Origin of the sequence: Colwellia sp. 6M3 (genome assembly GCF_014077595.1) — a bacterium.
Taxonomy (GTDB): domain Bacteria; phylum Pseudomonadota; class Gammaproteobacteria; order Enterobacterales; family Alteromonadaceae; genus Cognaticolwellia.
Genome location: NZ_JACGWF010000002.1, coordinates 57,672 through 115,342, shown reverse-complemented (window position 1 = coordinate 115,342; position 57,671 = coordinate 57,672). Strand labels below are relative to the sequence as shown.

Here is a 57,671-nt window from a genome sequence, read left to right as displayed (position 1 = left end):
ATATAATGGGACTCATGCTCATTAGATCCTATGATACGGGCATTTAACGCACTATGATTGGCAACTAACGTCATGGCCGTAATACCTTTGTTGGTGCCGAAGTATTTCGAGGAGTAGCGAGTTTTAAAAGTCTCAAGGTGAGTTTCAAATTTTTGCCCATCGGTACTGGCGTGCAGGACGTCTTCTTGGATGTGATAGTGGCGGAAAATAGGGAGTGCCGCTACTGCGTTATTGATGATATCACTAGCCTCTTGCAAGGTTTCAGGCCTAATATAATTAGCTTGTATAGTGCTTAGATGCTCATAACTGCGATCAGATATTTGTGCCATCCCATATACGCCGCGATGTGTCGCATTCGCAATTAGAATAGCCAATAAATCATCCTGATTGGCGCCTACTTGTTTTTGTATTGGCAGCACGTGTGCGAAGCATTGCATAAAGTTGGTTTCTTGTTCAACATAACGCAACACATCAGCAATACTGACGGGGATCATTTGTTTAAAGAAAGGGTTGTTGACAAGTGATTGGGAGCCTTTAACTGGCAGTCGCCATCGTGTGCCACTTCGGCTCTTCATGATCACATTGCGGTTATCACCATTATCAATGTGACGAGCAACATCTTCTAGGGATGTTGTTAAGCGTATTTGTTTTACTTGCAGTAGCTTCTGAATCGGCTGCTTTAGCTTTTCCAATGTTGATGATGCCAATAGATCAGGCTGTATTGACGATGCAATTAAGTCGTCTTCTAGCGCACGATATTTAGTGACGTTTGATAAGTAAATTCGACCATTAAGCCGAGAAGCCAGTTGACGGTAAAGCAACCATTCGTATCGCTGTGGATGAACAACATCCTTGTTAATTAACCATGGACGATGTTTTTGTTGGATAAGTGTACTATCCATTGTTTGCAATGTATTACCTGCTAATAGTTCTGTTTTTGTGGTTTTGAGCTGGGTCACTAATGCTTCTGAGCCTTTACCTGCTTGGCATTCAAGACATAGAAACACGGGCCTTAATAACTGCTCAATTAACCCGTTTTGATCATCATAATATTGCCATTGATATTCTTCTACCGTGCGTTTTTGCTTTTTTAAGTACAGGCATAGCGTTTCTATATCTTGGTTATTCATTACACTTAATGCTTGTTGCCTAACCGTTGCAAATGGTTGATTATCGTCGATACTGTCATCAACAAACAGATGCAGTAATTCTGCGGCTTTGGTGACATTGTCTGCAGCTGACCTCCATGAGTCAAACACTGCCTGTTGGGCAAACGCATGCGCAGCTTCTTGTTGTTTACGGATATGATGAATAAACCCATCAGCCAATCGCTCTAGGCTTTGCCGTATGCGTTGAGTCAGAAAACACAGCAACCATAGGTGTTGCTGTGGACGCTTAAAGCGTTTTAGTTTACTGCCATAATAATCCACCATTTCACCGAAGTGTTGTTGGTTTTTAGACGATAAGGCTAAGCCCTTAACAGCATTATCAATCTGTCTTGTATAAGGCTGTAACTGATGATACACCGTCAGTTCTTTTTTTAGCTCTGTCACCATAACGCTTTTTGCACCGGCTCGAAGCTGGCTTAAGGAGAGCCCATCTTTGTCATCGATAATAGTATTTAGAAATCCGTGTAGTTCAGATGAAACATGAATACGAAGCTTATTATTTAACGCCTTCTTGACCTGTTGGATAACACGACTGATAAGCTTTTGTAAGACAGTATATTTAGGGATGGCAATTCTATGCGTTGCTAGATATTCAGCGGCTGCATCGAATAGATAACGAGGCTCAAGCCAAGCTTTGCCGACCATAACAAGATGTTCGTACAGCGGCGCAAAGTGCAGACTTTCGTCCCATTTCTGATAGTTTAATAACCTCAGTATTCTTTGATATATACGGTCACGCTGCATCTTATTAATGCTGAAAGGCCTGATCCCTTTGCCTCCTTGAACTTGCGTTGAAATAAACTGCATATCGTCAAAGATGAGGTTAAAGCTAGGTGAAAGAATCACAGGCTTAGACTTAAAATACCCTAATAACGCAATGAAATAGCATCGGTGGTTCCTTAGGCGAATACTTTTCAACTCTGTTAACTCGATCTCGTTTGGCGTAAAATACAATCGTTGTTGTTCAAGTGATAATAGCGGCGGAGAATATAGATCAAGCTGCTCAGCTTTGGTAAGAATTGATAGTTCGTTTTTTATAGCCATAGGAATTAAATTAAGTTTAAGGGGTTGTTAACCTCATAATTTGCCATACTTTGGAGAAGTAACCCACCTTTGTATGCCTTTAAATATGGTGAGTATGGCGATTTATGTTACTTTAGAGGGGAAAATCCCTAGAACCCCATAGTGGATTACGCCGAAGCCAAGCCTGATGAAGAATGGATTTACGGCCAGTACTTTGTTCATTTCACTTTTCGCCAAGCAGGCCTCAAAGCAGGTAAAGAATGGCTGGACAGTATTATCTCCGACCGTCCTATTGCCATTTTAGACCGATCTTGGGGTTCGATGATGGTGAATTCTAAAGCACTAGCACTAGCCAGAATAACCGCAGATACTCCTGATCCAGGTAACGGTTACATCGAACGTGACAGTATTACTGGCGAGCCTACTGGTATCTTAGTTGATGGTGCCTATGCACTTATTCATGGGGCTATGCCACCTACTCCTATGCACGCGTTGTTGCGCGCTTACCGCGAAGGCATGCAGTATCAGAGCAGTCGTGGCGTAGTAGCAACCAAGTATGTACATGTTTGTGAGCACCGTTTAAATGCGCTTAGCACGCTCGACAAAGCGGGTGAAATGACACTCCGTGTCGAAGCGGCTATCAGTTGGCAAGATGATATTTTCCCAGTTAAACGACGCTGGGAGCTTATCGCTGGTGAACGCCATTATTATCGCAGTGCTCGCTTTAATGCTAACGCAGTTAAATTTCATTTCGATGGAGTGCACGAAACACAGTCTTCTTACTTGTCGACGCCTTGGCCCGGTGAAAGTACTTGGCGTGGTAGCCTGAATATGACCCCTGAGCATATTTGCGACATGGTGGTCGATTTGGATCGTAAAGGAATACGAGTGATTGCCCATTGTACTGGCGATGGTTCATCTGATCTATTTCTTGATGCGGTTGCAGAAGCCCGTCGACTTAATGGCCCTAATGGCATGCGTCATCAATGCGCCCACTCCACGCTATTAATGGAAGAGAATCTAGTGCGATTTAACGCCTTGGATGTCACCGCAGAATTTTCTCCTGTACTTTGGTACCCATCCGACTTTTCTTATGCTCGCACTAAGGCCGGTGAAGAGAGAATTAAAAACATCTATAACTTCAAAGGGGTTATTGATGCTGGTGGCAATGCAGTTATGGGTACAGATTGGCCTGTCGCTAATATCAATCCTTGGGTTGGTTTTGAAACCATGATCACCCGAAAAAACCCATGGGGTGAGCGCGAAGAAACCTTCTATGGTTCAACGATATCTATTGAGCAGGCTTTGCGTGTAATGACCATAAACGGAGCTTGGAGCATGGGTATAGATGACAAGGCCGGTAGTATTGAAGTGGGCAAGTCGGCTGATTTAATTGTATTAGATCGTAACCTTTTTGATTTAGAGCCTCAGGGTAATATGCACAATACTCAAGTAGATGTCACCTTAATAGAGGGCCAATTAGTTTGGGACAGGCTAGAGCAGTTTAAGGCCTGCGGTTTAACAGCTGTGTGGCACAAAGATGAAGTGCCAGAATTTTATGACAAGATGTAACCAATTCAATAATAAAATTTTCTTGTTGTTGATTTAAATAAAAATCAGTTAAAGGCACTGCATGTATTTGTGCCTTTAACTGTAAAACGTAATGGGGTTATGTGAATCTACTGAGTGGATTAGTGACTCACTGCCTAAGAGATAATGGGCCAAACCTTAATATTAGTGAAGTAGAAAGAAATACCCTAGTCAGCGCTTAAACAGCCCAGAAGTTAATTATAAATCCTCAATATAAATACATTTTAGTTCAAGATAATCATCAACTCCATATTGAGAACCTTCTCTGCTGAGGCCTGACTCTTTAACGCCACCTAAAGGTATGACTTCACTGATGATAGCGACCTCATAAGCCGAGCAGTCAAGAACTAAGCCAGAAATCCTATCTCGGTTTGTGCCCCGATATAACTTCAATTGTCTACATAATAGTCAATACTACAACTGTAGACATGCACTCATTTTGTACGAATATCGCCCCCAAAACGAGATATACAAATTAAAACTGTTTTTCTTTAGTCAACTGTTGATTTACGAATACAACCTAATGTTGCACACATGAAGGTGGCAACTTTTGTAACTATCAGTATTTTCTAATCCCAATACTGGGAGTTACTTACTATTTTCCTGACGGTAACTCTGTGGATTTTTACCTGACCACTTGTGAAAACTATGAATAAAAGATGAAGCATCACACAGGTTAAGCTTGTAGGCAATTTCTTCTACTGTTAATTTTGTTGTGGTTAAATAATGAGCAGCTAACTTATAACGGTAGTCATCTTTAAGCTGTTGAAAGCTGGTACCTTCAAAAATCAGTTTTCTATGTAGCGTACGTGTTGAAAGATTGAGTTTTTTTGCTACTTCTTCTTTATTTGGCAGCTCATTCATTGACATTGACATTGACATAAACAGATGTTGCACCTTACCCGCATAAGTGACATTGTCTGCTAAATGCAGCTTAATAAGTTGCATTGGGTTTTGAAAATAATGTGCAACCTGATCATATTTTGCATTTATCGATGAGTGTAGATGAAGTTCATCAAATTCAAAGCCTAAGAAATCAGAATTATAAACTAATTTGTTGTTATAAAGCAGTTTGTATTCTTCGCCATAAGAAGGTTTGCCATGGGGTACAAATGTTTTGTAAATATGGATACGTTTATTAATTAACATACAAACTAGTCGGTAAAAGACCATGATATAAATTTCAGCGATAATCCCCTGCTTTATAGTCGGGATAAAATCGATATAAATACATAATGTCGCTTTTCCCCCTCTTCGTTTTAATTGAAGTTTTAATGGCCCAAGGGTCAAGTTGTAAAATTCTTCAATAGTGGTCAATGCACTCAGCAAGTTTTTAGCGTGGCAACCCAATTTGCATGCAAATAAGGTTGTGCCCTTAGCTAATGGTGATGTCGCGGTATGCAGTAGTTCATCATTAGTTTGATCATACAAAAAAAAGAACGCATCTTCCAAATACTTTAAAGGTAACCTTGAGCGCTGTTCTCGCTCTTTTTTTTTCAAACCAATGTGACTATCCAGTGTTTGCACGGGTATGTCATGACAGGCCGCTATTTTTTCAAACTCCACTAGCGTTTGAAAAGGCATAGTGATCTCTTTTTCCATAAACAAATCAGAATTATTAGTTAATTTAATATTCATTGTGGCACATTATTTAATTAAAAGAGACAATAACTATTTCAAGGGTCGCACAACACAATTTTACGCCAATCGTGCGCACCTTATTTATACGTTAAAAAAAGTAGTTTTCTTCACTGATGAGAGCCTTGATTTAACGCTGATATAATCTGTATCGGTTTTAATCTTAACCAGTGCATGCACTGGTCAGTCATTTTCAAGTGAATTTAACTCAGCACAAAAAACAACATAATGTCCCGTCCTAATATACGTTGACGGTTTTTAATGGAAGGCCAGTAGCTTTTGCTCCTGGTCTTTTTTGTGCACTTGGTTTGGCGTTTTCATTCCTAAACTCAAATGCGGCCTCATTTCATTGTATATCAATATTGATTCACCAACGAGTTGTTTTAACTCGTCTAGATTTTGACATTGATATAAGAGAAATTCTTGTTTTAGTATTCCGTTAATACGCTCTGCCAGTGCGTTTTGGTAGCAATCATAGCCATCTGTCATTGATGGTACTATGTTACTTACATTAAGTTTTTCTTGATATACCTGTGAGCAATACTGTAAGCCTCTATCTGAGTGATGGATAGCATCACACTCATACTGGCGATTACTTACAGTCATATCTAGTGCTTTAACCACATCAGTTGCTTTCATTTCATCACTGAGTTCATAACCCATAATTTTACGGCTATATGCATCCGTTACCAGCGATAGATAGTGAACCCCTTGCTCTGATTGAACATAGGTTATATCACTTACGAAGACCTCTTCAGGTCTCTTAGGTTGTACTTCCTTTAACAAGTTAGGATGCTTTTTCATCCAATGTTTACTGTAAGTCGTTTTGGTGTAACTACGCTTGGGCTTAACCAATAAATTTTCACTTCTTAAATAAGTAAAGAAACTGTCTCGACCTAAGGTTATCCCTTGCTCTTTGAAATTAGGCTTAAGTAGAAAGTAAAGTTTTCTACCTCCTATGCGCGGCATGTAACGACGTATTTCTAATACCATTTGCTTAACGGGTAAGAGTTCAAGTGCACGTTGCTTTGCTCGATTCTCTCGTTGATAAATGGCTTGTCTCGTTATACCAAGCAGCATACAAGCACGTTCTAAGCTAACTACTTTTTGCTTTTGAAGGCTTCTTGCTCCTTGGCTATAAGCTTTTTTCGAAGACCTGCTCCATGCTGAGCATCAATAATATCAACGACTTCATTGAGTAAAAGGTTTCGCAGGCGTTCATCCTCAAGCTCTCGTTCAAGACGTTTTATTTTTTGGGCGGGGCTTTCTTTTGCTTTAGGTGATTTGGGCATCGTTATCTTAGGTGGTTGAGTCCAGTCCATCTTACCGTGTTTTCTTAACCAAGTAAGTACTGTTGAACGACCTTGAATACCATAGATATTTTGTGCTTGTTTGTATGTCATGTCGCCTTTTTCTACTGCGGCAACAACTTGTAATTTAAAGCCTAATGAATAATCACGTTGTGTTCGTTTAGCGTGCACTGTGTTTGAGCTGTTCATAATAAGTCCTATATGTGTAAACACATTCCAGGACGAGACATAAGATTAAAAAAAGCCTGTTTGTTTTACACAAGCAGGCTTTTGTTAGTTAAAAACTGTAACCAAACTCAAGGTTAATCCTACGAGCATTTTGATGCACGCCGTTGCTGTACGCCCCCGCGATTAGTGGGATCTTAGTGAGGTAGATCTCATAATCTTCATCAAAGAGGTTATTGACCGTCAGTGCTACGTGCCAGCTACTGTCCATAGGAGTCACTTTTAAACGATAATCAACTAGAGCATAACCATCTTGCATCAAACCCTGTTCGTTACTAGAGTCAATGGTATGTTCAGACTTGTAACTCACGCTTAGCATATTCGACACTTCATAGTTATCCATAACTTCAGTCAGATGCTCTGCTGCCACAACCGCTGTAAACTCTGGCACCCAAGCCAGATTGTCTCCAGACCAATCACACTGGCCGTTTTCGTCCGCTTCACCTTTGTATACTTCAGTTAAACTACAGGCAGCGCCCTCAAACTTGTCATAGTAAAAATCTAAATACTCAGCATTGGCTGTAATGCTTAGGTCATCGGTAGCTTGCCAAATAAACTCTACATCAATACCTTTTTGTATAGTCTTACCCGCATTACCAACGTTGAATCCGATGGAACCATTGAAAATGGAGGTCTGCAAGTCATCATAAGTGCCATAGAACACTGCAACATTCAAACGCATATCATCCCAGTCAGACTTAAAGCCGATTTCGTACGCGGTAACCTGTTCATCTTCAAATTGGGTATCTTCCGGAGTACCGGCACTTGGACCAGGCGAAGTACCCAGCGGTGATGCCGATGCTGGACCTTCATACAAAGTATCGAAGCCACCAGCCTTGGCGCCGTCAGCAAAATTAACATAGCCCATGAAGCTATCAGTGAAGAAGTAACTTGCGCTGGCTTGTACCATAGTGTGACTTTCTTCGCGCTTCATGTTCTCAAACTCATGCGGCGCACCTACCGATTTCAAAGCGCCCCAATAACTCAGCAAAGCTGGAGTCAAGCCCGCATAAGGGTGACCATCAGGGAAAGCAGGACGAGTATCTACCGTTCCATCGATATTAAGAAGAGTTAACCCTTGTGTAGCGGTTTTTTCGATATCGCTATACCGCACACCTAAGGTCAATGAAAGTTTGTCTGTTGCCTGATAGTCTACTTGAGCAAAAATCGCGCTTTGTTCTGTTTTTTGTTCAAGATAATTTGAACGAGTAAAGTTTGGCATACCTAGTTGAGTTAAATAAAAATCAACGTCAAAGCCGGTATTGAAATCAGCATCTTGATAGTAGAGCCCACCCATCAAATTAATTTGCTCATTAACTATCATATCAAAGCGAAGCTCTTGCGAAAACTGTTCATAATCTTCTGGAACATTAGATGACATGATATCTTCGGGTGTCATATCAATATCTAAGGTATGAAAATAGTCATAACCACTTTGAGCTGTAATAGAGGTAATAGTCGTATTATCACTGATAGACCATACAACCTCTAGCATGGTTTCATCACTTTCATTTTTATTCCCTGACGGACCGTTATTGAAAATGGAATCGTCATTACCCGTATTCATTTCGCCAGTGCCAATTCCAAATGGCGCCAATGGCGAGTTTTCAACGTCAGTGAAATCCGGATTAACATGACGATAAATGGCCAGTGACTCACCGAACTTCTCAAATGTAGCTTGCTCATGACGTAAGTATAGGCTCAGATCATCCCGTGGCTGCCACACTGCGCCGATGCGAAAAGCATAATCTTTGAAGTAGGGTTCATCTTTCCCCGTGTAGTTATTAAACGCCGCACCTTTGTTCTGATCACGCCACTTACCAGCAATACGCAGAGCAAACTCATCCGTTACCGGGATATTGAGCCCACCCAAGATCTGAGCTTCTTCATACTCAGTTTCATACTTAACCGTGAATTCGCCATTTAGATCATCACCAACATCAGGTCGATTAGTGATCATGCTTAAGGCACCACCGACCGAGCTATTACCATACAATGTAAGTTGCGGTCCTTTCAGTACTTCGACACGTTGCATATCAAAGAAACCAGCGCGTTGCTGATTCATTCGGCCACGGTAAACGCCATCTACGTAGGTGCCGACAGACTGCTCAAATGACTGGTTATCCCCTGATGATACACCACGCAGTGACAATCGACTGTGGTTGGCTAATTTTGGTTGTTCCAGACCAGGTACGTATTTAGATAAGTCTTCAACATTATTCACTCCCATGCCTTGAATGTGTTCACCGGTGACCGCACTTATGCTACTTGGCACGGTCTGCACAGATTCAATACGCTTACGTGCCGTTACTTCAATAATTTCAAGTGCAGAACCTTTTGCCTTAACATCCTTTGCTTCTTCTTGAGCTAAACTGGCAAATGAAGTCGATCCCAACACTATGCACAATACCTTGGCGATTGGTGTTTTTGGAAAATCTTTAATGTTCATAATGTATTACCTACTTTAAATTCGTTATATTGGACTAAAAAATTAGTTACAATTTATAATTATTGTCATTACAAGTTAGCAAATATTGATAAATACAATAGTGTTAATATAGGCCATCATGTGAACAATTAAGGCCCAATTTTACATGTAGGATTTTGAATGGTTTTTCACAAAGACATCAACTGATCTAAAGCTAAATAGTCTAATAGCACGAGCAGTTTCGAGTGTTCACGGTTTGTTTACTATAAGAAAAATTGGTAATTATTCCAGCTTCAAGAAATTTCTTAAATTAGCAGCAATCATCTTGTACTTCTTTTATTTATCTCAAAATAATCTACAAAATAGAACTGTGATAACCAATAAGCACTCCTAATTTAAAACAACGAGTGATTATTTAAATATGCTCAGTTCATTAGTTTATAAACTTCAGACCGTAAAATTGACACTTTATAGTTGTAATTTTAAGCCAAACTATCGAATCCATTGACACATTACCCCATGAGATTATTTAAATTGAGATGCTAGCCTTTTAGCAAGTCAAAATTAAGGGTCACTTGGAATGTCAAATATATATATAGTCGGTGTCGGAATGACACCATTTGGTCGTCATATCGAACGCAGTATGGAAAGTCTATGTGATGAAGCATTAGACGCAGCGATAAAAGATGCTGGTTGTGAAAAATCAGATATCGGTACCGCTTTTTATTCAGGAACCACTCAAGGTCATCTTCAAGGACAAACCTTTATCCCTGGTCAAGTCTATCTAAGCAAAATTGGTATACAAGGCATTCCTGTATTTAATGTTGAGAATGGCTGTACCGCTGGCTCTTCTGGTTTTCATCTCGCTGTTCAAATGTTAAAAGCGGGAAGCTGTGATGTGGCATTAGCCATTGGCGCTGAAAAAATGAACATTACTGATAAAGCAAGAATGTTTTCTGTTTTTGACGGCGCTTGGGATTTATCTGAACCCGATGCAAATTTAGCAAGGTTGTTAGCTCCTGCAAAAGATTTTGTTGTGCCAGAAGGTCATGAGTCTGACCGTCCTTATAGCGTATTTATGTCTGTATATGCCGCATTTGCTCGTGCTCATATGCATAAGTATGGTACCACTCAACGCCAAATAGCGGCTGTTTCAGCAAAAAACCACCAACATTCTACGCACAATCCTCTGTCTCAATTTCAACAAGCCTATTCGATTGAAGAAGTATTGAATGCGCCACCTATTACTTACCCACTGACATTACCCATGTGTGCGCCAATTTCTGATGGTGCAGCTGCAGTAATCGTTTGTAACGAAGATGGGCTTAAACGCATTGGCTCTGACAAAAATCGCGCCATCAAAGTGTTAGCGACAGTTACTCGAAGTGCAACTGATCGCTCTTATTCAAATCCTGAGTTACATTGCGCTCATTTATGTGCAATGGAAGCCTATGAGCAAGCAGGCGTTGGTCCTCAAGATATGGATGTCTCGGAAGTACACGATGCAACAGCTATGGGTGAAATACTGCATGCAGAAAATCTTGGACTAGTGCCTTTCGGTGAAGCAGGTCCAGCAGCTGAGCGAGGTGACTTTAGCATTGGTGGACGTATACCAATCAACACGTCTGGTGGTCTTGAATCTAAGGGACATCCGTTAGGTGCTACCGGTTTAGGTCAACTTCACGAGTTGGTCACTCAATTACGCGGTGAAGCTGGTGTCCGTCAAGTTGAAGGAGCAAGACACGCTGTTCATGAAAACAGTGGTGGTCTAGTTGGTATAGAAGAAGGTGCCGTAGCAGTCAATATACTCGCAAAATAAGTACGGAACTAAATAAAAAATAAAATTGAGGAGAAGACAGTGAGCTTTTTAATGACAGAAGAACAAAAAATGGCTACCGAAGGCCTGCGTAAATTTCTTAACAAAGAAATCAAGCCACAGCTTGAAGCACATGGTGAAGGTCATTTCAGCAAAGAACAGCTGCAAGGCTGGCACCAAAGTTTAGCCGAATTCGGTTTGGTTTGTGCGCCACACCCTGAAGAGTTTGGCGGCCTAGGCATGGATTGGGTAACACATTTATTGTTATGGGAAGAAGTTGCTGTCGTTTCCTTAGATTTGGCTATGCCAGCCCTCATTAATGTAGTCGGTGCCGATTTGTTGATTAATAACGCTCCCGAACATATTCGTGATGAATATGTTCCTGGATTATTGAGTGGCGAAAAATTTATCGCCGTTGGTATATCTGAGCCAGATGTTGGCTCCGACGTTGCAGCTGTGAAAACACGTGCGGTACGAGACGGCAATGATTGGGTACTTAATGGTGAGAAAACCTGGATTTCCAATGGTGAACACATGGATCTATTCGTTTGTACCTGTAAAACAGGTGAAGGGGAATTGACCCATATAGCGATCCCTGCAGGAACACCGGGAATGGAGGTACGTGGCATTCCTAAAATGGCGCTCAACAGCCAGTCTACTTCGCAAATTTTTCTGGCAGATGTGCGTGTGCCTATCGCTAACACCGTGGGAAGTATTGGCGATGGTTTAAAAAACACACTGGTAACTTTTGAACGCGCTCGTTGTCATATGGCAGCGTGGGGTTACTCATTGGGTCGTCGAGCATTAGAAGAGTCAATTAAATATTCACAAGAGCGTACTCAACACGGTAAACAAATAGCTGGACATCAATTAATTGCTGAAAAAATTGCCACTATGGCAACCCAAATCGATGCAGCAAGGCTATTAACATTGCGTGCCGGCGATATGATCGATAAAGGTATTCGTTGTGACGTAGAGTGTTCAATGGCCAAATGGTACGGCACGGAAATTGGTGTTAACACCACACGTCAAGCGGTGCAAATACATGGCGGTAACGGTGTTACTAAAGAGTTTGTTGTGGAACGTTTAGCTCGTGAAGCCATTATTGGCCCTATTCCTGATGGCACGACTGAAATTCAGAAGCTACTGATTGCACGTATGCTGACAGGGGTTCAAGCCTTTAGATAATTGATTAACATTAAAAAAGGCTAGAGTTTTACTCTTACTTTAACAAATATCGAAGAGAATATATAAATGAATTTACAAAATAAAGTTGTCGTGATCACAGGTGGTGCATCTGGTTTAGGCCGTGCAACGGCAGAATATATGGTGACTGAAAAAGGTGCGAAAGTAGCTTTATTAGATTTAAACGCTGAAGCCGGTGCCGAAGTTATAACATTGCTCGGTGAAAATAATGCAATATTTTGTCAAACCGATGTCACCAGCGAAAAAAGTATCGATGCAGCCGTTGCCGATATCGTGGCTAAATTTGATGCTATCCATGTAAACATTAACGCCGCAGGTGTGCCATTGCCATGTAAAATTTTGGATAAGGAAGGCAAAGCAAGCAGCCTTAAAAAATACGCCATGGTACTTAACGTAAACCTTAATGGCGTATTTAATGTCATGGCAAAATGTGCCGAGCAAATGGCGAAAAACGAACCCGATGAAAAAGGTGAGCGAGGTGTTGTTATCAACATTTCTTCTGGTGCTGCCTTTGAAGGTCAAATTGGCCAATCAGCTTATTCTAGTTCTAAAGCAGGAGTAAATGGCATGAATATACCCGCTGCTCGTGAATTAGGTAAGTATGGTATTCGCGTCAATTCTATCGCTCCAGGCCTATTTGGCACACCTATGATTAAATCACTAGACGAGAAAGTACAAGTCGCACTCACTGCTATGTGCCAAGCCCCACAACGTATGGGTGACATGGCAGAATTTGCCCACACATGTGCTTATCTTGCGGAAAATGCCTATGTAAATGGTCGTTGTTTACGTCTTGATGCTGCAACAGTCATGCAGGCACGCTAAGAGGAGAACAACATGTCAGAATTATTAGTAGAAAAGAAAGGTCAAGCAGGCTGGTTAATACTTAATCGACCAAAGGCGTTTAACTCACTCACACGCACTATTTTGGAAGAATTAGCAATCGCTTTAACCGATTTTGAACAAGACGATAACATTCGCGTTGTAGTACTCGCAGCTACCGACTGCCCTGCTTTTTGTGCAGGAGCTGATTTAAAGCAAGTACTTGAAAAAGCAGAGCCAGGTGAAAAAGATTTTTTAATGCAATGCCGTACTAGTTTTGGGGCCCTACGCAACTGCTCGAAACCCGTAATAGCCGCAATAAACGGCATGACCATGGCTGGCGGTTTAGAACTTACTATGTGTTGTGACATTGTCATTGCATCAAACAAGGCAACATTGGGTGACGCCCACTCAAATTTTGGTGTATTCCCCGGTGCTGGTGGCGCGGCAATATTGCCTAAATTAGTACCTGTCAACGTCGCTAAATATTTATTATTTACAGGCAAATCATTACCGGCAAGCGAAATGAAGCAATACGGACTGGTTAACGAAATTGTAGAGCATGAGCAACTGTACTCTCGTGTTCAAGAACTTTGTGACGACCTAGCAGAAAAAAGCCCATTAGTGCTGCAACGTATGAAAAAAATAGCGAATCAAGCGCAGGATCAAACTCGACAATCAGCGCTAGATTCTGAACTCCTCGAATTACGTGAACATTTCTTATCTGCTGACATTCAAGAAGGGTTAGCGGCATTTTCAGAAAAACGCAAACCTGTATTTATTGGTAATTAGTAGCAATGTTTAAGCTGAATTTAAAAAAAGTAAATTTCGGACTTTTAAAAAAATAATAGGTTAAAGATTATGAGTGCATTGCAAGGTATTAAAGTAATAGAAATAGCCGGCATAGGTCCAGGACCTATCGCTAGCATGATGCTAGCAGACTTGGGTGCTGAAGTGATTTTAATTGAACGTAAAACCGATAACCCAAATGCTGCTGGCCTTTTTAACTCAAACAAAACAGAGTTTTTTAAACGAGGAAAACAATCAATTGCTCTTGATTTAAAACAACCAGAAGCAATCCAACTAGTGTTATCACTCGTTGAACAAGCCGATATGTTTATTGAAGGTTTTCGTCCTGGCGTAATAGAGCGCTTAGGTTTGGGACCAGAAGTGTGTTTAGCACGTAATAAAAAAATGATCTATGGTCGAATGACTGGTTGGGGACAGCATGGCCCCTTAGCTCAAGCCGCAGGCCACGACATAAATTATGCCTCCATTTCTGGTGTATTAGCTTACAGCGGTTTTGCTAACGATAAACCATTCCCTCCTGCCACTATTATTGGTGATGTTGGCGGCGGTTCGTTGCATTTAGTCATGGGCATGCTAGCTGCCTATATTCATGTACTTAGCACCGGTGAAGGACAAGTGATAGACGCTGCAATTTGCGATGGCAATGTGTACATGCAGACTTTACTAACCAGTTTGTATGCCAATGGCTTAGTCGGAGAACAACGTGGCGGTGATTTTTTAACTGGTGCCTCTCCTTGGGCTAATACCTACCAATGTGCTGATGATAAATATATAACGGTTCAGGCTCTAGAGCCTAATTTTTACAAAGAATTTATTACGCTTGCTGGATTTGCTGACGATCTTAATTTTTCAATGCAATACGATAAATCATTATGGCCTTTAGCAATAACCAAATTAACGAAATACTTTAAATCTCAACCACAAGTGCATTGGAATAATATTTTTGAAGGTACTGATGCATGTTATGCCCCAGTAATGTCGCTCAAAGAAGCGGTTGAACATCCACATAATGTGGCTCGACATAATTTTGTCGTCGAGAATGATTTAATTCAACCTGCACCAGCACCGAAATTGAATAAGACGCCATCACAAGTAGGGAAAATACCAAAATTTGGTGAACATACAGAGCAGATTTTAGCTCAGTTGAACTTATCTGATGAACAATACGCTAAACTTAAGGCTATGGCGGTTGTTTAAATTACATACAAATATTAATTACTAAAACAGAGGTGGAAGCTATGTCTTTACAACAAGAACTCCATTATGGCCATTTTATCGATGGGCAAGATTATTTAGGGCATACGCCTGAATCAATTGACGTAATCAACCCAGCAAATGGTGAAGTTTATGCAACCATGTCTATGGGGGACAAGGGTGATGTCGATGCTGCAGTAGCTGCAGCAAAGCGGGCATTTAATCAACCTTCATGGCGTGAAATGAGTAACAATGACCGTGGAGACTTGTTATTCAAATGTGGTCAGGTGATTGGGGCTCATGCTGAAGAGTTAATGTTTATCGAATCACGAGATTCTGGCGGTACCATCCGCCGTGCAGCTGGTATGGACATCCCTATTGTAATCGATTTAATCGGCTACTATGCTGATTTAATAAAAACGACTAATAATATAGTTGATTTACCCACTAAGCCTCTACCTGAAGCGGGTCACGCACAAGTTTGGCAAGAACCCATCGGTGTCTGTGCATTAATTACGCCTTGGAACTTTCCTATTTTTATTGCTGTAGCAAAAATAATACCAGCCCTTGCCGCAGGAAACACCGTTGTAATTAAACCTTCTGAATATACACCAGCAAGCACAACTCATTTGGTGCAACTACTGTCAGACGTTTTACCTAAAGGTGTTCTAAATGTAGTAAATGGTGACGGTGCTAGTGTAGGTGAAGCGCTTACTACTCACCCAGACGTTGGAAAAGTATCTTTTACTGGCTCTACCTGTGTTGGCAAACATATTCAAAAAATGGCTACTGAAAGTTGCAAACTTGTGGGTTTGGAGTTGGGTGGCAAAGGCCCAGCAATAGTTATGAAAGATGCAGATCTCGACCTTGCAGCATATGGTATAACCTTTGGCGGCTTATTTAATTCAGGCCAAGCGTGTGAATCTGGTACACGCATTTTAGTTCACGAAGCCATTCATGATCAATTAATGGAAAAACTTGCAGCAGTATGTGACACCTTAGTGGTAGGTAACCCGTTAGATCCAGCAACATCTTATGGCCCGATTGCCAATAAAAATCAATACGACCGCATCATGGGGTATATTGACGGAGCCAAGCAACAAGGTTTAACTTTTGTTTGTGGTGGTGAGCCGATTAAGCCCAAGGGATTTGAGGGGGGGTATTATGTTCAACCAACCATAATCACAGATGTTAAAAATGATATGGACATTGCTCAGCAAGAAATATTTGGCCCAGTGCTTAGTGTAATTAAATTTAGTGATGAACAACAGGCGATTGAAATTGCCAATGAAACCTCATATGGCTTATCGGCAGGAGTATGGAGTGATGATTTAGTTCATGCTCAAAAAATTGCCAAGCAATTACAAGCAGGATCAATCTGGATAAACGACTGGCACATGCTGCGCTCAGATGCACCTTTTGGTGGTTACAAGAATAGTGGTATAGGTCGTGAATTTGGTATCGCTGGCTTACAAGCTTTTATGCAAACCAAGACGATTGGCGTATCACTTGAACGTGATCCACGTAATAAAATGATGTGGTCTTTACTACATACTTCACCGCAACAGTAATCATAAAATAAGAGAGACTCATCATGTCAACTTCAGGATATTTTACTTATAACATGCGTACCGTTGTTCATAGCGGTGCAGACAGTATCATCAAAGTGCCAAGTCTATTTCGCGGGTTAGGCGGAAAAAGAGTATTACTTGTTAGCGATGAAGGCTTGGAAAAAGCTGGATTAGTTAATCGAGTGAAAGACGTCTTTACTTTAAATAATGGGCCAGATATGCAATTAGTGGGAGTATATGCCAAAGTCACTCCCGACGCTGGCTCAGAATCAATCAACGACTTAGTTGCCTATGCTCGCTCTGTAGCCGCCGATAGTATTTTAGCATTAGGTGGGGGTAGTGTTTTAGATGCTGCTAAAGGGTTAAAATATTGCTTACACCATCACTTAACTGACATTTGTGATATTTTAAAATTAGGCCTAAAATTGGAAACTTGGCCAGAGGCAAAGCCGAGCATGATCCCGCACATTGCCATCCCAACCACTGCAGGTACAGGTGCTGAAGTAACAAACGGAGCGGTAATCCACAACCAAGTACTTAATATAAAGTCATTAGTACTAGCCCCCTATTTAGATGCTGACATGGCAGTACTAGATGCTAAGTTGACCCTTGGCTTACCTAAGTCAATTACCGTTGCCACTGCGTTTGATGCTTTAACTCATGCAATAGAAAGCATTGCATCACCAAAAGCGAACCTATTTTCAGATGCTCATGCCATAACAGCAGCAAAAGTCATAAATGAAAATATGCCCAAGGTGGCAAAAGAACCAACAAATGTCGATTGTCGGTCAAAGTTACTACAAGCAAGTACTATGGCTTGTAACGCAGTGGTTAACGCTTTCTCCGCATTTCCTGTACACAACTTTTCTCATGCCTTAGGTGCCACTTTTCATATACCACACGGTGATGCTAACGGAATAATGCTACCCGTTGTAATTGAAACGCTGGCGGATTTTTACCTACCTAATGCACAGCGAATGGCAGATGCTCTGTCACTTGATAGCAAAGGACTAAATGCAGAGCAAACACTCGCTAAAGTAGTAGCCCATATAAGAGGGATTCAACGAGCCTGTGACTTCGATGGCTCTTTAAAACGATTTGGTGTAACCGAAATTAATCTAAAGGAAGCTATTGCCAGTGTAAAACACGACGTACTCTATATTTTATATCCAGTACCTGAGCCTGTAATAGAAATGATCCTACGAAAAGCCCTATAAACTAGAAGTGGAGGAGTAATTACCATGAGATTTTCAGACTATTTTGATGCTGCAGCATCACGTTGTCCTAATAACCTTGTCTTAATTGATGACAACGACAGCTATACCTATAAAGAGGCTAAGCCTTATGTCCATAAAATTGCAAACACACTACGAACAAAATGTGGTTTACTAGCTGGGCAAAAAGTTGCAGTGTATAGCCCTAATAAAGCAAAAGCTTTTTTATCAGTATTAGGCACAAACAGGGCTGACTTAGTTTGGTTTCCAGTAAACGCCGGTAATGCCATAGAAACCAACATCGAACTATTTAATTTTTTTGAAATTGACTGCTTAATATTTGATAGCAGCTTAGATGAAAATGTGGCTAAAGTTCGTCAACAATGCCCGACAATCAAACACTTTATATGCCTTGATAGGAGCACTGAAGAATCAGCTTTTATGGACGACTTAGTTGTAGATGCTGCAGATGAGTACGTTTCAGAAAAAGTTGACCCTATGGCGATGGCTATTGTTATGGCTACAGGTGGAACTACCGGCCCTTCTAAAGGGGTTGTACATAACCATAAAAACTTTGAATGTTTCATATCAAACATTATGCTGTCGTTACCCGTTGATGAAAATGACACAAACTTAGTTGTTGCTCCCATGACACACGCGGCAGGCATGTTTGGTTTGGGCTGTATTGCAGCCGGCGGTTGTTTACGCATGTTACCAGGCTTTATTCCAGACAGTGTAATAGAAGCGATTGATATTCATAAAATACAATCCATATTTTTACCGCCAGCGGCACTTTATGGGCTGTTAGCTCACCCTCGTATTAAAGACATTGATACTTCTTCTTTAAAGGCAATAGTCATAGGCGCATCCCCTGTCTCACCTGAGCGTTATTCAGAAGCAACAGCAGTGTTTGGGCCTGTAATGTACGAAGTATATGGCCAAACAGAAAATCTTTTCCCTGTTATTGTTAAAAGTCCAAAAGACTACATTAACGAAGACGGCAGTTTAAACATGGATGTATTGCGTTCAGCAGGCCGTGCAACTAAGCATGCCCATATAGAGATAATGGATCCACAAGGAAATATTTTACCTTCTGGTGAAAAAGGTGAAATTGTTGTTCGCTGTGGTTCAGTAATGAACTGCTATTACAATAACCCAGAAGCTACTGCAGAAGTTTCTAAATTTGGCTGGCACCATACTACTGACGTTGGAATTAAAGACGAACGTGGTTTTATCACTATCGTTGATAGACTAAAAGACATGATTATATCAGGTGGTTTTAATGTTTATCCGGTCGAAATTGAAAATTTAATCAATGGTATTGACGAAGTGATGGTGTCAACGGTAATTGGTACTCCACATGAAAAATGGGGTGAGCAAATTACTGCAGTCATTGAATTAAAACCTGGCAAAACCATTGAACCGGAAAAAATAAGAGTGCTATGTAAAGAAACTTTAGGGAGCATAAAAGCACCTAAAGAAGTGATATTCTGGGATAAAATACCCTTATCTCCCGTTGGAAAAGTGCTTAAAAGAGAAGTGCGTGAAACATTTTGGAAGGATCAGGATCGTCAGGTTTAATCCAATTAAAATAAACGCATAATTTAATATGCCTGTAGCTCAGTACAATTAATTTGCTGAGCTTTTTACCCTAAATATGGAGACGCTATGGACATTTTACCTAAAAGCGTATTTAAATGCTGCTTATCAACAGCAATAATACTTACCTTCCTTATAACCTCATCTGTTTATGGCGCCGACAAACCAAATATATTGGTACTATGGGGTGATGATATCGGCATGTCTAATGTCAGTGCCTATAGTCACGGCATGATGGGTTATAAAACACCTAACATTGACCGAATAGCAAAAGAAGGCGGCATGTTCACCGACTATTATGGTGAAAATTCATGTACTGCTGGGCGCTCAGCTTTTATTACCGGTCAACATCCCGTGCGTACAGGCTTGACCAAAGTTGGCTTACCAGGTGTAGATAAAGGTCTTCGAAAAGAGGATCCTACCATTGCCGAGCTCCTTAAACCACTGGGCTATATGACGGGTCAATTTGGTAAAAATCATTTAGGCGATAAAGATGAGTTTTTGCCAACAGAGCATGGCTTCGACGAATTTTTCGGTAATCTTTATCATTTAAATGCAGAGGAAGAACCAGAACTTGCTGATTATCCCAAAAACCCACAAGTTAAGAAGTTATTTGGCCCCCGAGGTGTTATCCATTCATATGCCGATGGAAAAATTGAAGATACAGGCCCTCTAACTAAAAAACGTATGGAAACAGTTGACGACGAAATAACGGCAGCTGCGATTAAGTTTATGGACAAAGCCGTTAAACAAGACAAACCCTTTTTTGTCTGGTGGACGGCAACCCGTATGCATGTTTGGACTCACTTGAAAGAAGAAAGTCAGGGGTTATCAAAACGAGGTGGGCTATATGGCGATGGTTTGTTAGAGCACGATGGTCACGTTGGTCAATTACTTGACTTCTTAGATGAGAAAAAAATAGCTGGTAATACCATTGTTTTATACTCAACTGATAATGGCGCAGAAATGTTTACTTGGCCTGACGGTGGTATGATCCCCTTTCGTGGTGAGAAAAACACCACATGGGAAGGAGGCTTTCGAGTTCCTTCAATGGTTCGTTGGCCTAGTACGGTTAAGCCAGGCTCTATATTTAATGAATTAGCCGCTCACAACGATTGGCTTCCTACATTGCTTGCTGCTGCCGGCGAGCCTAACATTAAAAATAAGTTGCTAGATGGCCATCAGATTAACGGTACCAAATTTAATGTTCATTTAGATGGTTTTGACTTAACTGATTACCTGTCTGGAAAATCAGTTACCTCACCTAGAGAGAACTTTTTCTACTTTACTGATGACGGAGAATATTCAGCGATACGCATGGGTGATTGGAAAGTCATGTACTCAATACAAGAAGCCACTGGCGTCGACGTATGGCATAAACCATATACTCAACTCCGATTACCACTTATTTTTAATTTGCGTCAAGATCCTTTCGAACGTGCACAACTTGAAGCAGGTGCCTATAGTCGATGGATGTTTGAGCGTTTACCTTATCTGTATCAATCAATATTGGTCTCTCAGCAATTCTTAAAAACGTTTATTAAGTACCCTCCCCGACAAGATCCAGCCAGTTTTAATGTTGAGGCTATAACTGAAAAGGTAATGAAATTAAAACCTCGTCAATATGACTAAAATGTAAAATTACAAAATAAACCTACTATTGAGTATTCTAAATCAATAGTGGGCGCAGTCCAATGCGCCAACGCTAAACGCGACGGTATAGCATTTATATTGAAACGAATAACAAAGCCCTTTATGGCAGGATCATAAGATGACAGATATCACTTACCCTTTTTCTAAACAGCCTGAATTCAATGTGATACAGGAAATATCACCTCGTATTTATTGGCTGCGTCTGGCAATGCCCTTCAGTTTAGATCACATCAATTTATGGCTTATCGAAGAAGATAGCGATTGGACATTAATTGATACAGGACCAAACACTCCATCATCAAAAAACAGTTGGTTGGAAATAATTTCGAGCCAACTAAAGAACAAACCTATTGGTCGGGTTATTTGCACCCATGCTCACCCCGATCATATCGGTCTTGTCGGCTGGATATCTAAGCAGCAAAGCGCGCAATTACTGATGTCAAAAGGTGAATTTGAATTTTATCATCAATTATTTGCCAAAAAGGTACAAGCACCGTTTAGCCAAATAGAGCAATTTTATCAACTCGCTGGCGCAGGTGATAAAGAAGCTCAACGTTATTTAAAGCATATTAAAATTTTCAGCGACCTTATTTACCCAGTACCAAGTATTTATCAGCAATTGAAGCATGAAGACTGCGTTACATTGGGAAAATATTTGTGGCAAGTGCATGTAGGTACCGGTCATTCTCCAGAGCATATCTGTTTATTCTGTGAAAAATTAAACCTATTTATTTCCGGCGATCAATTACTTCCCACTATCTCATCAAATGTAAGCGTTTGGCCAACAAGGCCAGATGTCAATCCAATGGCTGATTTTTTATCTTCCTGTCATTATCTTAATAAAACAATTAATAACAAAACCTTAGTGCTGCCTTCTCATGGACTCCCTTTTAACGGTGGAAATGTTCGCTTGAATAAGTTGATTGAAGAGATGGAAAAAAACATCAATAACTTATATGATTTTTGTCAACAACCAAGAACCGTTACAGACGTTTTACCTATACTCTTTAAAGGTAAGTTAAATGACAGCAATTTGATGTTTGCTTATGGAGAAGCTTTGGCAAGTCTTAATTATTTATGTGCTCAAGGTAAAGTAGAAGTGATTCAGGGAACAAATAATATTCATTTTTACCAAAAAAATAATATTCAATGCTGATAATAAATTTATTTTATTCATTCCTAATTGAGCGAAAAATAGTTTTGTCGATTTGGGTTTATACTTTACTAAAGGGTTCACAATTAGAATCAAGGTACACATTTGATTGAATTACCATTTAATACAATAAAATACCGAACCTTGGGATTCTGGACTGTTCATATTATTTGCATGCTTGTATGTATCTCAGCAACGAATGCAACGTCAATGAGCAGTTTAAATAACTACCTTGGCTCTGAGCAATGTCAAAGCTGCCATGAAAAACAATTCCAAGCTTGGCAAGGCTCGCATCATGATATGGCGATGCGGCACGCAAAACCAGACGCAGTACTAGCTGATTTTAACAATGCTGAACTAGAATTCAACAGCAAACAAAATAGTTTCTTCAAAAAAGACGAACAATATTGGGTCAATATTGAAGGGCCGGACGGTCAGTTTCACGACTACCAAATAAAATATACTTTTGGCTACCAGCCATTACAGCAATACATGGTTGAATTTGATGACGGACGTGTTCAGCTTATTCCTTTTGCTTGGGATTCTCGTGCTAAGGCTGATGGCGGCCAACGATGGTTTCACCTATATCCACAGTTCACCCAAAAGCATCAGGAATTTTTTTGGACCAATACTGGACAGAATTGGAATTATATGTGTGCCTATTGTCATTCTACTAATGTCAAAAAGAATTTTGATCTTAAATCGAATAGGGGTTAATTCCACATAGCACTGGTTTGTATTCAAGAAACCCTACACCCCCTAAGTTACAATGCCTACAGCGCTTTCGTGCTCATAATTTCTTTAACTAAAACCCACTTAACTCATTGAACAATAATAATATTAATTACATACCTAAATTCAAAACTTCCTAGTATATTATTTGATCAGCTTTAAAAGTGTGCAATCACGCCAACAAAAGCACCTTTAAATTCAAGATCTGTATATAAATTGTCTAAATTTTCAAATTCCATTTTCACGGCACGATATCCTAAGGTCAGATTAAAATGTCCCACCCTACTCTTAACGAGGTCGTAACTTAAACCAACATGATAGTCAAAAAGTGTATGGTCATTTATTAATGAAAAATCACCTTGAGCAAATACACTTAAGTTAGTTAACGGCAAGATAATGTTGGTAGCAACATACAACATAGGCTCAATTTCGTCGGTTTTTATTTTACCTGTAGGAGTAACAGAACTTGATGTTGGTGTTGATGTACAAGGATTACCTTGCGATGTTTGAGGACAATCATCATCATCATCAATAATTTTTGGCCCTGTAACAGTAACGGCACCACTAAAGTCTCTAGCGGTTAAACCCAAATCAAATGAAAATAAACCATTATCAAATAATTCATAATATAAGGTGTAGTCGATATAACTGACGTTAAAACTGACATTAACATCGTCATCAATAGGAAAGGTTTCACTGCCGAAGCTAAATGCTTGCGTTAAGGTAGCTTTACCTGTGGTATCAAGCGTTGTACTTGAAATGCGTACATTAGGGAGCAAAGGAAAAGGATGTTCAACGGCAACAAAGTAGTTAATTTGTTGCTCTTTTTTTAAATTAAAATCAATTAGTCTGTTTTCTTCACCAAAAATACCACTTGCTTCACTCTGCCAAATTTGGCTGCCAAGGTATAGACCAACTGTATCTGCTTGTACGTTAGCTGTAAAAAGTGCAACAAGCGTTGCTGAAAAAGCTGTTTTTTTCATCTAATTAATATCCTTATTTACGAATGACCATGTTCCATTTTTAAATACTCACTATCACCTTTATAACCACAAGAGGCCGTAAAAAGCGCTATTAACACAATAATCAATCGTAACTCATACATCGATTCAAGTTAAGATAAATCTAACAATTAAGCATTTACCTCGTACGGCTAGCGCATTTTAACAGGGTTAAGTGGTAATCATCGTCTAGCTCTGCCACTTACTTTTTCCTCGCCATAAGCCGACTTGGTTATATCCTGTTTAAATAGTGCCATTACTACCTTTCGCATCATATTGTTCTATAAGTTCAATTTATAATGAATATATCGTAAGTATTCAATAAAAAAAGAATTATTTATTGTTGACAATAAATTTATCCTATGTTTTTTATTTGTTTTGCAGGGATCATTCAGTTATTACATTGAGCGTAATTAATCATTATCTAGTCATTGTTGTAATTAACTTATTCTAAATAACCCTATTTAGAATTTTTGTATCCTTGTTATTTTTAATATTAACAAAGGATTATTAATAATGAAAAAGATATATACATTGATTCCATTAATCTTCACGGCGTTTGTTTCTACGTCTACTTTAGCCGCAACAGGTATTTGCACTTTAAACCTTGTGAAGGAGGATGGAAATTTTGCGCCTAGTGATTATGGACCTGGTGGCATGGTTACATACGATGTAGTAATGCCATTTACAGATGGATATTACCCTAATTGGACCACTAGCCAGCCTAAGCCTAGACTACCCTTTAGTAATTGTATTACTTATCAGGGTGCTCCGTATACAGCGAAAATAACTTCAGTAACTTACAATTATACATTTCAAGAAGCCGTATTAGTTGCTGACTATGAAGTAATGATGGGTTTCTTTGGTGCACAACCGCAGAACCAATTTATTTACCCTAAAAAGCGAGACGGTGGCTATCCTAGAGGATCTGGCATTCCGGTGAATGGAGGTGGCGTTTATAATGGAGTAAATAATCAATTCTTAAATACAATAGATTTGGAGTTACGATCACGAGTGAATAACCCCGCAGTTAATGCTGATTGCCCTTCATACTATGATAGAGATGAGTGTAGAACTAAAAACTCTCGATTAACACTATTTACTGTAGATATTGGCTGGACAAGCAATTAACAAAGACACCTACTGTTAATTGATAAGTCAGAGCCTCTCAACTAAGGTTAAACAACCTATATAATTGAGAGGTTTTTTATTATACCGATTCTAATAAACAGACAAATAAGTGTGCAAGATACTTCGTATTATCATAACGTGTGTGAATTTTTTATGTGATGAAGATAACCATACAGCTGTCTTTCCGCACCCACTAAAAGTTATTTATTTTTTATACTATGTCAGTTCGAAAAATACACAGTGAGCATTTTATAGGCAACGCTATTTAAAATTAGTCACCCTCGAATTCTTCAGCATAGAGTTTATTGCTCAATACTTCTTCTACTTTTGATAATACGCTCTCGATTTTTTCAAGTGCTTCTATTGCGCCAGTAACACCACCGACCATCTCTTCAACTTCTTCGAGAAATTTTTCCAATGATCCATGCGTTTCTTTATTATAACTATAATCGAGTGCTCGCTTTGAAAGAGCATGTAGACCGTCAAGCTCTGCGAGTAAATTTGAATTACTGGCTGCACCGGCTAAATCACCTAAGTTAAAAAATTCATGCGAATCCAATTCGTCTGTAATCTCACCGTATTGTTCTTCAGTAATTGCCATTATTCTCACCACTTAAAAAAGTATTGGTTTTCATTATCATAAAAAAAATTTTGGTATTAAAACAAAACTTCAATTAAATGCATTACCCTATAGCATATTGGATATCGAATTCTGTCGCTTTAGTAATTACTTGCACTTTTTGGGCGTGCTTTTTCAACTCAACAATACCGTACTTTTCCATGGTTTTAAGTGTACGGCTCAAGTTACTGGTGTGTCGCCCACTTAAGCGAGCAAGTTCACCAAGAGTTTCTGGGTGATGCTCGTTGATTAGTTTTAATAATCGGATATTGTTATCACTTAATACTTCTCCAAGTGATTTCATAGAGCTAAACCATATTTTTGGATCCTCACGCTTGGGTGTGATTTTTCCTGCCGCAATATCAAGAATCCTGCGTTGAAATTCATCTCTGGGCATAATGCCAATTTTTAACTTACTCATTGTGCAACCTCGCTTAAAATTCGGTTAACCTCGGTGAAAAAATCATTTAACAATTGTTGTGCACTGGAAAATATATAAGGCGTACCTTTGTCGACCGCTGATTTATGTAGGTGATCGTATGCGATAATCCGCCCCTTAAATCTACCTTTCTTTCTTGATTTTACAGCATGCGCGTTATCGAACCCCATAATCCGCTTATTATGATTATTGTGTAGCGTCAGGTTATAGCGGATCCCGTGAGGAATTTCCTTACTAGGCTCAACCTCCCACGCTTCTATTTTGTACCAATAGCTATTATCTTCGGTATATTCTGTGCCATGAAGCTCCAACAATACATCCAGCCCAGGATCTTTTTCCATATGTTATTTTTTCTCTGCTTTCTATTATCACCTGATGATAATAAGCTTATCAGGCTAATAGCAATTTGTCATCTCTATTACAGTAATTAAAACGGTCGTTTTCTTGGTTCATTATATTTTGACGATAATATGCCGAAAAACAACCAATAAACCCATTGTTTTAAACTATGCAAGATTGTAGTATGAATTTTATCTTTATTGGCTCAAGTTTGTCTTATGTTTATCGGTTATGCTCGCGTTTCAAAATCAGACGGCTCTCAAGTGCTGGATTTACAGATAGATGCACTTATTCAAGCAGGAGTAGATAATAATAGGATTTATCACGATCATGCATCCAGTCGCAAGGATTCACGCCCTGGATTAGAAGCTTGTCTTAAAGCACTGCAACCAGGCAACACTCTTATTGTCTGGAAGCTGGATCGATTAGGGAGAGATATGAAAGATCTTGTCTCTTTAGTTGATGACTTGGAAAGCAAAAAAATAAATTTTAAAGTGCTTACGGGAACTGGTGCAGAAATTGACACTACAACGGCCAATGGACGACTAATTTTTGGTATTTTCGCTGCATTAGCAGAATATGAACGCGAATTAATACGTGAACGTACAAATGCAGGTTTAGCTGCGGCTCGTGCGAGAGGTCGTAAGGGAGGACGTCCGCCAAAAATGGATAAATCTACATTAAAGATGGCAATGACTGCAATGTCAGATAAAAATGCAGTCTCATTGGATATTGCCAAACGCCTAGGCATGACCACAACTACCTTATATAAATATGTTAACGGTGACGGAACATTAAAAGCTGAAGGTGAGCATTTAATGAATAAATAAAGGAGTATGTACTTTGGCCATCAACAACAGCCTTAACATTTTAACGAGTGAAGAAATTGATGAACTTTACGAAATTCCCAAAATAGATGCGGAAGATAGAGAGCTGCTCTTTGAGATCACAGTAGAAGATGAAGTTTATCTTGAGCAACAGAAGAGTATTTATAATAAAATTAACTATATTCTCCAATCAGGATATTTTCGAGCATCCCGACAATTTTATAACTTTGCATTTTCAGATGTTCGAGATGATACCTGGTTTATCATTAATCGTTATTTCCCACACACTCACTTTCCAAAAAAGCTAACATCCAAAGGTAAGCATTACGCAGCCCAAAAAGCGATTTTAAGTATCTACAGTTATAAGCGTTACGAGGCATCATTTGGCATAGAGGTGAGCCGACAAGCTAAACGCTTATCAAAAAGAGATATATCCCCACGCTTTATATTTGATGAATTATTAAATTTTTTCGAAAAGCATCAAATTGTACGACCTAAATATTCGACTTTACAAGACCTGGTATCATTGGCTATACAGCGTGAAGAAAAACGTTTAGCGAAAAAACTTGGCACTTTACTAGATAAAACATCTCGGGATACATTAGATGGACTGTTGGCAGATGAACAAACAATCACTGGTTTGACGCTCTTAAAACAAGATCCTAAGAGTTTTGCCACAAATGAAATGCGTAAAGAACTCAAAAAGCAGCAAAAAATAGTTGAGATTTTTCAACAGTCAAAATCTATTATTTCCAAGCTGGCAATATCCCGACAAAATATCCAGTATTATGCCGACATATGTGATTTTTATGATGTCTATCAACTCAAACGATTCGAACTCATGAAGTCCCGATTATGTATGATGTGTTTTGTTTGGCAGCGATTCATCAAATTGAATGATCATTTAACAACGTATTTGGTACATAAAATTCAAGGCTACGAAAAGCATGCCGAAGTTGATGCAGGAGAAAAAATACTTGAGGCAAAATTGGGTGTAGGTGAAGATCGAAAATTAGCAAGTCAAATGCTCAAAGTTGTTAATAATCAAAATATACACCAAGATCAAATTCGGCCAAAATGTTATGCGATCATCAAAAAAGACAACTTTGATGAATTCACTAATAAATTGGCTGAGCCTGAAGTTAATAACAAAAAATATGAGTGGGAATATTACAGCAAAGAGCATAATGCAATAAAAACCAATTTGCGTAGTACCTTTATGGCGATTGATTTTAGCTGTGGTAATAATCATCACCTTAACAATGCCATTAATTTTATTAAGAAATTAATGTTATCCAAAGATAAAATGGATGATAGGTTAGCTTCAGAAGTACCTACCGACTTCATTTCTACCGCGCAACTAAAGTATATTACCTATAAAGGCTCAGTAAAATTCACGCAGGGATCTAAAGATGATGACCACGATGTAAAGTTTGTTAATATCAAGCGATATGAAGTCATGTTATACCGCTCTCTTGCACAAACAATTAAATCAGGAAGCACTTTTATTTCAGACAGTGTCAATTATCGTCATTTGGAGGATGATTTGATTTCCCTTGAAAGATGGAATAAGGATAAAGCTAAAATATTAAATGAGCTTTCTGACTGCCTTAATCTCAAATCAATTGTGGAATTACTCCAGGAGAAAGAGATTGAATTAGAATCTCTATATAAGATGGTTAATGCACGTATAAAGTCAAAAGAAAATAAAGAAATAAAAATCAATGAAAACAACCTATCCTGGACACTGCCGTACAAAAGGGCAGAAGATAAAGCTAACAATCCTTTTTACCAGGATATTGAAACGAAAAGTATCTCAAAAGTTATCGATTACACAGCTAAACATACAGGTTTTTTTGATAGTTTCACCCACATACTCAATAAAGGATCTAAATCAAAAGCCCAACCTGATTACCTGAAAGCATATTTTGTTGCACAAGGCACATCAATAGGGAACAAGCGTATCGCTGAATCATCAGATGTAAGCTTGGAAAACTTAAAAAATATTGCGGGTAAATTTATCCGAATTGATTCTATGATTGATGCCAGTGATCAAATCATTAATAAAACAGCCCAACTTCCGATATTCAATAATTATAATTTGTCTGATTATGGCATTCATGCCAGTTTAGATGGACAAAAGCTCGAAACAAGATATCAAACAGTACAGTCAAGATACTCAACAAAATATTTTGGCTATGGTAAAGGTGTTGTATCTTATAGTTTAATTGCTAATCATTTGCCTGTTAATACCAAGATAATTGGTGCTAATGAACACGAGAGTCACTATGTATTAGATATCGTATATAATAATACTAGCGATCTTAATATCACGTCAGTTTCTGGAGACATGCATTCGATCAATCGCGTTAATTTTGCTTTGATGAATTTATTTGGCTATGACTTCATGCCAAGATTTACTCAATTAAATATGAAAGCTGAGAAAAATTTAGTTGCATTCAATAAACCAAGTGAATACTCAGAATTGTTGATTAAACCATCGAGCCAGGTTAATAAACAACTTATTATTGATGAATGGGACAACATATTACGAATCCTTGCCTCATTAGCGCTAAAAGAAACCAGCCAAAGTACCATCATCAGAAAATTATCATCATATTCAAAGAAAAACCCTACGTTAAAGGCACTTATCGAGTTTGATAAAATGACTATGAGCATATATATGCTTAACTACATTAATGATATCGATTTGAGAAGACGAGTAAGTAGAGCATTAAACAGAGGTGAGGCATTTCATCAATTACGAGCTGGAATTCTTCAAATTAGCGGCAAAAAACTATTAGGTAAAACTGACAAGGCGTATGAGATAAGCAATCAATGCAACAAAATATTAGCTTGCTGTATTATTTACTACAACACATCGATACTTTCCGAGTTATTAGCAAAGGCTGAAGCTGCTAATGATGAAGTGTTATGTAGTCAAATTAAGCGTTTTTCACCTGTAGCTTGGCAGCACATTAACTTACTCGGAAATTTTGAATTTAGGCATACAGATAATGTTATTGATATTCAAGATGTTACTAAATTTGCAGTTGAAAACAGTATAAACACAAAAACGACTGAAAGCCCTTTAAATTAAGGGCTGTAGACTTTCATGAATACAAACCAGTGCTATGTGGAATTACCCCCTCCACGGAATTTGTTACCATTAACTGAAGTAATTGCCCGTTTTAATTGATGGTATGCTTCACCTCTGTTCAATGCTTGTTGAACATAATGGCGCAGTGTTGAATTATCAACATACTCCAGAACATAGATGGACTTAATTAAACGGTCGTTTATTTACATAAAAATAAGAAAGGCTTAAATCCCAGACGAGGATATCCGAGAGTACTATTATGCTAGAGGCTTAGCCGAACTTAGTATCTATCAATTAAAGTACTCATAAAAATTATTACAAACTAATAGTCACACTTAAGTACTAAGCGGACTTCTTTATTATATATCTCAAGTAGTTGATCAATAATTTTTATCTTTTTCTTGAGGAGGCTGCATTTGTCTTCTAAAAGGGCATGAGCAGGCTTCATTATACCTTCTAAATTATGGCTATTTTTATATGATTTAGAATACGCTTTAAGTGCCTTATCATATTCTAACATTTCAAAAATAAATCTTGATCGTTGTGCACGGCAATCTTTTATGAATTCGACCTGTAACCAAGCTCTTGTCTTAATAATGTCATAGCTGTCGTAAAATAAATGTGTTTTTTTATAAATCTTGAACTTATTATTTATAACTATTGATTCTTCTAACTGACCTTTTTTAGTCAACTGCTTAACATAGCTAGACACTTTTCTCTGTATCTCTGAGAGTTCAAAGTGTTCTGTTTTTGTTAAACAACAAAAACCAACACTTATCTCTTTCAAAGTAAAGTTGTCTACATTACTCATACTAATAACAGTGTGAAAAAATGAATCCAGATTTAAATCCATGTATACCCTTAAATTATGATATATAGTACATATTATATGTACTATAGTACATATGTGAGATACTAACAATATGGGATCATTATCTTTTTTAAGATTCGGATCCTAGTTAAATGCGATCAGTTATAGAGATCATTGGTAAAAATATAAAACTAGCTCGTGTAAAGAAAGATTGGAGCCAAGCCGAACTAGCACATTTATTAAATGTGGAACAGAGCTATGTTAGCAGGGTTGAATCAGGAGCTGTGGCAATCTCATGTGAGAGAATATATGAAATAATGCACTTATTAGAATGTGATACAGACGATATATTTCCATCAATATCTACAATAAAGAACAAAACTAATTAAAAAGGCTATACAAAATTCCGGTATATCCCCTGAAGTGGAGCTAGCATGAAACAGGAATTAAGTAAGTCGAACAGAGTGGCTTTTGAGACCTTTTTTAAAATTATGGAAACTTGGGCAGTCCCTCAAGACACTCAATTAATCTTACTAGGAAACTTACCCTTATCAAATTTTTTAAATGCTAAAAAGGGAAAGTTTACAGAAATAAATTTAGATGTAATCAGAAAAATTGCATGTTTAATCGGCATATATAAATTTTTGAGAATATTATTTCACTCTAAAACTCAAGCCGATACCTGGATACATAGACCTAATAAGGCTTTTGAAAACCTCTCGGCTTTAGAGTTTATGTTAAAGGATGACAAAAAAAATATCGATCAAGTTTATATATACCTCCGTGCACAACTAGTTTAGATATAAAGGTTTCTATTTACTAATGATGATTTCGGACCTAATGACTCGTCGACTTACTGAATACAGATAATAAAGGTTCTGTAATGCTGCGAAGCCTTACTCACAAGCAGTCCCATCCCCGTCTCTGTCATTCATATACTCGTAGGCAGGATGATCAAAGGAAACGGGGAAAATTCCATGTTCTCTTGCTTCGGAACAATTAATTCGACCATTATTATTTGTATCATATAATGTGAGCACGTCGTTTTTTTTAGATGAATACTTATTACTAGATCCTTCATCTGGATAAAAAATCATTTCAACACTATCATATTTAGATAATATAGATTCTAAAGCGTCAGCTTCATCTTTATCTACACCTAGCCCATACTTCTTTTTTACTTCTATAATTCGGTTTGCAAACCAGCACTTATTTCTTTTCAGCAACCATTCAGAAGCGTCAAAATCGCACTTTCCTCCTTTGCCACATCGATTGTTCTTCGGTGACGCAAGAGTTAAATTTAAAGGATCAGTTGCAAACTGTATCCGTCTTTTTTTCGTCGCACTGCATAGACCGCTATCATGACCTTCAGATGCTGCAACAATGTGTTCAATGTCTGTCATTCTATCATTATAAAAATACTTTCCTGAATATGGTCCATATCCAGCCCTCCCATGCTTCTCACGATCTTATCCTCTAAACTCTGAGTATAAGGGTATTGGTCTCTTTTATTATAGGGTGAACATCTGTGTTCAGGCTTAACAACAAGACCATTCAAAATGCTTTGACCTGCATATGAATAAACTGAAAATATAATTATAAAAGTGAGTGTTACTAAGTACTTCATAGTTATACCCTGTATAAATATCTGAATTATCAACCTGCGATGAGCTCAATTGAAGGGATTCACGCCTAATAACTGTTGCGTAGCCGGAAGCACAAAGTTTATCGTAATCTGTTAAGTCTCATTCAAAATAAACCTAGAGCTTAGAACTGTATACTCAACCAGTATTAGTATGCAAAAAGTACATTTTTTGGTACGATATATAAACAAAACCATCCTAAAGGTGACATATGGGTAGAAAACGAGTGACGACAACAGGCGAAAACTCCACTGGTCGTAATACGACTTTCCACGATAATTACACTAATAACGACATGACAAGAAGTCAGTTTGTTAAGAAAATTGAACATGGTAATTATAGTAACTACCATGTTCGTAAAATCAATGGTATCAAAACACCTGTATCTAACCCTGATAAAAACGTTAACAATAATCTAGATTAGTTAAAAGAAAGAAAGGACTCTTAACTCCCATTCTTGCAGCTATACCCCATTAGCACATTGTACTAGTAGAATGATAGCTTAGATTACGCTCTACTACCTGCTGATAGAGAATTGCGGACAGTCTATCTGAAGTTATATTTGAACCTTTTACAGTGACTTATTCTAATTTATTACTCATTTTATATTTTGTAATTTAGTTAAACCTAATAAAATTAGGTTAAATTTTAATATGTACAAGCATATGTAAAATGAGTTAAATTGCATCTAAATAACATGGAAAGTATTGCGGTAATCTAGAAAATATGAAAATTTCTTATCCTTCTCTTTTTAAATCAACAGGATTTAATGATATCGATAAAGCAGATATCTACAAAATGTTTGCTGAACCATTCCCACACTCAAAACGTCGTATTATGCTTACAACAAAGCTCCGAGAATACATAGAGCAAGTAAATAGTTTGGCTAATAGGGCTGGTGTAAATATTGAAATTTGGATCGACGGTTCTTTTACTACAGAAAAACTTGAGCCTGATGATATTGATCTTGTTATATCTGCAAAAACTTGCGAATTAGAATCACTACCGATAGAGTTGAAGGATGCTTTTATTACTCTAGTCGATAACAACCATACAAAAGTGAACTATAATTGTGATGTGTACTTTTGTAGTGAAGATGACGTAGTAAACCGTAGTTATTGGAGAGGGTGGTTTTTGTTTGATAGAGATGAAAAGCCTAAGGGTATTGTGAATCGCCCCGAGTTCATCGGAGACCAGTTTGTTTAAGTCAGGCCACTTTACCTGACTCGTTTAAATTATCATAGTAGTCTGTTTCATATTGAGCTGGTGAAATATACCCAATTGAAGATAATAAGCGTTGATTATTAAACCAATTGACCCACTCTAACGTTGCGTATTCAACAGCATCAACATTCTTCCACGGGCCATTTCTGCGAATAATCTCTGTTTTAAATAATCCATTTATTGTTTCAGCCAATGCATTGTCATAAGAGTCACCCACACTGCCTACAGACGCTTGAATTCCAGCTTCAGCAAGTCGCTCAGTGTATCGTATAGACAAATATTGGCTGCCTCTGTCGCTGTGGTGAATTAACCCTTCGGGGTTGCCACGATGCCAAATAGCTTGCTCTAACGCATCAAGAATAAGCTCTGTGTGCATTGTCGTTGATACACGCCAACCTACAATGTATCGTGAAAAAACATCTATCACGAAAGCGACATAAACAAACCCACTCCATGTGGCAACATAGGTGATGTCAGCTACCCAAAGTTGATTTGGCTGCTCAGCAGTAAATTGACGATTAACTAAATCAAGTGGCTTATCTTGTTGCTCGTCAGGTATCGTTGTCTTATGTGCTTTACCCCGACGAACACCTTGAATTCCCATAACTCGCATCAATCGTTCGACTGTACAGCGGGCGACTTGATGGTCGTCAAGCTGTAGCTGCTTCCATATTTTTCTTGCACCATAAACTGACATATTATCCTCCCACACTTCGCGAATGAGTATTATCAGCTCAGCATCACGCTTTTTGCGGTTAGACAGTCGCTCAGGCTCTCTTTGTATCTGTTTATGAGAATAATACGTTGATGGTGCAATCGGCAATTCCTTGCAAATTGACTCGACACCGTAATGCTCTCTGCAAGCATCAATAAAATCCACTATTACTTCTGTTTGCGGTCGAGCTCCGCTTGGGCGAAAAAAGCGGCAGCTTGCCTCAGGATATCATTCGTTCGCTTGAGCTCTTTATTCTCGCGCTCTAAGACGGCAAGGCGTTCTTCAGTTGATTGCGTATTAGAAGAGGGTTTAGACGGTTGAGCTTGAGATTTCTTGACCCATGCTCTAAGTGTTTCTGGGGTACATCCCAGTTTATCTGAAATCGATACTAGCGCAGCCCAAAGAGAAGGGTATTCATGCTGTTGTGTGGTAACAAGCCTAATTGCACGTTCACGAAATTCTGATGTATAGCGATTTGATTTTTTCATAGTTCCAGTTTCTCAAGTTATTGAGTCTCTGGCAAACACGGGGCGATTCATTGCGAGGATTTTCTTATGATTAAAGATATGAAATTTGATTGCTTGTCTTCCAGACAATCACATGTAGAAGAGTTAATTGATACTCTAAATAAGAGTGACTCATTTTCTTCGAAACTTGCCAGTAAGTCATTGGACTATCATCTTTGTAGTGGTCAATAAAATTTGGCCACAGCTTTAGAATCTTGGTATCTAACCTCAGATTCATTTGGCGCTAAACCGGCATTATAATGATGTGGCCTAACGTTGTTGTAATACCCGTTGATATAATCACTCACACTATATTTAGCATCTTTAAAGTTTTCGTATCCAACCTTTGGCATCCACTCCGTTTTAAAGCTTCTAAAAAATCGCTCCATTGGCGCATTATCCCAACAATTTCCGCGCCTGCTCATACTTTGTGTAATTTTATAGCGCCATAAACGTTGACGATATTTTAAACTTGTATAATGACTACCTTGGTCTGAATGAAACATCAGTCCACTTGGCTTACCTCTGCTTTCATACGCGAGTTCAAGCGCTTTTAGCGTTAAGTTAGTATCTGGCGACAACGACATTGCCCAACCAACGACTTTACGTGCAAACAAATCAACAACGACCGCTAAATAGGCCCAGCGATTGCCTGTCCAAATATACGTCACATCACCGCACCACACGGTATCTGGCTCAACAACATCAAATTGTCTATCAAGCAGATTTGGAATTTCAAGGTGCTCATTACCACCGCGTTTATATGAATGTTGAGGTACTTGGCAGCTTTCAAGCTTTAATTTAACCATTAGCTTAGCAGCACGATAACGACTCAATTCAAAATCATTGTTCGTTGCTATTGCCGCGATTGTCCGCGCCCCAGCTGAGCCGCCGCTCATTGCATGTATGGCTTTAACTTCAGCTTCTAGCCTTATTTGCTCTGGCGTCGGCGTTGTATCCCGTATAGCCCAATATTTATAGCTGCTACGATGCACATTGAATACGTTACACAGCACGCTAATTGGGTAACGCTCTCGTTGATTTAGTTTCTCAATTAACGAGAATTGTTCAGGGAGTCGGACATCAAGAGAGCGGTAGCCTTTTTTAATATATCCTTTTCTAATTTAATGCGTTGGATTTGCTTTTTAAGTTCGCGGATTTCAATTTGTTCGGGCGTCATTGGTGAAGCAGATGGTGTCTGGCCACTCCGCTCTTGCTTTAATTGAGTAACCCACTTACTGACGGTTGATTTACCCACCCCCATCGCTTTGGCTGCTTCTTCTTGAGTATAACTTTGGTCAACTACAAGCTGAGCTGTTTCTAATTTGATTGCCGCAGAATACGTTGCGCGTTTTAATTTCGTCATTTTTTCACCCAAATTTGTATGCTTATTAGCATAACATTTCTTTCTTAATGGGTGGCCAAAATCACTGTACCACTACACTTAGTGATTTAAGAAATCAACAACAAGAGTCTTTAGATACTCAAAGCTTAAAAGAAGTATTAGAGGTTAGATTAATAGGTGCTTCTGTTAACTCTGGTTCAGCTCCTATTGAATTTATTTCGAAGCTACTAAAAGAGATCTCACTATCTATACACAGAGCAGCCAACAAAATTACTACAGGTAAAAACTCCAGTAAAACAACGAGTACAGTCAAAGATTTACTAAACCTAAGATTTGCAGGGACATCACCGGGCTCTACAAGAGTTGTAATGACAGCCGACTCAGTTGGTGATTTAGCTGGCAATATAACTCATGATACTTTTAAAGAACTTTTTAGCATTTTAGGTTCATCTGATGAAACTGACTTTATTGAGCATGCATCTAATATCGGTTCACACTCTTTAGCATCAATTCATACATTAATAACCGATATTAATAAACAAGGCTTATCCGTTAAGCTAAGCTGGCCTGACTCATTAAATGGTAGGGTTAGGGTATGGGACGGATCAAAAAAGAATATACATTCATTTCAGGAAAGATTTTCTTCTATTGATATACGTAGAACTGAAACGGCCAACATTTCTGGAAAAATAACGTTACTATCCCAACATGGTAAATTTAGTCTTCTCCAAGATAATGGCGAGGAGATAAAATCTACATACTCAAATGATTTACTTGCTCACGTTCAAGCCTTAAATATAGGCAATAGAGTATCAGCCACATTTCAAAAGAACTATATTGGAAACTCAAAGCTAAAAGTGGAAAAGGTTTCATATAGACTTTTAAGGTTTAAATAGTACTTCTAATAGCTCTATGCCTATTATTGCTACTAAGACTTTTCGTTATAGGCTAAATATGATAGCCCGCCGAGTATTCACTTTGCGGGTTAATTCATGGCCAAAGTACATATAACTTTTTGAATAAAGCTTCACCAGATTCTGGATAACAAAATGACAAGCAAATAGCTTTCTCATTTTTCCTGAACATATTATAAATAAAAATTATTCAAACGTTTAATCTTCTAACTGTAATTGTATTAAGTCGCTCTGTATATATTATGATTACCTTACTTACAGCAAGCTCGCAGTGAACTTAAGAGTGTTATTTTCATTCTATTCCTTTAAAAAACACTTTAGTTTAGCACCTAAATGAACAGATCGAGATTTGGAAAAATCTTTACTCAATGCATCTGAAAAAACACTTAATTTGCCAATAAAAATGACTTCTTTTTTTGCTCGTGTTATTGCAGTATAAAGCATTGTTCGATCTAAATTTAAAGTCCTATCTAAAGGAATAATGACACGATCAAATTGAGAACCTTGGCTTTTATGAATTGTCATGGCATATGCCAACTTTAATTCATTAATGAGTTCTATTGTTACTTCTCGCTCTGAACCATCGTCCCATAAAATCCGCCCAAAGCTCAAGGGAGTATTATCTTCCAAAGAGCGTAGTGCATGCCTTTTATATACTTTAATTACTTCCCCTAAAGAGCCATTCATTAAATCTAGATTATAAAAATTCTTGCAGCACATCACTTTATCACCTAGGCGAAAACCTGTTCTAAGAAAGTGATCAAACTCTTCTGTGACGATATGTATCTCAGGTCTATTATTAACAGATGAGCACAACTCATTAATAGAGTCCGCCATTTTATTAGTTGGGCAAATAATCTGTGTGATATTTGGTGATTCCCAATAAAACTCAGCTGCCAAAGCTTTGATTTTGCCAAAACCATTTACTTCAGTATATTTCACATCGAAGTGCTCTAATTCGGGCATAATACCTTGACGTACGGAGTTTGCCACAGATGGTATATTAGAGTTCTCCCCCTGACGTTTCACCTCAGTTAAAGTAGCCTTAGCAATGAGCTTCAATTGAATAAGTTCATGAAAGACTAGACCAAAATCTATCGGTGGTAATTGCCCCGTATCACCAAGCATTACTATTCGGGTTTTACTAGGGATAAACTTCAAGAGGCGATACATATTTGGTAAGTCCACCATAGAGCTTTCATCAATTACAACCGCAAATTCTGTATTTTGATTAAAATCAAATTTTCGTAAGAATCTAGCTATAGTAAAAGATTTATGACCTGTCGCCTCACTCATTCGTTTAGCTGCTTTCCCGGAAATAGCTAATTGAATTGGAGCTATATCCATGCTATCAAATACACGATACAGCACATCTAACAATGTTGTTTTTCCTACACCGGCACCACCATTAATAATACAAAATCGATTTTTATGCGCTTTATCTAAGGCGTTAATTTGACATGTCGTCAATGAAAAACCTTTCTCCCTCTCATACTTAAGTAATATGTCTGAAATACTAGTCTTTGCAATTAAGCTCTGAGAGGGAGTTTGAATCAATTTAGCTAGGGTCTCAGCAATAAAAGACTCCATCAAGAATGCACCATTACTTTGAAAAGCGCCTTCTTTTAAAAGAACGTAATTATCACAATCAATCTCTAGTACCTTTGATAATAGGCTTTCTTTTTCTATAGCTTCAATATTACCTGATGCCAGATACCGCCCCAGTGCCTCTACAATAGATTCATATGTTGCAACCGTGCTTCCACTATTCAATATATCGTAAAGCGCCGCTTCAATAGCTGCGGATACCCTAACCTGCGAATCTTCAGTAAAACCTAGTTTTTTAGCTATCCCATCGCATACAATAAAAGATAATCCAAAAGCAAGAAGCAGATATGGATCTTTATTCAATTTTTCGATAGTCTCATTCTGATAAAACTCAATTACCCTGAGCGATACTGAAACATCTAATCCTAGAGTTATATTACAATAGCGCATAGCATCAAGATTTAGATAGATCTGCCACGCATCAATAGCTCGAACAGCTGTTTCATAAGAAAGTACTTGAGTTAAAGCTTCAATGTCACCTTGAGTTAATAAATCACTCAGGCGCTCACCAAATACAGCCCAAAGCTTCTGCGCTTTGACAGGACCAATGCCTTTAAACCGACTACCAGTACCAATTAAATCTGCGATTAATGCGCCTTGAGGAGACAAAAAATCAATCTTTTTAGTTGTGACTAAGAATCGCTTCAATACTGAATCTGTAGTGATTGTAAGCTTTGCTTTAGGAGTAACATCCAGTAACATACCCTTTGTTATTGTAGAAACAATAACATCTTGATCAGAGTCTTCAATAAGAACAATAAAATGCTCTAGTTTATTAATTTTCTTGAAAGTTAACGGATCAATTTCAACACCATTAAATATAGCCCCATCTCTGCTGTGACAAGCACTACGTGTAACACGAATAGTAATAGGCCGTGCATATTGCATCATCATCGAATGAAACGTCCAAATCGTGTTAAATAATCAGAGCGAACATCTACTTTTGCTAACTGATTTTTTGCTGTTCGTAATTCAGTTTTCAAATTGTCAATTTTGGCTGATAATTCTGAAACTTGTAATTGGAGACTTTTAATTTCAGCATTTTCTACCTTAATTACTTCATCTCTTTTTACACTATTGAAATAATTAATATTACTATTATTCTTAGTTAATTTATCTCGTGATTGGTAAGGCAATTCAAGTATATACCCCTGAACTTTAAGTGCTTTAGCTTTTAAAATTATATAGCTTTTAATATGTTCATTTTGATATAAACTTGAACGGGCAATTTTTAACTCTTTGGCTATTGCATTTAAATCCAGAGATCCATTATCGATGTAACTCATCCAAGCTGCTGTATCTAATACTCCTATCAACCCAGCAACTTTAATAAGGTTTGCTTTACCTGATGGGTGCATACGATCTAAGTTAAAATCGGAAAGCTCGGCTTCTACATCAAATAAATTACTCATTAGCGACTCTTTTTTCTACCAGCTGTTTTAATTGATTCAGGTATCCGTGCGTTGAGCTCATCAATACTCAAATTAGCATTAGTGGCGTTGTACAACCAACGTGCATATTTTTTGTCATACTCCTTAAGTATGCTTTTAAGACGCTCACACTCACCTTTTCGTTTTATTAACTGAGCTTCCAAGTTTTCAATACGTTTTTCCGCAGTGACAACCTCTTTCTGCGTACCATTAATTTCAGAATAAGCATTAGAAATCACCTGATTGGCTGATAATGCCTGACGTGTAAAGCCACTCATTTCAGCCAATTTAGCCCATGTTACTTTGCCATTTTTAGAGCGAGAGGCAAGTAAGACAATTTGACTACAAATTTCTTTCTCTAACTCTGAGTTTAACCTAGCTTGTTTTTTCATATAGCCTCACACTTCGTTTTTCCTTCAGGGAAAACCTGTACACGCTCTCCGACAGCGATGCTATCATTACCCTCAATATCTAATGCTATCTTACACCCATTGAGAAGTTCTTCATGAGAAGCTAACCAGTTATTTGCATTATGATACTTCTCTTCGACTGAATCTTTAGCCGCTTCAACATGAAGCTTTTGCTGTTCAAAAATACGCTTTACTTCATGAATTTCTTTCTCACGTCCTTTAACGCGATAATACTCAGCGCATCCACGTAAACAAGCGTAATGCTTACCACAAGGACTATCGTTATAGTCATGCTTACATAGCCCTATCGCTGTTGTTAGTGTTGTCGTTAAGTCATCTATTGTGTCAATTGCTTCTTCTCGATCTACAAGCGTAAATAATATTGAAGCTTCTTTTGCTTGCTCACTTGAAATGCCTGATGAAGCAATAATATTATGCGCATGATCCATGACTACTTTAGCTTTATTAGTATGATCATATGCCTCGTTATCACCAATATATTTTCTCCCAAAATACCTAGCAACTTCAATTTCCGAAACCGTATCGCATAATTCCAACATTGTACTAAGGAAATGTCTGAACTGATGTGATGTGAGGCGTATAGGTGTATCTTCATATACCAAATTTCTACGTTCAAAAATACTTTTTACACCTAGCTCGGGACGACCTGAAATATAATCAGATATCTGTGTGTGTGTGATGAGAGTGAACTTCCATGCTTCTGTAGATTTCAGTGCATGGTGACGTTGGTGTTGTGTTACAAAAATCATACGATGTAACTTATCTGCCACTGTTGTATTCTTAACGACTGACCAGAGTTCTTTTATTGACTGTGAAGCCAAAGCAGCCGTCACACCTTTGACGTCTATAGGCGATATTGTAGCTACCTTTATTGGTTTTCCTTGAGCGCCTTCTACAACTCTAGCGTTAATTGTGATATTTCTTTTTCGCAGAAAAGTTTGAAAATTTGAATTACTGGACCACGCAAGTAGACGACATGCCTCAGAGGCAGGGATTTCATGTTGAAAATCAAGCTCAGGGAAAAAGTCATATTCTTTTTCCTCAAGCTGTTCTATACAGTTCCTAACTGGGGAGAGTAAATCAATGGCAGTCTGTAAACCTTTTACCAAAATTGGTACTAAGCAATCAACAACTGTTTTTGAGCTATATCCGCCTCCTTTTTTCGCTTTGTAACGTATTTCATGGACATTGAAAATTTCCAGCTTTCCAGTTAAAACATTACGTTCCTCAATTTCTCTTTCATATAAACAATCCACATCTAATGAAATAACCTCATCAAACCTAAAGCCCGTCGCAAACATTATTTCAACAATAGCTTGAAACAATGCATCATCGCCTTTCAGATCTGTATTGGACAGTGTGGCGACACAAATCAAGCTATACTTGGATGGTAATTTTTTAGCTCTTTCATCTATAGATGCTGAATCTATTTTTGTGTCACTATTAGTATGTGTTTTTCCACGTTTAGCCGTCTTTCTGAAAATTATTTTATACTTAGCTAATTTCATTCGATTTATAAACTTACAAATACCCTCTAGTTTGCTTCCGATACGATAAAATGTTGAAGCCGCCAGTCTCTTTTCTGCATCAAGCTCTGCTAATCTGAAGTCATTAGTGGAAAGCTCTGCTATTTTTTTGTTTGTTTGAGACAATACGTTGTCTAAATAACGATACGCATTAACCCAAATTTGTAATGTGCCAACATCTTTTTGTGACTCAATCTGAATTGCTGTAATATGACATTTTAGAACATTAGACAATTCAGCATGGTGAAAAGGTCGCATTTCCTTTCGTGAAGTTTTAACATTTACAGCTTTTTGGTTGTCTCGATTAAAATATATGTATTGTTCGTACCCAGCCTTCCGAGCTTGTGTTTTGCAAATTCCTTTAACATCCCAATATAAACCAGCCCAATCAAAGGAATCTTTGGATTTGAAAGGTGAGTTTTTTTTGTAAAACGTAACCAAATTATCGAGATTTGATTGGACGTCCTCTCCAGTACGGGGTAATAATGAGACAACATTACTCATATTTCACCTCGCTCAAATTTTTGTACAAACTGTGATGCAGCTAAAAAATCTTTATGCTTTAGTATTTCTATTGCATGGGATTCACCAAATGTACTTTTGGTCTCTTCAACAAATAGCTCAACCACTCCCTTATGATCAGCATCGTCAAAAGCTTCTAAAGACTGACATCCATAGCAACTTAGAGGAGGGTTAAGTCCACATGGCAAGATGCTGCCACAGCTACCAATGAGATGTAATGACTGATCTTTTGTAGGTGCAAATATTTGCTGACCTGATTGCGAAGCTTGGTCTGATGCAATAACTTTTCCTTTGAAGGCATCAAGAATATCACTTGCCTCTGTATTTAAAATATCTCCGAGTTTTCTTGCAACATGGTGAGTATGTCGGTAATAAACTTCCAGCTGCTGCAAATCGCTATGATCCATTAGTTCAGCAACAACCTTCAATGGAGTACCTTTAGCAATCAACTGCGTACAAAATGTTTTTCGTAAACGCCGATTAGTAACTTTGAAAGTAATAGAGAGCTTTTTATTTATAGCTTTTATTCGCTGATAAAAAGTTACTGGTCTAAGTCTTAAACTTCCATAATTATGTGTTTCTTTTGTTGCGGGGCATAATATGAAATGCTCAGGGTTTTCAGTGTAATTCTCTTTTTCTAAATAACGTTTTTTGAGGTCTTGAATCATTTTATATAGGGTCAATGTTATAGGTCTTTTTTTATATGTATTATTATTTTTAAATCCGCGCTGTTTTGCTCTGGGTAAAAAAATAAATGGAGCATTACCTTCTTCCATCATCACATGCTTAAATTGAAGCCTAATAACCTGAATATTACGAGCTCCTAATACTTGACCAATTTTTAGTGCAACTAATCCTTGATGTTCTTCAATTGAAAGCTCATTCAGCTTAACTTTAGATAGTTTTTCCCTAAATATCCTTTGCTCTTTAAGCATCAAAGGACCTCTATTTGGAAGCACCATTAAAACGTCTTTTCCTTTACCCTCATCAGACCCAAATCGAAGTGTATCTAAGTAGAGATCAAAGAAATCTTCATCAAAAAAAGGAAAATCTTCTTCTACAAACCAACCATAAATTATTCTCAACATGGATTTAGGGTTAGCGCTACGACTTTGTGTCATTACATCTCGAACTTGTTCATCAATGTGATCGTTAATCTCATCTTCATTTTTAAAAGCTTTGTTAAAGTGAAATGCCCTTAAAAGTAAAAATTGATTATATATCGTTTCATTTGCGTACTTTTTACAGGCAAATGAAATCCATGCTTTCGCGTGTTCAATAATTAAAGGATCAACTAATTTGAAATTAATAAGTATTCGCTCAGGAAGTAATCGGCAATCATCTCCAGTTAAATCAAGATGTTGCCCACTTTGAGTTATTGGATAAGGGTCATAAACTATCTCTTTATCTGAATAATCAAAAGTAGCAGTTGTTATCTGCTCATGACTCAGAACTACATTAGGTTTCATAAACTATAACTTCCTTTACTATTGAGTATTCTCTAATTCATCGTGGTAACTACTTAGGGCTTCAATACTTTGCTCTAAAGTAGCAAGCTTTTCATAATTTTCACTTTGTCTAGAATTCGGTCTCCAGCCACCTATAGAGTTTTTTATTTTTGTTTTTAGATCATCACTATATCCTTTCGAATACATCAAACGATCTAGGTTTTCAAAAAATGTGTGGCGCAAACGATGAGGCCCAAAAGTACCAAGGTCTGGTATCTTTACTTTTATGGCTTCAAAGATTGATGTTAATGCGGATAATGATAAAGGGTTATGTGGGTGGTGACTTGACAAGAAAAGAAAAGGTGGCTGTTTCATGGCTGCTTTAGGGATATTTCTGATAACCTTATATTCATTGACCAAATCAGCTAAATTAGATGAAATTGGAATAATCCGACTTTCAGTTTTTTCATGTGGAACTTCTGAACGAGGATCTTCATACATAACGTTTTGCGTAGTATAAATATATGGTCGTTCACCGTGTCCTAGTTTTGTTGTATGGCAATTATCGATTGTCAAAGAAAGAAGTTCACCTCGACGTATCCCAGTTTCATAACATAAACGAATAATAAGTTTATTTCGTAATGCGGTACTTCTAGACCAACCAAAATAACTTGGATTTTCAAGCCCTTTGTAAAGTGAAGATTGAAGTAAAGGAGAAAGTCCTGTAACGGATGATGATTTTGAATTTACCCTTTTACGACCCTTTAACTTTTTAAAAAGCCTTCTGGAAAGAACCTCAATACGTCTTATTACTGGATCACCAATACGACGTCGACTTATAGCTCTGCCAACTAAATAGTCAAAGTAATCTATGCATGCATCTACACGTTGATTGAAGTATTCTGGCTCGACTGTTCCACTAATGATAGGTGTAACTTTTCCTAACTCCTTGGAATACCTTTCAAGATGGCGAATAAAAGATATAAATAACTCACCTCTACTCAGTCCATAAAGCGAAACTTCTTCCTCTAGATCAATATCCATACGCTCAGCCCATCGTTCAATATGAATAATGTGTCGCGTAATGTTTAACTGCGTGCTGTCGGCTCGACCTGAAAGCTCTATTAGACTGTAGCGGCATATTCTATCTATAGGAACTCCGTTCTGATCTACGACAAGACAACCAATCTCATTAACACCATCCTTTCTGACTTTACGTATCTGCATAAATCAAATCTTTACAATATTAATTTGGTATATTTATAGCATACAAAAACACACTGTCAATTTAATTTTACAATGAAAATAAAAAAAGCCCTTTAAAAAAAGGGCCTTATCATAAAAGTTCTTTACACTTTAAAAGTTCCAGAACTAGAATGGTATATCGTCATCAAAATCAATCGTTGGTTCTTGTGGGTTTACTTTTGGTGCATTCTGTTGAAAACCACCTGATTGCTGCCCAAATCCACCAGACTGCGAAGGCGCTGACTGCTGCTGATATCCACCAGATTGTTGAGAGTTTGAGTTTGATTGCTGCGGTGCTGGTTGTTGATAACCTCCAGACTGTTGCGCAGGTTTGTTATAAGCTTGTTGAGGCGCTGCTTGCTGATTAAATCCACTGCTTTGTTGTGGAGCTGGGGCTTGCTGCTGGAAACCACCTGATTGTTGAGGTGCTTGTTGATTGAATCCGCCTGCACCTGCACCGCTACCACCACGAGAATCTAACATTTGCATTGTGCCGTTAAAACCTTGAACAACTATCTCAGTTGTATATTGATCTTGGCCTTGTTGGTTTTGCCACTTACGTGTTTGCAAAGCACCTTCAATATAAACTTTAGAGCCTTTCTTTAAATATTCGCCAGCGATTTCGGCTAATTTACCGAACATAACTACACGGTGCCATTCAGTTTTTTCTTTTTGTTCACCCGTTTGCTTGTCTTTCCAACTTTCAGAAGTTGCAATAGTAAGGTTAGCAACCCCACCACCGTTAGGCATAAAACGCACTTCAGGGTCTTTCCCTAAGTTACCTAAAATAATTACTTTATTGACACCAGCCATGAACAAAATCCTATATTTACAGTAAAGTCATACTTTACTTATTTAACACTACCTAAGCGTCAGCTCGCTTAGAATATTTATTTTTAATAACAATATTCAGATTCTATCACTACGGGTAAAAAATTACGCTAGATTTACACGATTTTTTCTGAAATATTTTATCACTCGGGTCTGAATTACTGCTTATCATTATCTCTATGTTTAAGCAGAAACTTGGGTCTATTCCCCAGTTCTCGACATGTGAGAATTAAGACCAATATTAGCCTTTATAATTCAATAAAATGGGCTTTCATACATTCGATTGTTGTTGCAGAAATTTTTTGAGATTTTTTAGCTTGATGGTCAAAGTGCACCATAACAGCAGTACCCGACGCACACTTTTTATCGGCTTGCCACGCTTCTTGATAAACATCAAACGAGCTATTGCCTATACGACTAATAAAAGTTTTTAACTCTACTTTAGCACCGTATTGCAATTCAGCATGAAACTCAACGGTGGTTTTAGCCAAAATCAACTTCCAGTTACTTAAGCTTAAATCTGGTGTAAACCATTCAAAAACAGGGTCTCTTGCACCCTCAAACCACTGTGCAACTACCGTGTTATTAATATGTCCTAAACCGTCAGTTTCGCAAAACCTTGGTTTTATACTTTCATTTATCATTCTGATTCTCTATATCATTTTTGCAATATATGTCTTGATATACGGTGGTTTTCGCCGATATAAAAACACGTTAAAATAATTTTTATTTCAACATTCTACAGAGATTTTTCAACAAGGTAATTAAATTAGTAGCGGTTTGTTGTATGCTTAGTTCAGATTAATAATAAGAATGTGACCATGACCGATTTTATAGAAGTATACCCAAACGCACTAAGCCCAGAGTTTTGCTCAAAATTTATTAAAGAGTTCGATAACAGCAAACATAAAGTAGCAGGGAGAACGGGTGGTGGTGTCGATACCACTAAAAAACTCAGCCAAGATATATATCTGAACCAACATGCTGAATTTCAGCCGGCCTTGCAAACCATTTTACGTGCTTGTGGCGACCAGATTACTGACTATATTAGCAAATATTTTTTTAGTTTAATTGGCGGCATTTCATTAACGGTACAACACCCTAAAACTAAGCAACCCGTAATACTCACAGTTGATAATTTTGAAGAAGTAGGCAAGCCAAATTTATTTAATTTAATAAAATATTTATTTAATTTAGCTCCTGTTAACGCGCAAAGTTATGAGCAAGGCAAGGGTAATTATGGTTATTGGCACTCAGAAATATATCCACAATTAGGTGATAACAAGGCGCTGCATAGAGTACTTCTTTTTATTATTTACTTAAATGATGTAGAAGAAGGCGGTGAAACAGAGTTTTACTATCAAAATAAAATTATTAAGCCCAAAGCTGGCAGCATGATTATTGCTCCTTGTGGTTTCACTCATACACATCGAGGCAATATACCTGTCTCATCGAATAAATACGTGCTAACGTCTTGGATGAGTTATAACCCAGCACAACAAATATACACGGCAAGTTAATATAATAATTGAACTGCTTTTATACTTGGCTATAGTTAACGTTTTACATAAAACAGCTTTCAGAATAAATAAGCAGAAAAATATACAATAATGGGACTAAATTAATATTTTATGGATAAAATACTTATAGTTATTGCTGTCTTTTTTAGTAGCCAGAGCTTTGCTTCACATCCCTTACCTGTATTAACCGTCGCCAGTGAAGAGTGGCAAGAATATACCAATATTGATGGTACAGGCACATACTGGGATATTATTCGTGAAGTGTATGGCGAACATTATCAATTAGAGTTTATATCTACTAGTTGGAGTCGCGCCATTAACCTGGTCGAAACTGGACGGGCTGATGTTCTTGTTGGCACTTATAAAGATACCAGCCGACAGCTTATTTTCCCACAGCATCATTTAGACATTGAATACCCTCTATATGCAATTTTCGATGAGAATATACAAAGTATTAACAAAGCAGATGACCTAGCTGGGCTCATTGTTGCGGGAAAAAAAGATTATGCTTTGGAGCGGTTTTTACCAAGTACTAGTCGTTTTTATGGTGTCGAGTACATCGATAATATTACAAGACTTATTGATAAAAAGCGTGTTGATGTCGCCGTTACTTATCTTACTAATTTATCTTTAGCAGATCCTGAAAACCGTTTTAGTCATCAAATAATAGGGAAAGAAGAACATTTATATTTAGCCTTTACGGATTCAAAAAAAGGTAAAAAGCTGCAAAAAACTTATGATAAAAAAATTATCAAATTAGTGAAAGATAATAAATTACAGCAGTACTTTATCAGTGAAGCAGAATATCAACATGCTCAATACGACACTTTGTTGTCGAAACCGAAAAAAATTCTAGCGTTAAAATAAACATATCAACAATAAAAAAGCATAATGGTGTCATTATGCTTTTACTTTAAGTCTTTAAAATTAATCTATATTACATTGACGATCGTGTAGCTATAGAAAGCGTTTTAATAACCTGTCTATTTGTGTCATACGTAAACGTTTTAATAATTTACGAGGCTTATCTGGATAATTATGCACGCTTTCAATGTCAGCTATATTATGAATAATTTTTGTGTGCTCGGTAATGCGTTTAAATTCGGCATTGAATTTATCCGTTAACTGGCCTTTTTCGTCGTCGAGCAAAATACCATTTTCTAAATCAAGCGACCACGCACGCGGATTTAAGTTACTTCCTGTTAATAGGTGATAGCGATTATCTGCGACTATACCCTTCAAATGAAAGCTGTTTGAACCGTCCTGCCACAACCTTAGTGACAAGTTACCATTGTCGAGGTGCTTTTGACGTCGAGATAAGAAACTCACCAGCAAGCGCTCATAAATATAAGGCACAATTTCAACCGTTGAAAAGGTTGTTTCATCCGCATTATAAAAGTCGTTAGCTTTTTTATCTCCCACTGTTAAAGTCACTTTAACACCTCGTTTTAGTGCGGCATCTAAGTCTCTTAGCAAAGGTTTGGGTAGGTTAAAATAAGGTGTAAAAATAATTAATGATTCTTGGCTATTACGAACTAAGTCTCTGATCACACGATTCAGTTGATTACCTCTTCGGCCACAACCAACAAACATAGACGCTTGTATTTCAGCAGAGTTACTGCCACGTTTATTTGTGTTTAACAGTTTATATTTTGCAACTTTTAACAACTTAGTTAAACGAATAATTTTTCGTTTAATTTTTTTTGCACTAGGCACTTCACCCTGATTTAACAGAGGTGCCAAAGCTGAATCAATAAAGCAGCGGTTGAGATATTCACAAAAATTATCCGCTAATGCCTGACTGTTTAGGCGATAATAGCGATCAAGGCGATAACGCTCAGTTTGCTGTAAATAAACATCATTAATACTGGCTCCGGTGTAAAGTAAAACATTGTCGATTACCATTCCTTTCAAATGTAAAACGCCAAGCAATTCCTTACGCTTAACTGGCACGCCATAAATCTTAATAGAGACTTGATGTTGCTGTTCAAGCGCTAAATAAAGATCTCGATTTCCGCCAGATTCTTTATCTCCAATCAAACCACGTTGCGCTCGATGAAAATCTACAAACAAGCAAATATCTAACGTTGGGATTTGTTGTTTAGCTTGGTATAAGGCAGCCAATATTTCTCTGCCTGCAGTATCGTCTTGAATATAAAGCGCAGAAATATAGATACGAGAAGTCGCTTGGGCAATTTCTGCCAATAGCAATTGCTTAAAATCAGCAGCAGTATTAGCAATATCGATATCTGTGGCAGCTATGCCAACCATAGAATTAACGGCAACCATATTAACGGTTGACCGCGTGCGAGATAGAAAATTTATATGTTTTATTATTATTCATTCAGTCTAGGTAATTATTTTTTCAGAGTAAACTGCGCTAATTGTACCGCAAGATCCTCTGCAAGTTGAGAAATATTAGCTCCCGCATTGGCAGCGTCTTCAGCAGACTGTAACAAACTATCAGTACTTTCAGCAATATCATGGGTATTTCCTGTGATACCAACCACCATATTGCGTTGTTGTTCTACCGCATTTGATATTTCAGTTGTCGCGGCAACTATTTCAGTAACGCTTTGACTTACCTGTTGAAAGGTATCAGCGACTTGCGCTGTTTTTTCAACACCTTGTTCAGCTTGTTCAACACCGTTTTTCATCGCTTCAACTGACCGACTGGTACCTAATTGCAATTGCTCAATAATTCGTTGAATTTCGCTCGTAGAGTCTTGCGTTCTACTTGCTAACGTTCGAACTTCATCAGCAACTACGGCAAAACCTCGACCTTGCTCACCTGCTCGTGCAGCTTCTATTGCGGCATTTAAGGCGAGTAAGTTAGTTTGATCTGCTATCTCTCTGATCACATTAACAAACTTACCAATATCTGTACTATGTTCCGCAAGTTCATTAATAATTTCAGCGGAAGAATGTACTTGAGAAGAGATAGCGGTGATCACACTTGCAGTATCACTAATAACTTGTTCACCGTGATTAACACTGGTGTACGCATGTTCGGTCAGGGTTTTGGCATCAGCGGTATTTGATGAAATTATTTGCACAGAGTCATTAACTTGATTGATAGAACTGGCAACTTGATGAGTATCTTGTTGCTGTTGAGCGATATTTTTCTCCATCGCATCGGTTAGGCTATTGATATTAGCCGCTGCAGATTTTAGTACCGATACATCATTAGCGACACGCGCTAATAGCGTATGAATTTTATGCTGCATTTGGCTAAAACGACGAGCAATATCACCAAGCTCATCTTTAGCACTACTGACAATATCAAATGAGAAATCACCATTACCTAATCGTTCTGCCGCTAAATTTATTTTGTTAACATTTTCACTCAACGATTGGTAAATACCCACCAATAAATAACTGATCGCCAACATAATTATCACAAGTATGCTCGACAATAACCACAGTGCCTGCATGCTACTATCTTTTAAGTTTTGAATTCGCTCAACTAACAGTTGATCTGACAAAACCATTAAATTTTGCTGATTTTTGTATTGCGCATCACCTAAACTTTCTGCTTTAGCGGCACGCCATTGAATGCTGTCGGGATTAATAACGTCTCTGCGCAGTGATGTTTGAAAATTGTCTACCGACTGGTTTACTTCATCATATCGCGTTAAATAGTCATTAAACATATCAGGAGCAACACGTTTGAGTTGCTCAATGGTTTTTGCGTACTGTAGCTGTAATTCGTCTAGACGATTATCTAAAGCTACTAGCCGCGTATATGTTTCAGCACTGAAACCGCCACTATTTATAATGCTGCGCGTTAAATCTTTAATCCTACCAATGTATTCAACTAAAGCGGGCATTCTTATCAACGCGGCTTCAGCAAGATAAAAAGCTTGTGGATCCGGTTCTCTCGACAAACCACTTACTGCAGCTAAGTTTTCTCTTAAGGCAAACGTTTTATCGTAAAACATTGAAAAATCGTTAAAACTTCTCTCGCTTTTTTGTAAGTTTTGCCAACCATCAAGCAGTGTTTGTTTATTGTTTTCGGCTAGGGTCAGTTGCTCGATTTGACTGGTAATAGCATTACTACCAGATAGCGTTAAACGATTATCCCCAACAGATTGCTCGAGCTCAATGATGGCTGTTATCTGAGTGTTGCCCAATAACTCTTGTTGATATTGACTTAGATCGTGAAATTGTTGTTTTACAATCCAGATGAAACTGGCAATCAGTGGTAGGTAAAACATGAAGGCTAAAAGCGAGAATTTAGCTTTAAATCTTAGTGAGTTCGAAATAGCAATTGCGGGTTTGAATATTAGCGTCATAGTCACTCTTATCATTGATTATCTACAAAATGCTTTTTATAAGCATATCACTTGACCCAGATAAGTTAATGATTATTTCAATTTAAATTATGGCCGTTTTATTTACCTAATTCCAAAAAAATAGCCATGAGCATTAATTATATAATACTCATGGCACATCAATTGTATTTGTCGTTCGATCGTTCTAAATTTTAGCGGCCAGTTCTGCTGCTTGTCTAATAGCACGCTTTGCATCAAGTTCAGCGGCAACATTTGCTCCGCCAATCAAATGTGCATTAACGTTTTGTGCTTGCAACTGCTTATACAAAGTACGTTCAGACTCTTGTCCGGCACAAATAATAACATGATCAACTTGCAGTGTTTGTTGCTTACCATCGATAGAAATGACTATACCTTCATCATTAATCTCGTCATAAGTAACGCCCGCTAGCATTTGTACACCATTTTTTTGTAAAGTGGCTCTGTGGATCCAGCCAGTAGTTTTACCTAGCCCTGCTCCTACTTTAGTGGTTTTACGTTGGAGTAAGTAAACTTCACGACTTGGCGCCTCATGTGCTGTTTTGCCCGTTAAACCACCATTTTCTTGATACGACTTGTTTACACCCCAACTTTCTAGCCATTTATCAGCATTGACTGTTAGTGACTCTTCTTCTACCAAAAATTCAGCAACATCAAAACCAATACCGCCGGCACCAATAATGGCTACGCGTTTACCTACAGGTTCTTTATCACGCAATACTTGGATGTAAGATTTAACTTTTTCGTGATCGATACCTTTAATATCTAATGCTCTAGGCACAATACCTGTTGCCAAGACAATTTCGTCAAAGCCAGCGGAAGCTAGTTGCTCGGCACTTTGTTGCTGATTTAAGTGCAGTTTAATATCTAGTAATTCAATTTGTTTATTGAAATAACGTAACGTCTCATAAAACTCTTCTTTGCCCGGTATTTGCTTAGCGTAATTAAATTGTCCGCCGATTTCACTGCCACGGTCGAATATTTCAACCTTGTGGCCACGCTGTGCGGCATAAACGCTAAATGCTAATCCTGCAGGTCCTGCACCAACAACCGCAATTTTTTTCTTGGCATTGGTGGTTTCAAAAGTCAGTTCAGTTTCATAACAAGCTGCGGGGTTAACTAAACAAGATGCGCGTTTCTGGCTAAACACATGATCTAAACACGCTTGGTTACAACCAATACAAGTATTGATTTCATCACTCTTATTTGCCGCAGCTTTGACAACAAAATTTTCATCCGCTAAAAAGGGACGGGCCATCGATACCATATCAGCCTGGCCTGAAGACAATATTTTTTCTGCCACTTCAGGTGTATTAATGCGATTGGTGGTAATTAAAGGCACTGACACTTCTTTTTTCATTCGCTCGGTGATCCAAGTAAATGCAGCGCGAGGTACTGAAGTTGAAATAGTTGGAACACGGGCTTCATGCCAACCAATTCCGGTATTAATTAAAGTTGCACCCGCGGCTTCAACAGCTTTAGCCATGGTTACAACGTCTTGCCAACTGTTTCCGCCGTCAACTAAGTCCAACATTGATAAACGGAAAATAATAATGAAATCATCACCTGCACTAGCGCGCACAGCACGAATAGTTTCAATGGCTAAGCGCATTCTATTTTCAATGCTACCACCCCACTCATCAGTACGCTTATTAACTTTTACACAGCTAAATTGGTTAATGAGATAACCTTCAGAGCCCATAATTTCAACACCGTCATAACCCGCTCTTTTTGCCAATTTTGCTGAATGAGCAAAATCTTTAATCGTGCCTTTAATTTCGCGCACAGACATAGCTTTTGGAGTAAATGGGTTGATTGGTGATTTAACTTTACTCGCTGAGACACTAAAAGGATGATAAGAATATCTACCAGCATGTAATAGCTGCAAACAAATTTTGGTTGGAAATTCATGTACGGCCGCGGTAATTTTTTTATGCTTAGCTACGTGCCAAAATTTACTCAGCTCGCAGCCCATAGGCGCTAAACGACCTCGCATATTAGGACTAATACCACCAGTAACAATAAGACCTACGCCACCTTTTGCTCGCGCTCGATAAAATGCGGCGAGTTTATCAAAACCACCCTTTTCTTCTTCAAGACCGGTATGCATAGAGCCCATCAACGTTCGATTGGCTAAAGAGGTAAAGCCTAAATCTAATGGCGCTAATAAATGTGGGAAGGCAGCATTATCATTCATATTAAGTCACTTTTGGTTGTTATATTAATTTATAGCCAAGGTATATAAAGCTAGTCTATATTTTTGCTTACACTTATGAGTGTATAAAATATCTGCTCCTCAGGTAAAATTCAAGCTTTATTTTGACACCTGTCAGATTGGCGTTGTTATAAGTAAAATTATAAGCAAAGTGATGAGGAAAATAATGACCAAAGTTATGGGCGCTCAAAAGCACGGGTTTACTTTCTTTATAATCTCCGTATGCTGCGCTTGAGTCATTAGCGGCTTTAACAGGGGAAGCAATATTAATATCGACAAAACAATCATCATTGAGCAAATCACAGCACAGTTGAAAAAAGAATTGTCGCTAACCTTAATTGCTGCAAATAATGCCCACAAAGCAGCTACCGATGATCAGTCCGTAGCTGAAACGCAATATGACACGTTAGCCATAGAGCAAAGTTATTTGGCGGAAGGCCAGTCAAGACGTGTGGATGAAATAAAATACGCCATTAAGCGCTTACAAAGTATTCCTCCTGAAGCATTAACAACCAAGTTGAAAATAAACATTGGCTCTGTTGTACAGTTAGAAAAAGATATTGATAAACAGCAGTGGTTTTTTCTTGCGCCTGTGGCGGGTGGGTATCGCTGTAAATTAACCGTACAAGACAACACGATTAACATGGTTGTTATTACCCCAGAGTCTCCTTTGGGTAAAGCGATGATGAATAAACAGCTTGATGATGAAATAAATATAAAAATAACCGAAAAGCGTATTGTAGATTTCATCACATCGGTTATTTAAGCAAACTAAAGCCCTTCTTAGTAAGGCAGTGATTAAGCGTTTAGTTATTCATTAAGTAAGGCTTTTATACTAAGAATATCGACTGTTTTATCATCCACTTTTAAATAAGCAACTGCTTCGTCATGCATGATTGTCACTTCAATTACGCCAGGCATTTCACTCAATTTTTGCGCCACTTCATGCGCTTGTTCATCGTTATTAATGTTGGTTGAAAAGCTATAAGCTTTAGATTTTTTCAATGGTTTCATGCCCAAGGTTAAAAACAACCAAACTAAGGAAAATAAACCCGTGACCAGAAAAATTGTTTGCTCGCCAAATTCGCCAGCAATAAAACCGCCTAAAATACCACCGGCAAAAGCGCCTAAGAATTGGCTGCTTGAGTAAATACCCATCACACTGCCTTTAACACCTGCAGGCGCAATGCGCGATAATATTGACGGCATGGTTGCTTCTAAATAATTGAAGGCGGTAAAAAACATCATTACCAGTATAATCAAAGTAGTTATGTTAGTGGGTAGGTACCAAAGTAATAATAAAGCGAGTGTTAACAAAGCCACTGCAGCACTGAACATTTGCGTTTCTTTTTGCTTTTTCAATCCGATGATCATAAATGGCACCATCAAGAAAAATGAGCCAATTAATGTGGGTAAATAAAGCTGCCAATGCTGCTCTAGCGCTAGACCATTGGCAACAAATTGCTTAGGTAAAGTAACAAAACACGCCGTTAGCGCCATATGTAAAATGAAGACTCCCCAGTTTAAGCGAGATAGTTGTCCGTCACGAATTAAACTGCCCAACTTTGATGGCAGTGCAACATTATCGCCTTTAGGCGCTGTGTTAACAGAGTTAGGGACAATAAATTGAATAGTTAGCATGGCAAATATCGTTAGTATCGCGATAAACCAAAACAAGCCACTCAATCCAAACGCTTGTGCGACTATCGGGCCAATTATCATCGCGATAGTAAAAGAAAGACCAATAAACATACCGATAGTGGCCATTACTTTGGGGCGCTGTTCTTCACGACTTAAATCCGCCGCTAAAGCAAGTATTGCACTCGCTATTGCACCCGTGCCTTGTAAAGCACGGCCCAATACTACCCCATAAATAGTGTCTGACATGGCAGCGACCACACTACCCAGTAAGAAAACAACTAAACCACCTAAAATAACCGGCTTACGACCAAATTTGTCTGATAAAATCCCCATCGGTATTTGCAACAAGGCCTGAGTTAGGCCATAAGCACCAATCGCTAACCCAAGCCAAATAGGGCTATAGCCAATAAGTTGCTCACCGTAAATGGCAAAAATTGGCAAGATCATAAACAAGCCCAGCATCCTTAAGCCAAACACTGACGCCAACGATAAAGCGGCTTTCTTCTCGATACTATTTAAACCGGATACGCTCATGAAACTTAAACTCTAATTTTGAAGGGAAGATATAAACGCGCACATATTAACACGGCAATCGAATGAACAAAAACAGAGATTTAAGATGAATTTGGACTAAAAATTGTGCGATAATATTTGGTTCCAACTTTATGTTCAGAACAATGCTGCGTTTCGTATAATTAAAGATAAAAACAACTTAGTTTAGCGCGTATTTTATCGTTAATCATTATGTAAAATGTTACTGAGGCATAAGATAATGTATATCCAGTCTGATCTTTGTATACGGTAGTTTCGTATGACAAACCCCGGGCGCTAAATTGGTCAAACAGTCACTATGAAGAAAATTGAAGTCAGGGGTGCTCGCACTCATAACTTGAAAAATATTAATGTAGATATTCCTCGAGATAAACTAGTTGTTATCACGGGTCTTTCTGGCTCAGGTAAATCTTCATTAGCCTTTGATACTTTATACGCCGAAGGGCAAAGACGCTACGTAGAATCACTATCTGCATATGCTCGCCAGTTTTTATCTTTAATGGAAAAACCCGATGTTGATCACATCGAAGGTTTATCTCCTGCTATTTCAATTGAGCAAAAATCAACGTCGCATAACCCGCGTTCAACGGTGGGTACTATCACCGAAATATATGATTATTTA

48 protein-coding genes, 2 pseudogenes and 1 other annotated feature (2 of these 51 cut by a window edge) are annotated in these 57,671 nt (G+C 38.2%); of the genes and pseudogenes, 24 read left to right on the top strand and 26 right to left on the bottom strand.

All coding sequences use genetic code 11. The features are described from left to right. Window positions 1-2,213: pseudogene (locus H4J50_RS01005) on the bottom strand (Tn3-like element ISKox2 family transposase) (its annotated part extends 64 nt beyond the left edge of the window); the annotation flags it as partial. A gap of 141 nt (window positions 2,214-2,354) precedes the next feature. Here H4J50_RS01005 and H4J50_RS01000 point away from each other — a divergent pair. Next, window positions 2,355-3,764, top strand: coding sequence for an amidohydrolase family protein (locus tag H4J50_RS01000; RefSeq protein WP_310733242.1), 1,410 nt, complete (start codon window positions 2,355-2,357; stop codon window positions 3,762-3,764). Window positions 3,765-3,980: 216 nt separating this feature from the next. Here H4J50_RS01000 and H4J50_RS00995 read toward each other — a convergent pair whose 3' ends face one another. From H4J50_RS00995 to H4J50_RS00980, 4 genes are all read right to left on the bottom strand, one after another. After that, window positions 3,981-4,175, bottom strand: a complete 195-nt coding sequence (locus H4J50_RS00995; RefSeq protein ID WP_085300738.1) for a hypothetical protein — start codon at window positions 4,173-4,175, stop codon at window positions 3,981-3,983. Between the two features lie 195 nt (window positions 4,176-4,370). Further along, window positions 4,371-5,420, bottom strand: coding sequence for an AraC family transcriptional regulator (locus H4J50_RS00990; protein ID WP_182253908.1), 1,050 nt, complete (start codon window positions 5,418-5,420; stop codon window positions 4,371-4,373). Window positions 5,421-5,678: 258 nt separating this feature from the next. Continuing rightward, window positions 5,679-6,919 (bottom strand): IS3 family transposase gene (locus H4J50_RS00985; protein WP_182253906.1). Its coding sequence is split into 2 segments (ribosomal slippage): window positions 5,679-6,562 and window positions 6,562-6,919, totalling 1,242 coding nucleotides; the frame shifts between segments, so codons are not numbered across the junction. Between the two features lie 88 nt (window positions 6,920-7,007). Continuing rightward, window positions 7,008-9,404, bottom strand: coding sequence for a TonB-dependent receptor (locus H4J50_RS00980; protein WP_182253905.1), 2,397 nt, complete (start codon window positions 9,402-9,404; stop codon window positions 7,008-7,010). Between the two features lie 559 nt (window positions 9,405-9,963). Between H4J50_RS00980 and H4J50_RS00975 the strand changes: the two genes are divergently transcribed. From H4J50_RS00975 to H4J50_RS00925, 11 genes are all read left to right on the top strand, one after another. Beyond that, window positions 9,964-11,202 carry a thiolase family protein gene (locus H4J50_RS00975; RefSeq protein ID WP_085300734.1) on the top strand — a complete coding sequence of 413 codons (1,239 nt, stop codon included), beginning with the start codon at window positions 9,964-9,966 and terminating at the stop codon, window positions 11,200-11,202. A 39-nt stretch (window positions 11,203-11,241) separates the two neighbouring features. Further along, entirely contained in the window at window positions 11,242-12,387 is a 1,146-nt protein-coding gene (locus tag H4J50_RS00970) for an acyl-CoA dehydrogenase family protein (protein WP_085300733.1), read from the top strand. A 66-nt stretch (window positions 12,388-12,453) separates the two neighbouring features. Beyond that, window positions 12,454-13,230 carry an SDR family NAD(P)-dependent oxidoreductase gene (locus tag H4J50_RS00965; RefSeq protein ID WP_085300732.1) on the top strand — a complete coding sequence of 259 codons (777 nt, stop codon included), beginning with the start codon at window positions 12,454-12,456 and terminating at the stop codon, window positions 13,228-13,230. Window positions 13,231-13,242: 12 nt separating this feature from the next. Next, complete coding sequence (locus tag H4J50_RS00960; protein ID WP_182253903.1) at window positions 13,243-14,019, top strand: enoyl-CoA hydratase/isomerase family protein; 777 nt, start codon at window positions 13,243-13,245, stop codon at window positions 14,017-14,019. A 69-nt stretch (window positions 14,020-14,088) separates the two neighbouring features. Then, the gene (locus H4J50_RS00955) at window positions 14,089-15,234 is read left to right on the top strand and encodes a CaiB/BaiF CoA-transferase family protein (RefSeq protein ID WP_085300730.1); all 1,146 of its coding nucleotides are present in this window, start codon (window positions 14,089-14,091) and stop codon (window positions 15,232-15,234) included. Window positions 15,235-15,275: 41 nt separating this feature from the next. Continuing rightward, on the top strand, window positions 15,276-16,802 hold the full coding sequence (locus H4J50_RS00950) for an aldehyde dehydrogenase (protein ID WP_085300729.1): 1,527 nt from the start codon (window positions 15,276-15,278) through the stop codon (window positions 16,800-16,802). A gap of 23 nt (window positions 16,803-16,825) precedes the next feature. Further along, a complete protein-coding gene (locus H4J50_RS00945) occupies window positions 16,826-18,019 on the top strand; it encodes an iron-containing alcohol dehydrogenase (protein ID WP_085300728.1) in 1,194 nt (397 codons plus the stop codon). Between the two features lie 24 nt (window positions 18,020-18,043). Next, complete coding sequence (locus H4J50_RS00940; protein WP_085300727.1) at window positions 18,044-19,597, top strand: class I adenylate-forming enzyme family protein; 1,554 nt, start codon at window positions 18,044-18,046, stop codon at window positions 19,595-19,597. A gap of 87 nt (window positions 19,598-19,684) precedes the next feature. After that, complete coding sequence (locus tag H4J50_RS00935; RefSeq protein ID WP_085300726.1) at window positions 19,685-21,247, top strand: arylsulfatase; 1,563 nt, start codon at window positions 19,685-19,687, stop codon at window positions 21,245-21,247. A 139-nt stretch (window positions 21,248-21,386) separates the two neighbouring features. Beyond that, entirely contained in the window at window positions 21,387-22,424 is a 1,038-nt protein-coding gene (locus H4J50_RS00930) for an MBL fold metallo-hydrolase (protein WP_085300725.1), read from the top strand. 207 nt (window positions 22,425-22,631) lie between these two features. After that, window positions 22,632-23,138 (top strand): cytochrome c family protein, encoded by a 507-nt coding sequence (locus H4J50_RS00925; RefSeq protein ID WP_259366125.1) that lies wholly within the window; start codon window positions 22,632-22,634, stop codon window positions 23,136-23,138. 173 nt (window positions 23,139-23,311) lie between these two features. Here the strand turns inward: H4J50_RS00925 and H4J50_RS00920 are convergent, their stop codons facing one another. Further along, complete coding sequence (locus H4J50_RS00920) at window positions 23,312-24,136, bottom strand: TIGR04219 family outer membrane beta-barrel protein (protein ID WP_182253899.1); 825 nt, start codon at window positions 24,134-24,136, stop codon at window positions 23,312-23,314. Between the two features lie 534 nt (window positions 24,137-24,670). Here H4J50_RS00920 and H4J50_RS00915 point away from each other — a divergent pair. Beyond that, window positions 24,671-25,285: a hypothetical protein gene (locus H4J50_RS00915; protein WP_182253897.1), complete on the top strand. Its 615-nt coding sequence runs from the start codon at window positions 24,671-24,673 to the stop codon at window positions 25,283-25,285. A gap of 271 nt (window positions 25,286-25,556) precedes the next feature. Here the strand turns inward: H4J50_RS00915 and H4J50_RS00910 are convergent, their stop codons facing one another. From H4J50_RS00910 to H4J50_RS00900, 3 genes are all read right to left on the bottom strand, one after another. After that, a complete protein-coding gene (locus tag H4J50_RS00910; RefSeq protein WP_182253895.1) occupies window positions 25,557-25,886 on the bottom strand; it encodes a hypothetical protein in 330 nt (109 codons plus the stop codon). 82 nt (window positions 25,887-25,968) lie between these two features. Beyond that, window positions 25,969-26,325, bottom strand: a complete 357-nt coding sequence (locus H4J50_RS00905; protein ID WP_182253893.1) for a MarR family transcriptional regulator — start codon at window positions 26,323-26,325, stop codon at window positions 25,969-25,971. Further along, window positions 26,322-26,684 (bottom strand): DUF6516 family protein, encoded by a 363-nt coding sequence (locus H4J50_RS00900; RefSeq protein ID WP_182253891.1) that lies wholly within the window; start codon window positions 26,682-26,684, stop codon window positions 26,322-26,324. The genes H4J50_RS00905 and H4J50_RS00900 overlap by 4 nt, the downstream gene beginning before the upstream one ends. Window positions 26,685-26,900: 216 nt before the next feature. Between H4J50_RS00900 and H4J50_RS00895 the strand changes: the two genes are divergently transcribed. Both H4J50_RS00895 and H4J50_RS00890 read left to right on the top strand, forming a co-directional pair. Next, on the top strand, window positions 26,901-27,512 hold the full coding sequence (locus H4J50_RS00895; protein WP_182253889.1) for a recombinase family protein: 612 nt from the start codon (window positions 26,901-26,903) through the stop codon (window positions 27,510-27,512). Between the two features lie 13 nt (window positions 27,513-27,525). After that, complete coding sequence (locus H4J50_RS00890) at window positions 27,526-30,609, top strand: Tn3 family transposase (RefSeq protein WP_182253887.1); 3,084 nt, start codon at window positions 27,526-27,528, stop codon at window positions 30,607-30,609. A gap of 38 nt (window positions 30,610-30,647) precedes the next feature. Here the strand turns inward: H4J50_RS00890 and H4J50_RS19910 are convergent. Next, window positions 30,648-30,806: pseudogene (locus H4J50_RS19910) on the bottom strand (Tn3 family transposase); the annotation flags it as partial. A gap of 125 nt (window positions 30,807-30,931) precedes the next feature. Then, window positions 30,932-31,462 (bottom strand): hypothetical protein, encoded by a 531-nt coding sequence (locus tag H4J50_RS00880; protein WP_154904243.1) that lies wholly within the window; start codon window positions 31,460-31,462, stop codon window positions 30,932-30,934. Between the two features lie 110 nt (window positions 31,463-31,572). Here H4J50_RS00880 and H4J50_RS00875 point away from each other — a divergent pair, with 110 nt between their 5' ends. Both H4J50_RS00875 and H4J50_RS00870 read left to right on the top strand, forming a co-directional pair. Then, a complete protein-coding gene (locus H4J50_RS00875; protein WP_154904244.1) occupies window positions 31,573-31,809 on the top strand; it encodes a helix-turn-helix domain-containing protein in 237 nt (78 codons plus the stop codon). Between the two features lie 45 nt (window positions 31,810-31,854). After that, window positions 31,855-32,220 carry an antitoxin Xre/MbcA/ParS toxin-binding domain-containing protein gene (locus H4J50_RS00870; protein WP_154904245.1) on the top strand — a complete coding sequence of 122 codons (366 nt, stop codon included), beginning with the start codon at window positions 31,855-31,857 and terminating at the stop codon, window positions 32,218-32,220. A 96-nt stretch (window positions 32,221-32,316) separates the two neighbouring features. Here H4J50_RS00870 and H4J50_RS00865 read toward each other — a convergent pair whose 3' ends face one another. Beyond that, window positions 32,317-32,823: an excalibur calcium-binding domain-containing protein gene (locus tag H4J50_RS00865; protein ID WP_154904251.1), complete on the bottom strand. Its 507-nt coding sequence runs from the start codon at window positions 32,821-32,823 to the stop codon at window positions 32,317-32,319. 451 nt (window positions 32,824-33,274) lie between these two features. Between H4J50_RS00865 and H4J50_RS00860 the strand changes: the two genes are divergently transcribed. Together H4J50_RS00860 and H4J50_RS00855 are read left to right on the top strand one after the other, a co-directional pair. Next, window positions 33,275-33,487 carry a hypothetical protein gene (locus H4J50_RS00860; RefSeq protein WP_154904246.1) on the top strand — a complete coding sequence of 71 codons (213 nt, stop codon included), beginning with the start codon at window positions 33,275-33,277 and terminating at the stop codon, window positions 33,485-33,487. A gap of 302 nt (window positions 33,488-33,789) precedes the next feature. Further along, on the top strand, window positions 33,790-34,269 hold the full coding sequence (locus tag H4J50_RS00855; protein WP_182253885.1) for a DUF6932 family protein: 480 nt from the start codon (window positions 33,790-33,792) through the stop codon (window positions 34,267-34,269). A gap of 1 nt (window position 34,270) precedes the next feature. On the opposite strand, the gene H4J50_RS00850 is transcribed toward H4J50_RS00855, so the two are convergent. Both H4J50_RS00850 and H4J50_RS00845 read right to left on the bottom strand, forming a co-directional pair. Then, a protein-coding gene (locus tag H4J50_RS00850; RefSeq protein ID WP_089368775.1) for an IS3 family transposase occupies window positions 34,271-35,490 on the bottom strand; the annotation gives its coding sequence in 2 pieces (ribosomal slippage) (window positions 34,271-35,211 and window positions 35,211-35,490; 1,221 coding nt in all). Continuing rightward, window positions 35,096-35,212 (bottom strand) — a sequence feature (AL1L pseudoknot). (Overlaps the previous gene by 117 nt.) 203 nt (window positions 35,491-35,693) lie before the next feature. Next, a protein-coding gene (locus H4J50_RS00845) for an IS3 family transposase (protein WP_086007400.1) occupies window positions 35,694-36,874 on the bottom strand; the annotation gives its coding sequence in 2 pieces (ribosomal slippage) (window positions 35,694-36,616 and window positions 36,616-36,874; 1,182 coding nt in all). 47 nt (window positions 36,875-36,921) lie between these two features. Here H4J50_RS00845 and H4J50_RS00840 point away from each other — a divergent pair. Then, window positions 36,922-37,749, top strand: a complete 828-nt coding sequence (locus H4J50_RS00840) for a hypothetical protein (protein WP_182253883.1) — start codon at window positions 36,922-36,924, stop codon at window positions 37,747-37,749. Between the two features lie 315 nt (window positions 37,750-38,064). Here the strand turns inward: H4J50_RS00840 and H4J50_RS00835 are convergent, their stop codons facing one another. The 8 genes from H4J50_RS00835 to H4J50_RS00800 form a co-directional block, all read right to left on the bottom strand. Further along, window positions 38,065-40,269 carry an AAA family ATPase gene (locus tag H4J50_RS00835; protein WP_182253881.1) on the bottom strand — a complete coding sequence of 735 codons (2,205 nt, stop codon included), beginning with the start codon at window positions 40,267-40,269 and terminating at the stop codon, window positions 38,065-38,067. Then, window positions 40,266-40,787: a hypothetical protein gene (locus H4J50_RS00830; RefSeq protein ID WP_154903937.1), complete on the bottom strand. Its 522-nt coding sequence runs from the start codon at window positions 40,785-40,787 to the stop codon at window positions 40,266-40,268. The genes H4J50_RS00835 and H4J50_RS00830 overlap by 4 nt, the downstream gene beginning before the upstream one ends. Beyond that, window positions 40,787-41,197 carry a hypothetical protein gene (locus H4J50_RS00825; protein WP_154903936.1) on the bottom strand — a complete coding sequence of 137 codons (411 nt, stop codon included), beginning with the start codon at window positions 41,195-41,197 and terminating at the stop codon, window positions 40,787-40,789. The genes H4J50_RS00830 and H4J50_RS00825 overlap by 1 nt, the downstream gene beginning before the upstream one ends. Continuing rightward, window positions 41,194-43,266: an integrase gene (locus H4J50_RS00820; protein ID WP_154903935.1), complete on the bottom strand. Its 2,073-nt coding sequence runs from the start codon at window positions 43,264-43,266 to the stop codon at window positions 41,194-41,196. Before H4J50_RS00820 ends, H4J50_RS00825 begins: the two co-directional genes overlap by 4 nt. Next, window positions 43,263-44,753, bottom strand: a complete 1,491-nt coding sequence (locus H4J50_RS00815; protein ID WP_154903934.1) for a site-specific integrase — start codon at window positions 44,751-44,753, stop codon at window positions 43,263-43,265. The genes H4J50_RS00820 and H4J50_RS00815 overlap by 4 nt, the downstream gene beginning before the upstream one ends. A gap of 18 nt (window positions 44,754-44,771) precedes the next feature. Further along, entirely contained in the window at window positions 44,772-45,959 is a 1,188-nt protein-coding gene (locus tag H4J50_RS00810; protein WP_154903933.1) for a site-specific integrase, read from the bottom strand. Window positions 45,960-46,103: 144 nt separating this feature from the next. Next, window positions 46,104-46,790 (bottom strand): single-stranded DNA-binding protein, encoded by a 687-nt coding sequence (gene ssb, locus H4J50_RS00805; RefSeq protein WP_404842730.1) that lies wholly within the window; start codon window positions 46,788-46,790, stop codon window positions 46,104-46,106. Window positions 46,791-47,056: 266 nt separating this feature from the next. Continuing rightward, window positions 47,057-47,452, bottom strand: a complete 396-nt coding sequence (locus H4J50_RS00800; RefSeq protein WP_108457414.1) for a thioesterase family protein — start codon at window positions 47,450-47,452, stop codon at window positions 47,057-47,059. A 177-nt stretch (window positions 47,453-47,629) separates the two neighbouring features. Here H4J50_RS00800 and H4J50_RS00795 point away from each other — a divergent pair, with 177 nt between their 5' ends. Both H4J50_RS00795 and H4J50_RS00790 read left to right on the top strand, forming a co-directional pair. Beyond that, window positions 47,630-48,328 carry a 2OG-Fe(II) oxygenase gene (locus tag H4J50_RS00795; protein ID WP_182253879.1) on the top strand — a complete coding sequence of 233 codons (699 nt, stop codon included), beginning with the start codon at window positions 47,630-47,632 and terminating at the stop codon, window positions 48,326-48,328. Between the two features lie 111 nt (window positions 48,329-48,439). Then, window positions 48,440-49,195, top strand: a complete 756-nt coding sequence (locus tag H4J50_RS00790) for an ABC transporter substrate-binding protein (protein WP_108457416.1) — start codon at window positions 48,440-48,442, stop codon at window positions 49,193-49,195. Window positions 49,196-49,285: 90 nt separating this feature from the next. On the opposite strand, the gene pssA is transcribed toward H4J50_RS00790, so the two are convergent. From pssA to H4J50_RS00775, 3 genes are all read right to left on the bottom strand, one after another. Beyond that, window positions 49,286-50,617 (bottom strand): CDP-diacylglycerol--serine O-phosphatidyltransferase, encoded by a 1,332-nt coding sequence (gene pssA, locus H4J50_RS00785; protein ID WP_182253877.1) that lies wholly within the window; start codon window positions 50,615-50,617, stop codon window positions 49,286-49,288. Window positions 50,618-50,685: 68 nt separating this feature from the next. Next, window positions 50,686-52,623, bottom strand: a complete 1,938-nt coding sequence (locus H4J50_RS00780) for a methyl-accepting chemotaxis protein (protein ID WP_182253875.1) — start codon at window positions 52,621-52,623, stop codon at window positions 50,686-50,688. A gap of 184 nt (window positions 52,624-52,807) precedes the next feature. After that, a complete protein-coding gene (locus tag H4J50_RS00775; RefSeq protein WP_182253873.1) occupies window positions 52,808-54,838 on the bottom strand; it encodes an NADPH-dependent 2,4-dienoyl-CoA reductase in 2,031 nt (676 codons plus the stop codon). 328 nt (window positions 54,839-55,166) lie between these two features. On the opposite strand from H4J50_RS00775, the gene H4J50_RS00770 reads away from it, so the two are divergent. Then, entirely contained in the window at window positions 55,167-55,622 is a 456-nt protein-coding gene (locus H4J50_RS00770; protein ID WP_220466069.1) for a hypothetical protein, read from the top strand. Between the two features lie 44 nt (window positions 55,623-55,666). Here H4J50_RS00770 and H4J50_RS00765 read toward each other — a convergent pair whose 3' ends face one another. Next, the gene (locus tag H4J50_RS00765) at window positions 55,667-57,031 is read right to left on the bottom strand and encodes an MFS transporter (RefSeq protein ID WP_182253871.1); all 1,365 of its coding nucleotides are present in this window, start codon (window positions 57,029-57,031) and stop codon (window positions 55,667-55,669) included. A 316-nt stretch (window positions 57,032-57,347) separates the two neighbouring features. Between H4J50_RS00765 and uvrA the strand changes: the two genes are divergently transcribed. After that, window positions 57,348-57,671, top strand: partial view of an excinuclease ABC subunit UvrA gene (gene uvrA, locus H4J50_RS00760; protein WP_182253869.1) — the beginning only. 2,520 nt of this gene lie beyond the right edge of the window; the window shows 324 of its 2,844 coding nt (coding positions 1-324); its start codon is at window positions 57,348-57,350; the stop codon falls past the right edge of the window.

What these genes read in the sequence shown, in the direction of transcription:
- H4J50_RS00990 (WP_182253908.1), bottom strand. Translation starts at nt 5,420, where the DNA reads ATGAATATTAAATTAACTAATAATTCTGATTTGTTTATGGAAAAAGAG.
- H4J50_RS00980 (WP_182253905.1), bottom strand. Translation starts at nt 9,404, where the DNA reads ATGAACATTAAAGATTTTCCAAAAACACCAATCGCCAAGGTATTGTGC.
- H4J50_RS00975 (WP_085300734.1), top strand. Translation starts at nt 9,964, where the DNA reads ATGTCAAATATATATATAGTCGGTGTCGGAATGACACCATTTGGTCGT.
- H4J50_RS00965 (WP_085300732.1), top strand. Translation starts at nt 12,454, where the DNA reads ATGAATTTACAAAATAAAGTTGTCGTGATCACAGGTGGTGCATCTGGT.
- H4J50_RS00960 (WP_182253903.1), top strand. Translation starts at nt 13,243, where the DNA reads ATGTCAGAATTATTAGTAGAAAAGAAAGGTCAAGCAGGCTGGTTAATA.
- H4J50_RS00955 (WP_085300730.1), top strand. Translation starts at nt 14,089, where the DNA reads ATGAGTGCATTGCAAGGTATTAAAGTAATAGAAATAGCCGGCATAGGT.
- H4J50_RS00950 (WP_085300729.1), top strand. Translation starts at nt 15,276, where the DNA reads ATGTCTTTACAACAAGAACTCCATTATGGCCATTTTATCGATGGGCAA.
- H4J50_RS00945 (WP_085300728.1), top strand. Translation starts at nt 16,826, where the DNA reads ATGTCAACTTCAGGATATTTTACTTATAACATGCGTACCGTTGTTCAT.
- H4J50_RS00940 (WP_085300727.1), top strand. Translation starts at nt 18,044, where the DNA reads ATGAGATTTTCAGACTATTTTGATGCTGCAGCATCACGTTGTCCTAAT.
- H4J50_RS00935 (WP_085300726.1), top strand. Translation starts at nt 19,685, where the DNA reads ATGGACATTTTACCTAAAAGCGTATTTAAATGCTGCTTATCAACAGCA.
- H4J50_RS00930 (WP_085300725.1), top strand. Translation starts at nt 21,387, where the DNA reads ATGACAGATATCACTTACCCTTTTTCTAAACAGCCTGAATTCAATGTG.
- H4J50_RS00925 (WP_259366125.1), top strand. Translation starts at nt 22,632, where the DNA reads ATGAGCAGTTTAAATAACTACCTTGGCTCTGAGCAATGTCAAAGCTGC.
- H4J50_RS00920 (WP_182253899.1), bottom strand. Translation starts at nt 24,136, where the DNA reads ATGAAAAAAACAGCTTTTTCAGCAACGCTTGTTGCACTTTTTACAGCT.
- H4J50_RS00915 (WP_182253897.1), top strand. Translation starts at nt 24,671, where the DNA reads ATGAAAAAGATATATACATTGATTCCATTAATCTTCACGGCGTTTGTT.
- H4J50_RS00910 (WP_182253895.1), bottom strand. Translation starts at nt 25,886, where the DNA reads ATGGCAATTACTGAAGAACAATACGGTGAGATTACAGACGAATTGGAT.
- H4J50_RS00905 (WP_182253893.1), bottom strand. Translation starts at nt 26,325, where the DNA reads ATGAGTAAGTTAAAAATTGGCATTATGCCCAGAGATGAATTTCAACGC.
- H4J50_RS00900 (WP_182253891.1), bottom strand. Translation starts at nt 26,684, where the DNA reads ATGGAAAAAGATCCTGGGCTGGATGTATTGTTGGAGCTTCATGGCACA.
- H4J50_RS00895 (WP_182253889.1), top strand. Translation starts at nt 26,901, where the DNA reads ATGTTTATCGGTTATGCTCGCGTTTCAAAATCAGACGGCTCTCAAGTG.
- H4J50_RS00880 (WP_154904243.1), bottom strand. Translation starts at nt 31,462, where the DNA reads ATGGATTTAAATCTGGATTCATTTTTTCACACTGTTATTAGTATGAGT.
- H4J50_RS00875 (WP_154904244.1), top strand. Translation starts at nt 31,573, where the DNA reads ATGCGATCAGTTATAGAGATCATTGGTAAAAATATAAAACTAGCTCGT.
- H4J50_RS00870 (WP_154904245.1), top strand. Translation starts at nt 31,855, where the DNA reads ATGAAACAGGAATTAAGTAAGTCGAACAGAGTGGCTTTTGAGACCTTT.
- H4J50_RS00865 (WP_154904251.1), bottom strand. Translation starts at nt 32,823, where the DNA reads ATGACAGACATTGAACACATTGTTGCAGCATCTGAAGGTCATGATAGC.
- H4J50_RS00860 (WP_154904246.1), top strand. Translation starts at nt 33,275, where the DNA reads ATGGGTAGAAAACGAGTGACGACAACAGGCGAAAACTCCACTGGTCGT.
- H4J50_RS00855 (WP_182253885.1), top strand. Translation starts at nt 33,790, where the DNA reads ATGAAAATTTCTTATCCTTCTCTTTTTAAATCAACAGGATTTAATGAT.
- H4J50_RS00840 (WP_182253883.1), top strand. Translation starts at nt 36,922, where the DNA reads ATGGGTGGCCAAAATCACTGTACCACTACACTTAGTGATTTAAGAAAT.
- H4J50_RS00835 (WP_182253881.1), bottom strand. Translation starts at nt 40,269, where the DNA reads ATGATGATGCAATATGCACGGCCTATTACTATTCGTGTTACACGTAGT.
- H4J50_RS00830 (WP_154903937.1), bottom strand. Translation starts at nt 40,787, where the DNA reads ATGAGTAATTTATTTGATGTAGAAGCCGAGCTTTCCGATTTTAACTTA.
- H4J50_RS00825 (WP_154903936.1), bottom strand. Translation starts at nt 41,197, where the DNA reads ATGAAAAAACAAGCTAGGTTAAACTCAGAGTTAGAGAAAGAAATTTGT.
- H4J50_RS00820 (WP_154903935.1), bottom strand. Translation starts at nt 43,266, where the DNA reads ATGAGTAATGTTGTCTCATTATTACCCCGTACTGGAGAGGACGTCCAA.
- H4J50_RS00815 (WP_154903934.1), bottom strand. Translation starts at nt 44,753, where the DNA reads ATGAAACCTAATGTAGTTCTGAGTCATGAGCAGATAACAACTGCTACT.
- H4J50_RS00810 (WP_154903933.1), bottom strand. Translation starts at nt 45,959, where the DNA reads ATGCAGATACGTAAAGTCAGAAAGGATGGTGTTAATGAGATTGGTTGT.
- ssb (WP_404842730.1), bottom strand. Translation starts at nt 46,790, where the DNA reads ATGGCTGGTGTCAATAAAGTAATTATTTTAGGTAACTTAGGGAAAGAC.
- H4J50_RS00800 (WP_108457414.1), bottom strand. Translation starts at nt 47,452, where the DNA reads ATGATAAATGAAAGTATAAAACCAAGGTTTTGCGAAACTGACGGTTTA.
- H4J50_RS00795 (WP_182253879.1), top strand. Translation starts at nt 47,630, where the DNA reads ATGACCGATTTTATAGAAGTATACCCAAACGCACTAAGCCCAGAGTTT.
- H4J50_RS00790 (WP_108457416.1), top strand. Translation starts at nt 48,440, where the DNA reads ATGGATAAAATACTTATAGTTATTGCTGTCTTTTTTAGTAGCCAGAGC.
- pssA (WP_182253877.1), bottom strand. Translation starts at nt 50,617, where the DNA reads ATGGTTGCCGTTAATTCTATGGTTGGCATAGCTGCCACAGATATCGAT.
- H4J50_RS00780 (WP_182253875.1), bottom strand. Translation starts at nt 52,623, where the DNA reads ATGACGCTAATATTCAAACCCGCAATTGCTATTTCGAACTCACTAAGA.
- H4J50_RS00775 (WP_182253873.1), bottom strand. Translation starts at nt 54,838, where the DNA reads ATGAATGATAATGCTGCCTTCCCACATTTATTAGCGCCATTAGATTTA.
- H4J50_RS00765 (WP_182253871.1), bottom strand. Translation starts at nt 57,031, where the DNA reads ATGAGCGTATCCGGTTTAAATAGTATCGAGAAGAAAGCCGCTTTATCG.